The organism is Pseudohaemophilus paraphrohaemolyticus (assembly GCF_003253115.1).
Taxonomy (GTDB): Bacteria; Pseudomonadota; Gammaproteobacteria; order Enterobacterales; family Pasteurellaceae; genus Haemophilus_A; species Haemophilus_A paraphrohaemolyticus_A.
The window spans coordinates 1-57,671 of the sequence record NZ_QEQF01000005.1; the positions used below are offsets into that span (position 1 = coordinate 1).

Consider the following 57,671-nt stretch of genomic DNA (forward strand, 5'->3'; position numbering starts at 1 on the left):
ATTTAATTTAAAGGTAAAAATGAATTTCTAGTTAGCACTTTTATCAAGACTTCAAAATTAAAATATTTTAACTAAGTCAATCAACAAGTGCCCACACAGATTGTCTGATAAGTTGTTAAAGAACAAAAAGAAACGACGCACTGCATATCAATTTAAATCATTCACAACAGTGCGTCGTTGTGTGGGGTGCATTATAGAGAAAAATAAAACTCGTGCAAGCACTTTTTACAAAAAATTTTAAAAATCTTACCGTTTGTTTACATTTGAATCACAAAGCGTATTTTTACCTCAAATATTGTTCAATTAAACATCACACTATATTCTTATCTAATGCTTTACACTATTGAAGTAATCATTTGACAATTTTTGATTGAATTTAGGATTACTTTTGATTACATTCAGAAAAGCGTGATCTATCTCACATAAATACGAGAAAAAATCGGCTATTATATATAAATATATTTTCAACAATTCATTGATAACACGATAGGAAAACATTATGAGCCAATTAGATGCTTTAAGAGACATGACAGTAGTAGTTGCTGACACCGGTGACATTGATGCAATCAAGCAATACCAACCACAAGATGCTACCACTAACCCTTCTTTAATTTTAAGTGCATCGGCATTACCACAGTATGCACCACTTATTGATGAAGCTGTTACTTATGCAAAAACAAAAAGCAATGATAAAGCACAACAACTAGTTGATGCAGAAGATAAATTAGCAGTAAACATCGGTTTAGAAATTTTAAAAATCGTTCCAGGGCGTATTTCAACTGAAGTCGATGCTCGCTTCTCATACGACACAGAAAAAACCATTGCTAAAGCACGAAAGCTCATCGCTCTTTATAATGAAGCAGGTATCTCAAATGATCGCATCTTAATTAAAATCGCTTCAACGTGGCAAGGTATCAAAGCGGCAGAGCAATTAGAAAAAGAAGGTATTAACTGTAACCTCACCCTTTTATTCTCACAAGCTCAAGCTCGTGCGTGTGCTGAAGCAAACGTGTACCTCATCTCTCCATTTGTTGGACGTATTCTAGACTGGTACAAAGTAAATTCAGATCAAAAAGAATACGCACCAGATGAAGATCCAGGTGTAGTTTCTGTTACCTCAATCTACAACTACTACAAACAATACGGCTACAAAACCGTGGTAATGGGTGCGAGTTTCCGTAATGTAGGTGAAATTACCGAATTAGCAGGTTGCGATCGCTTAACCATCGCCCCTGCTCTATTGAAAGCATTACAAGAAAACAACGAACCATTAGTGCGTAAATTAAGCTTTAACGGCGAAATTCAAGCCCGCCCAGCACCAATGACCGAAGCAGAATTCTATTGGGAACACAATCAAGACCCAATGGCAGTAGAAAAATTAGCTGAGGGCATCCGTAAATTTGCCATTGACCAAGAAAAATTAGAAGCAATGCTTTTAACAAAACTTTAATTTAATTATATACTAAATTATATCACCGCCTCTATTTAGTTAGATTAATCGATGCTAAATAGGGGCATTTTTATAAATCTATAATTTATCTGAAATTATAAAAATATGTCATTAGACTTTCTTACCCTCCGAAATTATCGACAGAATAATCCTACTTGAAAATTACTTTGTGCAACTAGCTCTCCGTTAATTATTAGTTTTTTCAATTTTGCCTTTATTGAGCCATTTGTTTCAAGTATAGCAATTGTGAAAAATAGTGATGGGGCTTATTCAAGTTTAATTAACTTAAGCATCGAAGAGCATTTAGCAATGAAAGAAAATTTTGGGGGCAGGTTATGGCTGGCAAGCATTAGCTGAAGCAAAATGGTTGAATCAATGTGAGATCTATTATTGGGGCAATTTAGATACGCACGGTTTTGCAATTTTGGATCGCTTACGCAGGCATTTTCCACATACCATCTCTTTCTTAATGGATGAAGAAACTTTACTCAATTACCCCTATTTTTGGAGTAAAGAGAGCAAACCAAAGATAGAAAACCTTACCCTCTTAACCGAGGATGAATTACAGCTCTATCTTGCCTTACAATATCACCAATTTGGGAAAAATGTGCGATTAGAGCAGGAGTTTATCCCATTTTCAGTGGTAAAATCAGCGATAGAAAAGATGACTAACAGTAAAAATCAGGAGAAAAAATGACAGCAGAAGTGTTAGCAATGAAAATTGGTTTAGTGGAAAAGATTACTTTTGCCGATGGCACTACGCTTGAAAGTGCGATTCGCAAGCAACCTGTTGAGCAAATGGTCGTGAATGAAATTGGGGCTGAGGGCAACGATGTTGGCTTAAAAGCGCATCACGGCGGCGTGGATAAAGCCCTTTTCTTTATGGCAGAGAAAACATTCGAACATCTCACAAGCTTAATTGGCAAGGATTTTGACTGGCGGGGTAGTGCGATTTATGGTGAGAATTTCATCGTTTCTGGCTTAGATGAATATAATGTTTGCGTGGGCGATCATTACCAGATTGGCGAGGTTATTGTCGAAGTTTCGCAACCACGTAAACCGTGCGAACGTTTATCCCTCAACAGCGAATATTCCGATACCCAGAAAATTGTGCGAGAAAAAGGCCTAACTGGCTGGTATGTCCGAGTGATTAAAGCGGGCGTTTGCAAAAAAGGCGACAAAATCCACCTCTTGCAACAGCCATTTCCGAAGCTCAACATAATGCACCTCAATCAACTTGCTGCTCAAAAACCAAATGAAGCAATGAGAACTGATTTAGAAGAAGCATTAAATTATGAAATATTAGCCGAAGCATTTAAGAGAACATTGAGAAATCAGTTGAGCAGAATCAAATAGTAAAAAATAAGATTACAGTCAGTAATCGAACTAATGCTTTGATCTACTATACCCATAAAAAATCCTCACTATATAATGAACAAGATTTACAACAAAAATTCAAGATATAGGAGGATTGATTTTAATCTAAAAAATCAAATTAACGTTCATTCCAACGTTTGATTGATTCACGAATTACTTCTTTCGCTTCTTCTACATCGCCCCAGTGAGTTACCTTAGTAGAACCTGGTTTTTTCAACGCTTTGTAGTTGTTGAAGTGGAACTCAATTTGTTTGATTAAGTTCGCAGGTAAGTCTGCTAATGTGTTGTATGCATTGCCTGTATCACGATCATCTGCTGGCACACAAACGATTTTGTCATCTACTTCGCCATCGTCTACAAATTTCATCACACCGATTACTTTCGCTTCAAGGAACACGCCTGTCGCTAATGGTTGGCGAGTGATCAATAATACATCTAGCTCATCGCCATCTTCATCTAAAGTTTGTGGAATGAAGCCGTAGTTAGTTGGTTTAGCGAAGATTGCAGGCTCAACACGGTCTAATTGGAATGCCGCAACTTTACGGTTCCATTCGATTTTGTGGCAGCTGCCTTCAGGGATTTCGTTTACTACATTGATAATACCAGCGTCTACATCGCCTGGTGTTAAAATTTGATTAAAATCAGCCATTGAAATGTCCTCATTGGTTGGGTTAAAAAACTTGGCAAGTATATCAGTTTTTGAATGCTTATCCACAAATAATCTCCATTTATTGCTTGTTATACTCCCTCGCCCCAAAAATCGCTGTGCCAATGCGTACCATGGTTGAGCCACACTCAATCGCACTCGCCATATCGTCGGACATTCCCATTGAGAGCGTATCAATGCCTTCAAATTGCTGCTGCAAGCGGTCAAGAAGTTCCTTCATTTTGCGTAACGCGATTTTCTGCTGTTCTGGCTCACTTTCAGGCTTTGGAATTGCCATCAAACCGCGTAATCTCAAACGTGGCAGCTGGCTTATTTTTTCTGCAAGTGGCAGCATCTCCTCAATCTGAATCCCCGATTTTGAGACTTCGTCGCTGATGTTGATTTGAATTAACACATTCAACGGTGGTAAATGCTCAGGGCGCTGCTCATTCAAACGCTCAGCAATTTTGAGACGATCTACCGTTTGAATCCAATCAAAATTTTCCGCTACCAAACGGCTTTTGTTTGATTGTAACGGGCCAATAAAATGCCATTCAATCGCTTTATTTTCAGCAAAATAGGTTATTTTTTCCACACCTTCTTGCACATAATTTTCACCAAAAGCTCGTTGCCCTGCTTTGATTGCTTCTTCAATCGCTTGCACAGGCTTGGTTTTAGAAACGGCTAACAAACGCACATTTTCTCGTTGATATTGGCGAGAAATCTGCTCAATTTGTTGATAAATACGAGATAAATTTTCAGAAATCGACATAACACTTCTCTTTTTTGCGTGACTAAAGGCTATAATAGGCAAATCATATCATAAAAGGGCAAAACAATGGATTTAACCAAGATTAAATTAGTGATTACTGATGTGGATGGTGTGCTTACCGATGGCGGCTTGTATTACACCGCAGAAGGCGAAGCGATGAAGCGCTTTCACGTACACGATGGTTTAGGCGTGAAAATGCTACAAACTTGTGGCATTCAGGTTGCCGTGATTTCAGGTGGCGATCATTCTTTGCTTCGTAAACGCCTTGAAGTGCTGAAAATCAAGCTGGCTCATTTAGGCAAAATGGAAAAACGCTCCGCCTGTTTCGATATTATGCAGCAAGCTGGCGTAACGCCAGAACAAACCGCTTTTATTGGCGATGATACGCTTGATTTACCCGCATTTGAAGTGTGTGGTTTAGCGATTGCGACCAAAAACGCCCACGATTACGTAAAAGAAAAAGCGGATTGGGTGTTGGAGAAATCAGGCGGTGAAGGGGCATTTCGTGAGGTATCGGATAAAATTTTAGACGCACAAGGCTTTGGTGAAATTTTCCGTACAGCGGATGGTTTTTTAACAATTGCGGAGAAAATGACACAGTAGCCTTTTATTGGATGCAATTTTAGATGAAAAGCATAAATTAGAAAACAAGCGGTTGATTTTGCAAATCAAAATGCAAAATCAACCGCTTGTTTATGTTAAAATGCCCGAAATTTTCTAACCGATTAAATATTATGCAAAGTTTAACTCCTTTTCACACCTTTCATCTGCCTACCAAGGCTTCAGAAATTATTGAATATACTAATGTTGAGCAACTTTTAACTGCATGGCAAACTGCAACTAACGCCAACCAGCCTGTTTTGCTTTTAGGACAAGGCTCGAATGTGCTTTTTACCGATGATTTCCACGGTGTTGTGCTCATCAATAAAATGCAGGGCATTGAACAGCGTGAAGATGCTAATTTCCACTATCTGCACGTACAAGGGGGGCAGAATTGGCACGAGTTAGTGAAAACATCACTCTCTCTTGGCATTTACGGCTTAGAAAATTTAGCCTTAATCCCTGGTGTGGCGGGTTCTGCACCGATTCAAAATATTGGAGCGTATGGCGTGGAATTTGCTAATGTGTGCGATTTTGTCGATGTTGTGCATCTGCCAACGGGCGAGCGTTCTCGCCTAAGTAAAGAGGCGTGCCGTTTTGGTTATCGCGACAGCATTTTCAAGCACGAATACAAAGATGAATATGCGATTATTGTTGTTGGTTTGAAATTACCAAAAGCATGGACACCTGTGCTGAATTATGGTTCGTTGGCTCAGTTTGAGCCTGAAACTGTAACGGCTCAGCAAGTGTTTGAAGAAGTGTGTGCTGTGCGTTCGAGCAAATTACCAAATCCAGATAAATTTGGCAATGCAGGCAGTTTCTTCAAAAACCCTGTGATTGATGCTGTAACTTTCCAACAAATTCAGACCGCTTACCCAAACATTCCAAATTATCCGCAAGCAGATGGTACGGTGAAACTTGCTGCAGGTTGGTTGATTGACCAATGCGGTTTAAAAGGCTTCCAAGTGGGCGGAGCAGCAGTGCATGCCCAACAAGCGTTGGTCTTAATTAACAAAGAAAATGCTACAGGCATGGATATTGTAAATTTAGCTAAAGCGGTACGCCAAAAAGTGCGTGATAAATTTGGGGTAGAACTACACCCAGAAGTGCGTTTTATGGGCAAAAATGGCGAAATTGATAGTGAGTTGATTACTCGATAATATTTAACGCTTAATTGATTAAAAAAATTTTATGATACCTATCAATATTCAATTCTCTATAAGGAAACCGTTTGTATTGTAAAATATAGTATTTTTCTCTAATAAAGTATAAAATTTCAATATTTTATAAAGACATTACCAATGTTATGGGCTTTAATAACATTGCTCACAGAATTTTTAAATGGTAGGATTTGCGAACTTTTTACTTTATTGAGAAAAATAATATGTCAAATCAACTTCGTAATGATCCGAAAAAAGTGGCAATTGCCTCAATGATCGGCACTGCAATCGAGTTCTTCGATTACTATATTTATGCAGCAGCGGCTGTGTTGGTCTTTAACACGCAATTCTTTAAAAGTGGCGATCCAGTTTCTGATGAGCTACTTTCCCTTTCTACTTTAGCATTAGCTTTCTTTGCTCGCCCAATTGGTTCTGCATTATTTGGACACTTCGGTGACAGAATCGGTCGTAAAAAAACCTTAGTTGCCTCTTTATTATTGATGGGCGGTTCAACCGTGATGATCGGTTTATTGCCAAACTATGAAACTATTGGCATTTGGGCACCTGTTTTACTTTGCTTATGCCGTGTTGGTCAAGGTTTAGGCTTAGGCGGCGAATGGGGCGGTGCAGCATTAGTAGCAACCGAAAATGCACCTGAAGGTAAACGTGCGTGGTACGGTACTTTCCCTCAATTAGGTGCACCGATTGGATTGTTCGTAGCAAATGCTTCATTTTTCTTAGTAAGCTACTTTTTAGGTCATGAAGGCTTAGTAGAATGGGGCTGGCGTATTCCGTTCATCTCTTCAATAGTGTTGGTTATGGTGGGCTTATGGGTGCGTTTAACCTTGCACGAAAGCCACGTATTCCGCGAAGCTGAGCAACAAGGCAAAACGCAAAAAGCCCCTGTTTCTGTGGTCTTCCGTCATCATTTAAAACCGTTAATTCTTGGCACATTCATTATGACGGCAACTTACGTGTTGTTCTATATTATGACGGCGTTCGCACAAGTGTATTCTCGCACGCCAGCAAAACTCTCTGAAGCAGGACACCCAATGGGTTTAGGCATTGCACCTAATACATTTACAGGCTTATTGTTATTAAATGCTATCGTATTTGCGATTTTTACCAGCATTTCGGGCATTTATGCAGACAGAATTGGTCGTCGTAAATTCTTATTATGGGTAACCTTTGCAATGGGGATTTTCGGTTTAGCTATGCCATTATTCCTATCAAACGGTACTCCAATGTCTGTATTCTTCTTCCTTGTCGTGGGTATGGTGTTAATGGGCTTTACTTTCGGCCCGATGGCAGCATTACTGCCTGAATTATTCCCAACAGAAGTACGTTATTCTGGTGCATCATTGGCGTATAACTTCGCGTCAATTGTGGGGGCAACCATTGCGGCAACCTTCGCGATCAAAATCAATGCCGCTTATGGGATCTTAGGTGTCGGCATCTATTTAGCGGTAAATGCATTGATTACCTTTATCGCTTTATGGGCATCAAAAGAAACCAAAGATTTAGACTTAACAAAAGCCTAATTTTAGCTTAAATAATATGATATGATTTTCACCTAGCATTGTGGATCAACCGCATTGCTAGGTGATTTTTTATGCAAACTATGAGAGAAAAATGAAACTCAATCAATCTCAAATCCAAGATGCACTTTTATGTGGGCAAGCCTTTGTGTTCGATGAAATCAACTCCACCAACGCTTACTTGCTTGAACATTATCAAACCTTCGAACAAGGCACGGTTTGTCTTGCTGAAACCCAAACCGCAGGTCGGGGTAGACGAGGCAGAACATGGTTTTCACCTGAAAGTGAGAACCTTTATTTCTCAATTCTGTGGCATTACAAACAAGAAGAATTAGACAATTTACCTGCGTTGAGCTTGGTTGTTTCGCTGATTATTGCCGAAGCGTTGCAAGCCCAAAATGTGCAAGATATTCAGATCAAATGGCCGAACGATGTTTATTATCAAGGCAAAAAAATGGGCGGGATTTTGATTGAAACCAAAGCCAACAGAGAGGGGATTCATTTGGTTATCGGCATCGGGCTGAATTTAGGGATGGCACAGGTAGATGAGAAGATTGTGACGCAAGCATGGTCTGATCTTTCGCAATACCATTTCGACCGCAATAAACTCGTATGCGATTTAGTGCAGGCATTACAAAAAAACATGAAAATTTACCCGCTTGTTGGCTTTTCACACTACCAAGAACGCTGGCAAACCTTCAATATTTTCCAAAACCAAGCAGTCAAATTGATCGCCAACGATCACGAAATTCACGGTATTTCACGTGGCATTAACGAACAAGGCGAACTCGTGCTTGAGCAAAATGGAGAACTGAATACCTTTGCGATTGGCGAAATGTCGCTCAGATCAGAATAAAAATAGAATAAAAGATGAATAATAAACCTAAAGCGATTTTTTTAATGGGTCCGACCGCTTCGGGCAAAACTGACTTGGCAATTGCCTTGCGTGAAAGCCTGCCTGTGGAAGTGATTAGTGTAGATTCCGCCTTGATTTATAAAGGAATGGATATCGGCACAGCAAAGCCAAGCCCTGAGGAATTGGCAAAAGCACCGCACCGCTTGATTGACATTTTAGACCCAGCGGAAAGTTATTCCGCTATGAATTTCCGAGCCGATGCCTTAAAAGAGATGGCAGAAATCACTGCAAGCGGTCGAATTCCGTTGCTCGTTGGCGGCACGATGCTTTATTACAAAGCTTTGATTGAAGGGCTTTCGCCGCTACCTTCTGCTGACAGTGAAGTGCGAGCTAAAATTGAACAAAAAGCAGCAGAATTTGGCTGGGGTGCTTTGCATCAAGATTTGATGACAATCGATCCCGTTTCAGCAAACCGCATCAATCCGAACGACAGCCAACGCATCAACCGAGCGTTGGAAGTATTCTACATCACAGGCAAAACAATGACCGAGCTTACAGCTCAACAGGGCGAAAGTTTACCTTATGACGTATTGCAATTCGCCATCGCCCCTGAAGATCGAGCTGTGTTGCACCAACGTATTGAGCAGCGTTTTCATAAAATGATTGCGCTTGGCTTTGAACAAGAAGTGCGAAAACTCTTCGAACGTAGCGATTTGAATATTGATTTGCCATCTATTCGCTGCGTAGGCTACCGCCAAATGTGGGAATATCTGCAAGGTGATATTTCGCTAGATGAAGCCATTTTCAAAGGCATCTGCGCCACCCGCCAACTAGCCAAACGCCAAATTACGTGGTTACGTAGTTGGCAAAGTGAAATTACGTGGTTGGATAGTCTTGAGCCTGAAAAGGCAAAAGAAATTGTATTAGAAAAATGGACTAAGTTTAATGCATAATCAAGCGGTCAAATTTTCCTGATGTATTGCTTTATATTCCAAATAAAAAAACCACAATCATTTGATTGTGGTTTCTTTTTACTTAAATCATCAATTAACGGCTTACTTCATCAACATCTGGTTTGTGAGTAATACGGTTGCGTAAATCGCGACGAATGACCTCAATTGTCCAGAACCAGAAGATGTGACCGACTAATTCAGAGATGTGCTCATATAATGGCCATTCTGCAACGGCTGGCGTTAAACCTAACGCAGGGAATGTGATGTAGTGAACACAGATGTTGGCAATGATACCCGCGCCAATACCTTGCCAAAATTTAATTTTCGGGAAGATTTCAGCCACGATGCAGTAACCGATGGCGAACACTAATGAGAAGATCATATGAGTTACACCGATCCAGTTGAATGCGTGGTCTGCAAAGGTAAATGCCGCTTGAGTTGGCTCTATGCCTAAGTAGTCACGTAAGAAGACATGCGGTGGGTTTAAAAATGCACGAGAACATTGTTGTAACGCGCCATCCATTGCTAATGCACCTGAATTTAACGCATCTAAAACAGGTTGTGGACACGCAGCAGTGAATAAATCAATTGGGCTACGTGGTGGGAATGGGTGCTCTGCACCCCATTTTACGAAAGCGGAGATGATACCAGCGATAATGCCAACAAACACTGCCACGCCATAGCGGCGTCTAGATGGTTATGAGAATAAGCTCATTTGTGTGTCCTTGAATTAATTTAGAATATAAAAAATTTCCGAGTTTCGGAAAGTGTGCGATTCTACGCCTGTTGCCTTACTTTATCAAATACAAATACCTAAAATGAGTTAGCATTGAGCGGATATTCATTATTTATTAACATTTTTATCAATTTGATAACCATTATTAAAACATTACTGCCTCAATTTGCTCAAACGAGGTTACTTCATCCAATTTCTCAAGCGTAGTGAGTTTAATCGAATTGCGGAAACCTTCACCTTTCTCATTTAGTCTTGGTACACCAGAAATCACTTGTTCCAACCGCAAAGGTTTGCTTAATTCGAACAGATAATAAAGCTCTTCACTCTGGCTTTTCGCCCCTTCTTGTTCCATAGAAATTTTCGAACGTGGTAATTTCCGTACCGATTTCACGGGATAAATTCGTTCAATTTTCCCTTGATAAGCCAAGGCTAAAAATTGAATTTCGCTTGCCAAATAATCAGGCATTTTAAGTGCAAAAGTCGCAATGGGAATGTGATACCATCTCAGCTTACCTTGTTTAAATTGGGCAAGATATTCATCTGAACGCTTTTCCCCCAAGCTCATCATCAGCACCAAATTTTGATACAACCGCTGTTGCATTCCATGATCAGCAATACGGGCTTCGTGTTGTAAAAGTAATTGATGTTGCGGATCTTGCAACGCTAACTTTTCACACAAAAATTCAGTGAGCCAAACATCGCCATTATCCATCGGCAATAAGGCAAATGCCCCGATTCCAATCTGCTCAATCGCATTTTGATACGGGTTTTTGACCGCTTGTTGATCGAAAAACCCAGGGTAAAGCGCAAAGGCACCAAACACAGGGCGAGATTTTGGATTAAGATCTTTCTCGTTCATCAAAATCAGCGCATCGCGATAACGATGCATCTGGTTAATCGCGTCATCAGGCACATAATCAATATGTTCAATATCCTCATTTTCGCCCCACTCTTGCTCAGTTTTGATTCGATATTTCGCATCAAACAGCCAGATATAACGTTGCTTATTTGGGAACTCAATTTCCAAATAAATATCGGGTTTCTGCGTTGTAATAAACGATTTAATCCCGCTCTCTTTATGTTTTCCAAACACAGGCTCGTGAGCAAGATGAATAAAAATCTCCTCTTTTTCAAATTCAAAAGCCCCACTAATGCCATCTTTCATTCTTAGGCTGAAATCTTCATTTTGGAGTAATTCCGCCTTTTGACTTAATTTCTCTTGGAATCCGAGCTCAAGCAAGCAACGTCTGAGCGTTAAAAAGCACCAAACCTCATAAATGTCCGCCACCGATTTTTGCGAAATTTCTGCCTGATTTTGCTCAAAACAATCCAAATAATGCTTCAGCTCTTGCCAAATTTGAAACACACGGCTGTAGCCCGAACGCTGTTGTAACACAAGGCTCTCTTTCATCAAACCTTGAAATACGCCCACCTGTTGCATAAAAGGTTGATGTTTCATCTGCTTTAACGGCTTTAGCCAACCGCTTAAACGCTCAAAAAAGGCTTCAGACAAGCGGTTGGTTTTCACATTTTCTTTGCGTAAAGTGCGGTCAAAAAGGCTTAAGATTTGTAGAGAACGCGCCACGGTCATTTTCACAAAACGGTTCTCTGGCGTATCCACTGAAAGGTGCTTTTCCGTGAGCAGATAGCTTTTGTGATATAATCCGTTCGCCATATCATTACGGATTTTCATCGCTGTACGTTCAGGTAACTTCCCTTTGATTTTTGCCGCTTTTTGCTGTTTTTCGACCGCTTGCAAACGGTTATGCGGGCTGTTTGCTACCACATTTAATGCTTTAGAAAAATCTTCCTGTAACCGTTGAAATTGTGCCAACCACAGCAACGAAAAATCCACCCGTTCGTGACTATCTTTCATCGATTGCTCGGTTTTCTCCGCTAAATTAAAACGCCACAATGGATAGGTTTCATCAATATCCTGATACATTGCGGGCAAATCGCTATGCAGATCCATTTTGCTTGGTAACACTTCAAAGGCATATTCAAATTGATGCACAATGCCTTCAAGCTCATAGCTTAACGGCAAGTGAAACCAGCCAATATCGTTGCCCGTATCAATGACACCGCGGAAAGTTTGCGTATCGGCATATTGATAAAAATTGAAGACCTCATTTACCGCAGCCAATTTATGCTTTAACCGCACATTTTTAACAGGCTGATGAAAAATCCACTCAAATTCATAGCGGCTATTTTCAAAGAAAAATGGGGCTGCAAGCGGTTGATTTTCGCCATTGATTTGCGCAACGTAAGTGGGTATTTCTTGCCCACGATTGGCAAAAGTCTGCACGTGTTGCGCCCGCCTATTTTCCAAGTTAGAAGGGGAGATCGTGAAGGTGAAGTGGGATTGAGGATGATAGTATTTCATTATTTTTCTACCGAAATCGTTGTAGGGAGTGTGAAATGGAACATTTCACGCATATCATATTCAGCGTGCGTGAACTTCGTTCACACACCCTACACATTACCAAAAACTCACCATTCCTCGTTCAGTAAGCTGTTTCTGCATACGCTCAAGTTTCGGCCTACAACGGCAATCAATTTCAAGCTCAGAACCATCTACTTTCTCACGCCATAAATCAGGGCGAGGGTTATCCCAAATTTCGCCTAATTTGGTTTTTAACACTGCTTTCAAATCGTCTAATACCGAACCAATTTTATTCTCATCACCCTCAATACGTGGCAACACTTTAGTCATTACAAAATCATCCCACACCGCTTGCAATGCACGTTCGTCTTGCGGTTGGAAAGCCGAAACACTGAGTAGTAATTCATTCAAGGCTCGATATGCCAATTCAAATGGCGTTTCTTTTAATTTCTCATTAAGAGCGGTCAAAAATGCGATGGATTTTGCAGAATGTTCATCTTCTTTCGCTTGAGAATAAATCGGGTAGCCTAACAATTTCGGTTGTGTTTTCGGCTCAAAAAAAGCGGTAAAATCATTCGGGTAGAACTTGCTGAAATCAAAACTCAATGCACGATCTAACACTTTGCGAGAAAAAGCGTGCGTAGTTTCGTCCATATTCACCGTGCCCGCTACAATCAAGTTAAACGGAATACCAATACCATTTTGTTGGAAGAAATCCCAAAGTGCATCGCTAATGTTTAAAGACTCTTTAAAGCCCTCTATTTCCTCCCACGCGGTTGCGCTCAACAATGCTTCAGTTTGATAGCTAAAACGCTCTTCATTCCACGTCCATTTTCGGGTTTCTAACACCGCAAGATAATCCGCAAAATATTGCTCCACTGGGGCAAGGTTCATTTCATCTAAGCAAAGCCAGAATGGGGGAACGTCTGCCAGTTGTTCGTGCAAACCAGAGACTTCGCGATTTGCAATTAACCCCGCATTTTCGACCGCTTGCCACGCTTTCACAATAAACTTCAGCACATCAGTCATCACATATTCCGCTTTGCCACTCAAACGAGAAACATAGCCCAACAGATCAGAAGGTTCGTGCCAGTCTGGACGTACCGCCACCAACTGGAATTCGCCTGTTTTTTCTGCTTGTTGACGCACAAAACGCGATTTTCCCGTGCCAGAAACGCCTGCGAGGAGAAGGAAGGGTTTGGGAAGGGGGAGGGTTGATGCATTTAATTCTTTATTTATATTATCAAAAACCGTTTCAGTAACAAGATTATTTGTTTTTCCCCTTGTTGGAAATTCATTTAATAAATTCCCATAAATAGAATCTTCCTTAACAGTTGAAAAATGAATAATATTATCTTTTCTATAAAAACAAATAATTTTATTTGGCGATATTTGTTTATCTTCCCCTATAAACCTTGTTAATCCAGATAAAGATAATCTATGTTCAGTTTTTGAGTTTGGTTTTGAGTAACTCACAGTTACTGTTTCATTTTGATCTATAAAATGTAACTGTACTTGCTCTGAAATATCAGGATTTACAGAAAAATCCCTTTCAGGAAAGAAAATCTTTCTAGCTTCCACTGGAACAAGAAAAAACGAACCACGCCCAGTACCATCAACTGTTTGGCTAATACCCAATTCATTTGCATTAGTTCTATGAATCCATACTAATTCAGACATAATTTATCCTTCACTTAAAGTTTCGTTTAGTGCAAGAGCTATTTTTTTAGCAAATTCTGGAGGAACGGCATTTCCAATCATCTTATATTTTGCCCCCATTGATCCTAAAAACTCAAAATCATCTGCAAAAGTTTGCAATCTAGCAGCTTCTCTTACAGTGATACTTCTAGCCTGTTTAGAATCAGGGTGAATATGTCTAAGACCATCTTTATATAAATGAGCTGGAATTGTATTACTTGGTAAATTCCTTCTCAAAACATGATATTTGTGTACATTTGAAGACTTGCCTGTAGCCTCTCTATAAAGTTCTTGCAAGGCTTTTATTGAAGTAAATTTATTCTCGCCATTTTCAATATCCTCAGCAAGCATTTGAAAAATCTTAACATCTCGAGGATTATGGTATCTTGGAATATGTTCTGAAATTAGAAAATTATCTACAGAAACCTTATGAGATCTTTTTTTACTTTCAATCTCACAAGGATAAATAGGAGGAAGATCTAAAATCGCATCACTTACCGTTTTTTTACTTTCTTTATATTTTTCTAAATTCGAGTAAAATTCATCAATTTTCCCTTCAGGATTTTTTATAGTATTTTTATTAAAAGCTACTAAAATTACACGTTGTCTTTTTTGAGGAACTCCAAATTCAGATACATCAAACACAGCCTGTTCTTGAATTGAGCTAGAAATAACATAGCCGGCTTCATTAAATGCAGAAGCAATCCTATTAATAATAGGAACCCCATCTGGGGTAGCACTCAACATTCCAACAACATTTTCAAAAATACAAGCCTTGGGTTGAAAATGTTTTACAACTTGAATATAAGATTCAAATAAGTAGTTTCGGTAATCATCTTTCATTCCATTTTCATCACGAATTCTTCCTGCAATTGAATATGCTTGACATGGTGGACCACCGATAATTACATCTACTATCTGATTATTAACTAGCTTTTCTAAACCAATTGAATTACCGTAATCTGGATCCTGTTCATATCCATAAAGCAATTCTTCTGTACGCTGAATATCAAAATGGATTATTTTTTGCTCTACATTCTCATAATTCCATTTTTTTTCCAATCTATGGCGCAGTGAATTTAAAGGTGCCTTTTCCCATTCTACAGCTGCTAACAAATTATATTTATAAGTTAGCTTAAATCCATCTGTTAAACCACCACACCCCGCAAATAAATCAATTGTATTTAACATTACTTTTCCATATCTAAAAGTTTCTTTCCAATGGCAAGTCCTAGGAAAGGAGGAACCGCATTTCCTATTTGTCGATATTGTTGCGTTTTATTTCCTAAAAATTCAAAGTCATCAGGGAACGACTGTAATCTCGCGTTCTCTCTTGCTGTTGGAATTCTATTCCATTTATAGTGAAAATGATTTCTATGACCTGTATCAATAGTTTTCGATGGTTTTTGACTATGATATCTAGTCCAAGCTTCATTAAATTTTCTTGAATCGCCAACACCTTCAGGAAGATCCTTATGGTTACCTCCTTCTGGAACTTGCTTAATTACAGATACAACAAGATCAGTATGTTTTGTACCAATATGATTTAGTAATTTTTTAGAGTTCTTACGCATTAATTTTTGATACTTACTAAATGGTTCGCTTTCATACTCTGAAATTTGAGTTCCTAATGTATGTTCTAAACTAGGTAGATCACCAATAGCTTGCTCACAAGTTACATAGTTACTTTCGTTATTTGTTGGCTCAGGAAATTCAAAAATATCTCCATTCAAAACACCAACAAAAAACATTCTTTTTCTAATTTGAGGGACACCATAATCTGGGGCATATAACAACTTTTCTGAATTAGAATAACCTAATCTTTCAAACTCACTAATAATTGCATTTCTAGCTCTACCTTCATATAAAGTTTTAATACCAGGAACATTTTCAATAACAATATATTTAGGTTTAATTCTTTCCGCTAGTTTAAATACAGAATAAAAGAGTTTATTTCTTTTATCGTTCTCATCTCTTCTTCCTGTTAAGGAAAATCCCTGACAAGGAGGTCCTGCAACAATAATTTCTATGTTCTTATTGCCAATTTCTTTAATAATCTTATCAATAGAATCATCATCGGATAAATCTAAATTTAATGCTTTTGCATGTTTGTGATTATGCGCAAATGTGTCTAAAGCAGATTGTTCTATATCAACACCAATCAAGCATTCAAAACCTGCTTGTTCGAAACCAAAAGATAGCCCACCACAACCTGAAAATAAATCAATTAAATATTTTTTCTTCATACTATAGATAAAAAAATGGGTGGGTATACCCCCCCTACGATACCGAGACAAAATTTAGCCTTGGTTTGGGTTAAAAAATTGGGGCGATTTTAGCATAAAATCCTATTGGTAACATCTACTTTACGATTCATACGTAACCTATGGCGTGAGCCATAGGATCATCACACTATCAGCATTCCCCTCAAATTTTAAAATGCAAACGTTTGCGTTATCCGTTATAATACGCCCGATTTTTTACTTTTCTTAATACGGAACTGCAATATGACTGTAAAAACCTTTCGTGGCTCTCCTGCCCTTTCAGAATTTCGTTTAACCCAACTTCAACAAAAATTCCAGCAACATCAGCTGCCTGTCACTTCAGTGTATGCAGAGTATTTGCATTTTGTTGAGCAAAATGCACCGCTTGCAGAAGGCGAAATTGCTAAATTACAAGAATTATTGCACTACGGTCCAACCCTTGCGGAACACGAGCCAACAGGTTTTTGCTTAATTGTAACTCCGCGAGTGGGGACGATTTCGTCTTGGTCTTCTAAAGCGACCGACATTGCCCACAACTGTGGTTTGGCGAACGTGAACCGTATCGAACGTGGCTTGGCGTACTATTTCAGTTTTGAACGTGAGTTAACTGAAGCAGAATTGGCAACACTAAAAGGTTTATTGCACGACCGTATGTTAGAAACAGTGTTAAATAATGAAGCGGAAGCAGGATCGCTCTTTACGCAACAAGCACCGAGACCATTTACCACCATTGATATTTTAGGCGGTGGTCGCCCTGCCCTAGAACAAGCAAACATTGAGCTAGGCTTGGCATTAGCCGATGATGAGATGGATTATTTAGTAGAAAACTTCACGGCACTAAACCGTAATCCAAACGACATTGAACTTTATATGTTCGCTCAGGCGAATTCGGAACACTGCCGCCATAAAATCTTCAATGCAGACTGGACAATCGACGGAGAAAAACAAGAAAAATCGTTGTTCAAGATGATCAAAAACACCTTCGAGCAAACGCCTGACCACGTTCTTTCTGCGTATAAAGATAACGCGGCAGTGATGGAAGGTTCAACCGTGGGGCGTTGGTTCCCAGACCAAGATGGGCAATATCGCGCCCACCAAGAAGATGCCCACATTTTGATGAAAGTGGAAACCCACAACCACCCGACTGCGATTTCACCATTCCCAGGGGCCGCGACAGGTTCAGGCGGGGAGATCCGCGATGAAGGAGCAACAGGACGAGGGGCAAAACCAAAAGCAGGTTTAACGGGCTTCTCGGTCTCTAACTTGGTGATTCCAGAATTCAAACAACCGTGGGAAAACGAGCTTTCTAAACCAAACCGCATTGCTTCGGCACTCGATATTATGATCGAAGGCCCTCTTGGTGGTGCGGCATTCAACAATGAATTTGGTCGCCCTGCGTTATTAGGCTATTTCCGTACTTACGAAGAAAAAGTCAACAGCTTCGCGGGCGAAGAAGTGCGTGGCTACCACAAGCCGATTATGTTAGCAGGCGGTATCGGTAACATTCGTGCCGAACACGTTCAAAAAGGTAAAATTCCAGTAGGTGCGAAACTGGTGGTGCTTGGCGGACCTGCAATGAACATCGGTTTAGGCGGTGGTGCTGCCTCCTCAATGGCTTCAGGTAAATCCAAAGAAGATTTAGATTTTGCTTCTGTACAACGTGAAAACCCAGAGATGGAACGCCGTTGCCAAGAGGTAATCGACCGTTGCTGGCAGTTAGGCGAAGAAAATCCAATCGCATTTATCCACGATGTGGGCGCAGGCGGTTTATCGAATGCAATGCCTGAGCTCGTTCACGATGGAGACCGTGGCGGTAAATTCAATCTTCGCTCGATTTTGTGCGATGAAAAAGGGATGTCGCCGCTTGAAATTTGGTGTAACGAGTCGCAAGAGCGCTATGTATTAGCTGTAGTAGCGGACAAACTTCCACAATTTGAGGAAATCTGCCGTCGTGAGCGTGCGCCTTATGCGGTAATTGGTGAAGCGACCGAAGAGAAACACTTAACCTTACACGACAACCATTTTGACAACAATCCGATTGATTTACCAATGAATGTGTTGCTTGGCAAAACCCCGAAAATGCACCGTGAAGTTTCGTCGAAATCTGTGGAAAATCAACCGCTTGATCAACAAGGCATTCAATTAAAAGAAGCACTGCACCGTGTGTTACGCTTACCTGTAGTGGCAGAAAAAACCTTCTTAATCACCATCGGTGACAGGTCTGTCACAGGGATGGTAGCACGCGATCAGATGGTCGGCCCGTGGCAAATCCCAGTGTCTAATGTTGCTGTAACTACTGCTTCATTAGACGGCTATCACGGTGAGGCTATGACGATGGGAGAACGTGCACCTGTTGCTTTATTAGACTTCGGGGCTTCTGCACGTTTAGCAGTGGCGGAATCTATTACCAATATCGCCGCAACCAACATTGGCGACATCAAACGCATTAAACTTTCTGCGAACTGGATGAGTGCCGCAGGTCATGCAGGCGAAGATGCGGGCTTGTACGAAGCCGTGAAAGCGGTGGGCGAAGAGCTTTGCCCAGCACTAGGCTTAACCATTCCAGTGGGTAAAGACTCAATGTCAATGCGTACCACTTGGGAAGAAAACGGCGAGCAAAAAGCCGTGACTGCACCACTTTCATTAGTAATTTCTGCGTTTGCTCGAGTGGAAGATGTGCGTAAAACTATCACCCCACAACTTCGCACCGACAAAGGTTTATCTAGCCTCTTACTCATCGACTTGGGCGAAGGTAAAAACCGTTTAGGTGCAACCGCATTGGCACAGGTTTATAAACAATTAGGAGACAAGCCAGCAGATGTGGTAAACGTTCAACGCTTAAAAGATTTCTACAACGCAATGCAAGTATTAGTGGCAGAAGATAAATTGTTGGCATATCACGACCGTTCAGACGGGGGTTTAATCACTACCTTAGCAGAAATGGCGTTTGCGGGTCATTGCGGAGTGGAAGTGGATATTTCAGCTTTGGGCGATAACGACTTAGCAGTATTATTCAACGAAGAGTTAGGTGCGGTAATCCAAGTTGCTGACAGTCAATTAGAAAGCGTGCGTGAAGTGTTAAAAGTGCATAACTTGCTTGGCATCACCCACGAACTTGGTACAGTAACTGCTGATGACCGCTTTGAGATCAGCCGTAGCAGCCGTAAATTACTCAGCGAAAAACGCTCTGAATTACGCGGCATTTGGGCAGAATTAACCCACCAAATGCAACGTTTACGCGATAATCCTGAGTGTGCCGACCAAGAGTTTGAAGCTAAGAAAAACCCAACGGATAAAGGTTTATCAGCATTCTTAACTTACGATGTGAACGAAGATATTGCAGCTCCATTTATCAACAAAGGTACGAAACCAACCATTGCGATTCTACGTGAACAAGGCGTGAACAGTCATTACGAAATGGCGGCGGCATTCGACCGTGCAGGCTTCAATGCGATTGATGTGCATATGTCTGACTTAATGTCTAGTCGTCGCAATCTTGCCGACTTCAACGCATTAGTAGCGTGTGGTGGTTTCTCTTACGGCGACGTATTAGGTGCAGGTGGTGGCTGGGCGAAATCTATCCTATTCAACCCGCAATTACGTGATCAATTCAGCCAATTCTTCGCCAACCCGAACACCTTGTCATTAGGCGTATGTAATGGTTGCCAAATGGTGTCGAACTTAGCGGAAATTATCCCTGGCACAGAAAATTGGCCACGTTTCGTTCGCAACAAATCTGAACGTTTCGAAGCACGCGTGGGCCTAGTGAAAATTAATGAAGTGGCTTCGCCTTGGTTTGCAGGAATGGCAGGATCACATATGCCGATCGCCGTTTCTCATGGGGAAGGTCAAGTTGAGTTCAAATCGTCCGCTCAATTAGCGGGCTTAAAAGCACAAGGCTTAATTGCTGCACAATATATTGACAACAATGGCAACCCAACCGAAGTTTATCCAGCCAACCCGAACGGCTCGGTGGAAGGTATTACCGCGATTACCAATATGGACGGTCGCGTTGCCATTATGATGCCACACCCAGAACGTGTATTCCGTGCAGTGAGCAACTCATGGCATCCAGAAGACTGGACAGAAGATGGCGCTTGGATGAGATTGTTTAGAAATGCGAGAGTGGCGCTGAAATAATCTAGTTGTTTAAGTATAAACGGATAATAAAGCAAACTTTATTATCCGTTTTTCTATGTGAAAATTCTCAAGTCTATGAGTTAAAATCTTAAATCCGTTCTTTAATGCCACCAAACTCAGCAATGAGTTTTTGCGTAAAGAGTTTCAGCTCTTCAGTCATCAACAAGAAATCGGCATCAAAACGCTGCGCAACATCTTCTTTTAAAATATCGTCATTTTTCTCGCGAATTTCATCGGCAAATTTAAGGCGAGAAAGCACGGCTTCTTCATTCAACACACAAGAAAAATGGTTTTCCCAGTCGATGGCAATTTTGGTGACAAATTTACCCGCTTGTAAGTGTGGTGTAATCTCATCGCTTTCCAACATCTGATTTTTACAGCGAATCACACTGCCGCTTTCAAAGGATTTTAACTCTGCTTCTTCTAACAGATTCAGCCACGCTGGTGTGTAACCTTTTGCCACCCAATCGGTCATTACTTCATAAGGCGGAATCACAAAAGAAATCGGCACAACAGGGAGCGAACCAAGCGTTTTCCGCAGTAATGCTAGTGTGTTTTCCGCACGCTTGCTTGAACTTGCATCAACATAAACTAGCTGCATCTCTAAATCTAACCAAATTGCAGTGAATTGATGTTTACTAAATGCTCGAGGCATTAAAACCGAGACGACTTGATCTTTCACAGCCTGCTTCTCTATTTTTTTGAGTTTACGTGCCTCTTTTTCTTCTAATTCGGCAATGCGTTTTTCAACTTCTTGCTTTACCACATTTGCCGGCAACAGTTTGTTTTCTTGATGTGAAATCAGCAAAAATTGCTTACCTTGTGAGAAGCACAGCTGTTCAGAACTAGCAAGCGGTTTGCTCCAACCAAACTTACTCATATCGTGAGCTTCACAAGGCGTGAAGCGGTTTTCGGTTAGCTGCTCATTAAGCGTTTGCTCATCTAGCGTTAATTCGCTGGTAAGACGATAAATCATTACATTTTTAAACCACATAGATTATCCTTCGTAAATTATTTCAATTTTTTCCTGTGGAAATACACTATTCTATCATAAAAAAACGCCCCAAATTGGGGCGTAAAAAGCACTAAAGATTTATTGATAACTCGCTAAGTTTTCTAACGTCTCAAACGCCTTTCCACTAGCCAGCACCGCTTTTACTTTTGCTGCATTGGCTTTTAAGTCAGGCTCGCCAAAGATTCTCATTAACATGGCAACATTCACGGCAACCGCATCAATATGTGCAGCTTCACCTTTGCCTTGTAATAAAGCTCGGATTTTCTCAGCATTTTCAGCAGACTCACCGCCTTTTAAGGCTTCGATTGGATGACGTGAAACGCCAAAATCTTCAGGCGTCACAGAATAATAACGGATTTTTCCATTTTCAATTTCTGCTACTTGAGTTTCACCGTGAACAGCGACTTCATCTAAACCCGCTCCATAGACGACAATAGTGTGCTCGTGGTTTAAGGCTTTTACCGTTTCCGCATAGATTTTTAAAATTTCTGGCGAATAAACACCTAAAAGTTGGCGTTTAGCGTGAGCAGGATTGACGAGCGGTCCTAAAATGTTAAACAGCGTACGGGTTTTCAATGCTTGGCGGACAGGGATGGCATATTTGAAACCTGAGTGATAAAGCGGGGCGAATAAAAAGCAGATGCCAATTTCGTCCAATGCTTTGCGAGCGATCTCGGCTGGCACTTGGATATTGATGCCAAGTTGAGAAAGTACATCACTTGCCCCCGTTTTGCTAGAAACACTACGGCTGCCGTGTTTTGCCACTTTGTATCCCATTGTCGCTGCCACAATGGCACTTGCTGTTGAGATGTTGATGGTGTTATGCCCATCGCCGCCTGTGCCTACAATGTCTGCAAAATCATAGTCTGGTGTTGGGAAAGGGGATGCATTTTCAAGTGCAGCAGTCACTGCACCTGAAATTTCGTCAATTGTTTCGCCTCGCATTTTTAACGCAATTAACGCCCCAGCGAGTTGCTCATTTGATACCTTGCCTTGCATAACTTGAGTGAAGAAGAAGGTGGATTCAGCTTTATCAAGCGGTTGATTATTAAATAATTTTTCCAAAAGTTGTTCGGTTTGCATAGTGTGTTCCCTTCTATATCCGTAGGGTGTGTGAACAAGGTTTACGCACGCAAACGGTTAATTTTTTATGAAATTTATAAAAGCGTGCGTGAATTTTTCAAATTTACACACCCTACAATTAGCTTAATAGCCATTCCACTGACTGCTTCAATAATTTTGTCCCTTCTACGGTCAAAATTGACTCTGGGTGAAATTGGAAGCCACAAATTGGCAAAGTTTTATGGCGAACCGCCATTACAATCGTGCCGTAACGTGCATTGACTTCCAACTCTTCCGGCAAATTATCGCCCATTAAAGAATGGTAACGAGCCACAGGCATTGGGTTGTTGATACCTGCGAACATAGCTTGGTTATCGTGCTCAATTTTTGACACTTTACCGTGTAATACCGTGCCTGTATGTACAACTTTTCCGCCTAAGGCTTCAATAATCGCTTGGTGACCTAAGCAGATCCCAATCATCGGCACTTTGCCTTTTAATTGCGTAATAATGGGCAATAAATTACCCGCTTCCGCTGGGTTGCCAGGTCCAGGTGATAGAGCAACTAATGAGTTTTCGGTGGTTAAAGCTTTTTGAATAAAATCCTCTAACGGATAATCGTTACGGAAGATCGTTACTTGGTGTCCTAGTTCGCGGAATTGATCCACTAAATTGTAGGTAAATGAGTCGAAATTATCGACAAAAAGAATATGTGCCATAGTGCTTTCCTCTTATCCTAATGTGGCTGCCCTTGATTCACCTGCCCAATCGCTTTTAATACTGCACGGGCTTTGTGGCGAGTTTCATCAGCTTCTAATTGCGGATCTGAATCTAACACTTCGCCACAACCTGCTTGCACGTAAGCCGTACCATTTTGAACGAAAGCAGAACGAATGACGATACAGGTATCTAAATTGCCTTCGGAGGTTAAATAACCGACCGCACCGCCGTAGCTATGGCGTTTTTGCTGTTCGAATTGGTAAATCAACTGCATTGCCTTGATTTTCGGTGCACCCGTGAGCGTGCCCATATTCATACAGGCTTGGTAAGCGTGCAATGCATCTAAATCGGTGCGAAGTTTCCCTACCACACGTGAAACAAGATGCATAATTTGCGAATAGCGGTCAATTTGCATCAATTCCACTACTTTTCGCGTGCCCGATTGGCTTACGCGAGCCACATCATTTCGAGCTAAATCGACCAACATTAAATGTTCAGCAAGCTCTTTTTTATCTAAACGTAATTCTAATTCAAGACGAGAATCGAGTTCTAAATCAATGTTACCGTGCTCATCAAAGCCACGCGGGCGAGAACCTGCAATAGGGTAAATTTCTAGCTGACGATCGTGTTCAGAATATTTCAATGCACTTTCAGGCGATGCTCCAAATAGCGTGAAATTTTCGCCTTGCATAAAGAACATATACGGGCTTGGATTGTTCATTTTAAGTTGGCGGTAACTTGCTAGAGTATTTGGGCAAGGTAAGCTGAAACGGCGAGAAGGTACAATCTGAAATACATCTCCCACGTGAATATGATGTTTCAGCTTGCGAATAATCTCTTTGAATGGCTCATCTTCTAAATTCGCCACCGCTTCTGCATTTGCAGTTTGAATTGGTAAGCTGAAATTGGTTGGTGCATTGGCAAGTTGTTCTGCAAATTCGACCGCTTGTTGGCTTAATATTGCTTGCTCAGCTGGATTGAAACAGAAAGTATTAAGCGTTGCGGTTTGAGCTTGGTGATCGATAAAGACTAATTGCTCGGCTAAATAGAAGCTGTAGTCTGGACAACTTAAGCCATCGTCTTGCAAGGTAATGTTATCCATTGGGATAAAATTCGCCACTAAATCGTAGCTAAATAATCCGCCTAAATAAACGGGTGAGCTTGCTGCTTCAAACAGTTGGTTTACAACACGCAAGCCATCAAACACCGTGCTAGTTTTGAGTTTGCTATCTTCGTCTAATTGAGTAGGAATAGTGGGGAATTCTGCAACCAAGCGGTGTGATTCTGCAAAAAATTCGCAAGTAGGTGCAGGATTTAAACTCGCTAAAGCAACTTGAATATATGGAATGACGGCTTTGCCGTTTTTAGTTAGAGGCTCAAAAGTGACTTGCTGTGCGTTGCAAAAAATATGCAATGCAGATTGGGCGAAGAGTAAACTTTTGAGGCTATTTTTGCTTTGGATTTCAGCGGAGTCTAATAATAAGGTATGAGGCTGGTTGCCACAAAGAGCGTGATACATCGCGGTAGTATCGGCAAAATAGGGCAACGTAGTTTGTTGAATTTGCACGTTCATGATTATCTTCCTGTGTTTATTTCTGTACTATTAAACTAGTACAAAAGGGATTTGTCAAGCGTGCAAGTAAAAATAGCACAAATTTCTTTGTGCTATTGATTAGGAATCATTAAATAGAATTTATTTTACAAAGCTATCAAACTTCAACTCATAATTATCGCCATCGCGATTGTAAGAGATAAAACGAGGGAATTTTTCGCCCTCGAATTTTTTCACTGTAATCGCTTTGTGATCTGCGGTTGTGAAGCTATAGGTAATTTCTTGATAAGTTTTACCATTTTGCGTGACCGCTTTTTGTGTTTTGTTTAGATTCACATTCGGTGTTGGATAGAGTTTTTTACCGTTTGTGGTTTGGAAGCTGGTTGGCAATTTATCGTAGTAGCTTAACTGGAATGCCGTCGTAAACAAGTCAAAAGTTGGCATGGTTAAAGGCTCAGTTTTAAGCGGCTCTTTCGCTTTGCCGTATTGAATATTTTTGCTATCAATTTCCGCTAATGCATAAGTTTTACCGTTACGGGTGTCTCGGTAGCTTAACATATTAAAGATACCATTTTTCTCTGTGCCTTTTGCCGTAAATACAATGCTATAGAGTGGAATATTGATTTTTGATTGAATTTCATATTTTCCGCTGTCATGTTTAAAGTTCACATAAGCGGGCATTAAATAGTTTGAACTATATTTAATGTTGAAATTTTCCGCGTAAGCGGTCGAAATCATTGAAAAAATTGCAACACCAGTAAAGGCGATTTTTTTGAAAAATGTCATTGGTTTTCCTTATTTTTCTTCCAATTGTGTGTGGTCAAACATTCGCATAATGGCGGTATTATCTCGCAGTTGTTCAGCTTGTTCCACCTGCATTCGGGTTAAATGCGGAGAGAAATAGTTAATAAAATCATACATATAGTTGCGCAAGAATGTGCCACGTTTAAAGGCAATCTGCGTCATGCTTGACTGGAACAGATGGCTGGCGTTAATGGCGACCAAATCGCTGTCGCTTTCCGTGTACGCCATTGAAGCCATAATGCCTACTCCCAAGCCAATACGTACATAGGTTTTAATCACATCTGCATCGGTTGCGGTAAAGACGATATTCGGCAAAATCCCCTCTTTGTTAAAGGCTTTGTCCAAATCCGACTGCCCCGTAAAGCCGAAAGTGTAGGTGATTAAATCATATTTTCCGAGCTCTTCGACAGTTAATTGTTCTGGTTGGTTCACATATTTTGCGAGCGGATGATCAGGCTTGACAATCACCGAGCGGTTCCACATATAGCAAGGGAGTAAAATCGCATCTTCAAACAGATATTGTGCTTCGGTCGTAATCGCTAAATCCACTTCGCCCGCCATCAATGCATCGTAAATTTGCGTCGGTGAACCTTGGTGCAGATGCAAACTCACGTTCGGATACTTCGCCTTGAAAAGTTCAATCACACTGGGTAACACATAACGAGCTTGCGTATTCGGGCTGGCAATGCGAAGCACGCCACTATTTGGGCGAGTTTGTTCTTCTGCCACAGCTCGAATGCTTTGCGCTTTCACCAAAAGCTCACGCGAAATCGCTACAATTTTCTCACCCGCGGGGGTTAAGTCTTTAATGTGCTTACCGTTTCGCTCAAAAATATTGATGCCAAGCTCACTTTCCAGCAGTCGCACTTGCTTGCTGATTCCAGGCTGTGAAGTATAAAGGGCATCCGCCGCTTCGGTAATATTAAGGTTTTGATTGACGATTTCGACAATATAGCGAAGTTGTTGTAGTTTCATATTCTTCCTTGCGGGCTGATTTTTATGCTTTAATGTTATAAGAAAAGATTGGCGGTTTCAATTGGCTATTTAGGCTAATTTTTAGTATGCTAGCCCCAATTTTATTTTTGATGAGAAATCCTTTTGAGCAAAAGAAGATTAACCCAAAACCAGCAACGCCGTATTCAATCGAACCACCATAAAAGAATCTCGAAAAAAGAGGTGGAATGGCAAGATGAAATGTTAGGCGAAGTGCAGCAAGGAGTGGTGGTCACCCGTCACGCTAAACATGCTGATGTAGAAACCGAACAAGGTGAGATTTATCGCTGTAACTTACGTCGTACTCTGAAAAATGTGGTGGTTGGCGATCAGGTTTCTTGGAGACTTGGTAATGAACAACTACAAGGCATTAGCGGGGTGATTGAAGCGATTTACCCGCGCAAAAACGAACTCAGCCGTCCCGATTACTACGATGGCATCAAAGTAATGGCATCTAACATCAACCAGATTATTATTGTCTCTGCCGTCTTGCCAACGCTCTCGCTCAACATTATCGATCGCTATTTGGTCATTTGTGAAGCGGCAAATATTCCTGCGTTAATCGTGCTCAATAAGGTTGATCTACTCTCTGAAGAAGAGCGACAAGCGGTCAAAAAACAGTTAGCCATTTACGAAAAAATTGGCTATGAAACCTTGATGCTTTCAGCCGACACAGGCGAAAATATGGAAGCTCTGCACGCTTATTTACGCCAAGGCACTTCTATTTTCGTGGGGCAATCGGGCGTAGGTAAATCAAGCCTCATCAACCAACTTTTGCCAGAGATCAATGCTTTAACAGGTGCTGTCAGCGATGTTTCAGGCTTGGGGCAACACACCACCACCGCTTCACGCTTGTATCATCTGCCACTTGGTGGGAATTTGATTGACTCACCAGGGATTCGCGAATTTGGGCTTTGGCATTTAGAGCCGAACCAAATTACTGACGGCTACCGCGAGTTTCAAAGCGTACTCGGTACCTGCAAATTCCGAGACTGCAAACACGGCAGTGATCCAGGTTGTGCCATTCGAGAGGCAGTCGAAAAAGGCGAGATCGATCCTATCCGTTTTGAAAATTATCACCGCTTGATCGAAAGCAGAAACGAAAGCAAAAGCCAACGCCATTTTAGAACAGAAAATTTATAGAAAATGACAGAATTTGTATATCCCAACGCCAAGCTCATCGCAGGTGTGGACGAAGTAGGCAGAGGCCCGTTAGTCGGGGCAGTTGTGACCGCTGCGGTAATTTTAGACCCTAATAACCCGATTGAAGGCTTGGCAGATTCGAAAAAATTAAGCGAGAAGAAACGCCTCACCCTTGCTGAAGAGATTAAAGCGAAAGCACTATGCTGGTCACTCGGACGAGCTGAACCCAAAGAAATTGATGAACTTAATATTCTGCACGCAACGATGCTTGCAATGCAACGTGCTGTAGATGGCTTAAGCATTCAGCCTGATTTTGTGCTTGTCGATGGCAACCGCGTGCCAGCAAGTCTTTCTATTCCCGCACAAGCGGTCGTAAAAGGCGATAGTTTGGTAAAAGAGATTAGTGCAGCCTCGATTTTAGCAAAAGTCGCCCGCGATCAAGAGATGGACGAACTAGACCAACAATTCCCCGAATACGGTTTTGCCAAACACAAAGGCTACCCAACCAAACTGCATTTTGAAAAACTTGCCGAACTTGGTGCAACCCAATATCATCGCAAAAGTTTTGCACCAGTGGCAAAAGCATTAAATTTAAAATAAGAGGAACTAACAATGACTACAGAAAAAACCTACGAAGAAACCATCTTCAGCAAAATCATTCGCAAAGAAATCCCTGCGAATATCGTTTACCAAGATGAATTAGTGACCGCTTTCCGCGATATCGCACCACAAGCGGCAACACACATCTTAATCATCCCAAACAAATTCATCCCAACTCTTAACCACGTAACCGCAGAAGATGAGCTTGTGCTAGGTCGTTTAATTACTGTGGCGTCAAAACTTGCTAAAGAAGAAGGCATTGCCGAAGATGGCTACCGTTTAATTATGAACTGCAACGCCCACGGTGGGCAAGAAGTCTTCCATATCCATATGCACTTAGTCGGTGGCGAGCCATTAGGCAAAATGTTGAGTAAATAAAATGCGTAAATTTTTATCTTTAGCCATTTTTTCTCTCTTTTTGACCGCTTGTGGTAGTAATCCACAAAGCTACATCACGCCAAAATCAAGCCCAATTGTGAACATTGATTCAAGCTTAAATGCAACTTTGGACGTGAAGGCAAAATCAGACTATTTAACGATTAAAAACCTAAGCGAACAAGCGGTTAATTTTGCTTATAAATTGTTTTGGTATGACGGCAAAGGGGTAACTCAAGCCGCAGAACTCTCGCCACAAACTTGGCAGCCCGTTACTTTACGAACAAAAGAAACGATGAAAATTGAGTTGGAAAAGCCAACAGAAGAGAGTGAAAATTATCGGGTTTATTTAAAACCGTAGATATAAAGGCATAATAGACATATAGAATAAAAACGGCACTTTCGTGCCGTTTTGCTTATCTATTTACAACTCTCAACAAATCAATCTACTACCGCTCAATTATTTTTCTTATTTCCATTCCACCATAGCTTCAACAAAATTCAATAATTTCGCCCGATCTTTCGTATTTAGTTGTGTAAGTAATTCGTCAAATTGGCGAGATTTCAACGCCAACTTAAAAACAAAGTTAAATTTAGCTAAAACTGGCTTTTCGGTAAAACAAAATCGTTGAATTGGTTTGGGTATCGAGTCTACGTCAGCACCTGATTAAATGTACGTTTTATGACTTGACATTGTAGTTACTACAGACTTTATGATTCTTGCAAAGTAAATCAAATAGTTAAGAAAATAAAATGAAAGAAGTTTCTATAGTAAAAAATGATACTCCTAAAGAATATCAGCAACATGCATCTTGCCCTCATAGTCAAATCTCTAAAAATAAAATGGTATTAGGCATTAGTTTTGCAATTATTACCTTTTATATGGTTGTTGAATTTCTAGGGGGATATTGGTTTAACAGCCTTACTTTGATGGCTGATGCTGGGCATATGGCAAATGATAGTTTATCTATTTTTTTAGCATGGATTGGGTTATTTTTAAGTCTAAGATGGCAAAAATGGTTCGCTTTAATCAATGGAATTTCATTAGTTTGGGTCTCTATTTGGATTTTCATCGAGGCTATAACACGTTGGCAGGCTCCGATAGAAATAGCCGCTTTGCCAATGTTAGGTGTAGCTTTACTAGGATGTGGGATTAATTTGTTGGTAGCTTTTATAATGCTAAAAAGTAATCGCCATAATTTGAATATTCGTGCAGCATATTTGCATGTTTTAGTAGATTTATTTGGTTCGGTTGTTGCTATTATTGCAGGAATAAGTGCTTATTGGTTAAATTGGCAATGGGTTGATGTAGTCGCTAGTGGTATTTTAAGTCTTTTTGTCTTATACAGCGGTATTTCCACAGTTTCTAGAGCTGTTAAATCCTTGTATGATAGTAATACAAATTTCTTATTAGATGATCATTCTCATTAAAGTAAAAAATTGCTTGAGGAAATAATGAAAATTAACGAATTAAGTAAATCTACGCATACTAATATTGAAACTATCCGCTACTATGAAAAGCAAGGAGTATTACAGCCACCTAAGCGATTGGCTAATGGTTATCGATATTATGATGAAGAAAGTGTAGAACAATTAAAATTTATCAAAAAATGTCGAACGTTGGGTTTCTCTTTAGAGAATATTAAGGCACTCAATCGTATTAAATTTAGTATGAAAGATCATTATCAAGCAGATCAATTAGTACTTAATCAACTTATTCAAGTGGAAAATAAAATATCTCAATTATTAGAAATTAAAGATTTTTTACAGTCAATTGTTACCGAAAGTGAACATAATGAAGAGGAATGTAAAGCAATAGAAGGATTGAAAAGCGAATGCAATTTGTAAAAATACTCAGAAATTTGACCGCTCTTTAGGAAGAAAAAATGCCGCCTAAATTTTTATATTCAGGCGGCATTTTATTTTTCTAATTATTATTTAGATAAATCAATTTGATACACGGCAAAACCGATTTCGTCAGTACCCACCTGTTTCATCGGATATTGTGCTTTTTCAGCGATAAATTTCGCCGCTTGTTCGCTTGGCGATGTTTCAAAACGGACATCTAATTTATCGTTACCTGTGATAGGCACAAAACGCCAGTTTTTATCCGCATTTGGATTGACTGAACCCTCTTTCTCACTGGTTGCTTTAATATAATCAGCCAAAATTTGACGGCTTTCATCAGGCGAAGCATAAACAATATGTTTATCACCAGTACCTGGGAATTTATTGCCGTAAGCACGATAGTTATTCGTTGCAATCAAAAATTCTGCTTTTGGATCAACTGGTTTACCTTGATAGGTTAAATTTACTACGCGATGTGATTCTGGATTGATCAATTTACATTCACCATCATAACGTGCAGGTTTGGTTAGATCGTATTCATAATTGACACCATCAATCACATCAAAGTTATAAGTGCGGAACCCTTCCCAATCAATTAATGATTGAGGTTTATCACTTGTAGGGTCAATTTGTTTAAACATACCAGCACTACATTCTAACCATTCTTTTAATTGTTCGCCTGTCGCTTTAACAACCACTAGCGTATTTGGATAAAGGTATAAGTCTGCCGCATTACGGAAAGTTAATTCACCTTTGTTCACTTCGGTATAGCCTGTTGGGTCATTTTTACGACCACCCGCTTTAAATGGAGCACCTGCACTTAAAATAGGCAAACCAGTCATTTCTGCCACACTTGGTGCCACTTTTTCAACGTATGCTTTTTGTGCTTGGTTTACAATTTGAATGGTTGGATCATCTTGCACTAATGCAAGGTAACTATACATATTGTCTGTAGCTTTGCCGATAGGTTGAGACACAAATTTACGTGTTGCTTCGTGAACTGGTGCTAAAAGAGCGGTGATTTCTGGGTCATTTTTTGCGAGTGCTTTTTTGGTTTCTACATCATAAATTGGACGAAGCACCGCTTTGCCTGAAGTCACAATCCATTTACCTTTGTGTTCTGTTAAACCTAAATCTACCACACTGATATTATTTGCCCAATAGCCAGCCATACTTTCTGGTACGCCTTTTACGGTACCATTTACGATGTCTGTATTTGGTGATTTCGCAAATTCTTTATTTGGGAATAAACGGTGTGAGTGACCAAAAATAACCGCATCAATATGTGGAACATCCGCTAAATAGAATGCAGAGTTTTCAGCACCTTCTTTGTATGGTTCATCAGACGGGCCAGTGTGAGCTAATGCAACGATAATATCTGCCCCTTTTTTCTTCATTTCAGGGACATATTTTTGTGCTGTTTTTACAATATCACGGGTTTCCACTTTACCTTGAAGGTTCGCTTTATCCCAAACTATAATTTGTGGCGGTACAAAACCAATATAACCTATTTTTAATTTATGTGTTTTGCCATTATTATCCACCACAGATTTTTCTTGAATGACATAAGGTGTGAAATAAGGTTCTTCAGTTCCGACTTTTACTACGTTGGCATTTACAATTGGGAATTTAGCTTGTTTGATACAGTCAGCTAAATAATCTAAACCATAGTTAAATTCGTGGTTACCTAATGTACCCACTTCATAATTCATCGCATTTAAACAATCGACCGCAGGGTTAGATTTGCCTTCTTTATAGCCTTGTGCAGCTTGATAGTCTGCAATTGGATTACCTTGAATTAGGTCACCGTTATCTACTAATACGCTATTTTTTACTTCAGCACGTGCTTGGCGAATAAGGCTTGCCGCACGAGTAAACCCGAATTTATCGGTTGGTGCATCTTTATAATAGTCAAAATCAGTTAAGAAACTATGAATATCTGTTGTTGCCACAATGCGTAGATCAATATCGCTCTTTCCTTTTGCCATCGCAAAACGGTTTACACTTAATGCAAGAAGACTGGTCGCACCAATTTGAATAAAATTACGTCTGTTCATCATAAAAACTCCACAAAAATTTTGAAAAAGTAGGCGGATAGAAATCCGCCCACATAAACATTTTTATCCTATTTTAAGATCATTCAACACTATTTTAATAGCTTGAGTTAATTAAAACTTCTTCGCCATAACCGCCTAAAGTTGGCATTGGCTGGTAAGTTGAGTTTGCCGCACGCATTAGACGAATACCACGAATACCCGCTTCTTTCGCAGCTAAAATATCATCATCGCTGTCACCATAGTGGATAGTCACTTTATGGGCAATAATACCAGGGGTTTTATTATATTTTGTCGTACGTTCACGACCACCCATAAATTCCACTGGATGCATGTTTTTAATATCAAATGCTTTTTGTAATACAGAAGTTACGCCATCGGTTTTACCTGCTGTACGACCCGTAATAAAGTAAATTTGGTCTCCACGCTCTTGGTGCATTTTGATTAAATCGGCACCAATTTGTTTTGGAATTGAGTAATTATCACACCCTGCATTTACTTCATTCCAGAAGTCTTGATTTTTTAAGTAATCTTGTTTGCCTGGTGAGTATTTTTGCTGACCGTAGTAGAAGCAAGGGCTACTAAATAACACGGTATCGTCAATGTCAAAGCTAACATTAATTGGTGCTTTGCCTTCTAATTCTTTTTTAATTTGATCAACTGAAATCCAGTGAATGGGTTGTTCAACCAACATTTCACGGGCGTTAGTGCCTGATTGAGTGTAAGGCTCAGTTTTAGACGCAAATGCTGGCATCATTAAACTACCGATAACGACTGCTAATGAGAGTTTAGTTAATTTGTTCATAAAGAATCCTCTTTTTTTATGATTGAAATAAGCGGTCAATTCCGTGAAAAGTTTCACAAAAAATTGACTGCTTGATGGGTTTTAGTGTCTTACACGTACTTTATAATTTACCTTATTATTTTTAATAAGTTGTAAATTTACTGCACGTATTGGTTTTACTACCTGTCTTACTTTTTCAGGAATTTTTGCTTCAACTTGTTTTTTTATCGCTGTAGTAGCTTCCGCTTTAAAATGTATTTGGCGACTATGATGATTTTTCATCTCAGTACGAGATTTCACACCTTTGACTACAACTGTATCCTGTGTTGCATTCACGCCAGCATTAGTTGCTGTTTGCTGATGTTTAGCGTTAACCTCTAATTTGGCATCCGCTTTCACACCTGCAATGGAACCGTTATTCCAGTCATTTTTTGCTGCTTCTGCCCACTTATCTGTAGTTGGTACAGCAAGTTTACCACTACCATTCGCAGCAAGGCTTACACTTACTTCATTGACTTTATTGGCTAATTGCTCACTGTGAGAGTCGCCTGAAATCATACCGCTTGCGTGGTTAGCATTGACAGAGCCACCGATAAATTTCGCATCACCACCAGCATTGATTTTAGCTGTATCGGTGTTGAGAGTGGTTTCGGTATGTGTTTCATTACGCACCACATTCACAGCAAGATGACCGCTACCTGAAGACGGAGTCCATTTTTGTTCAGCCACGCCACCGCCTAGTTTTAAGCCTACTGAAACATCGGTTTTGTTCACGCTATCTGTTGCTGCCGTTAAGGCTAAATTGCCTTTGCCTGCATTAAGATTGAGCTGTTCAGAGGTTGAGGTCACCCCTTTTAAATTCACTCCGTTTTGAGCTTGAATGCTCACATTTTTACCGTTTACTGCCACGCCTGTGTGCGTTTGGCTGTTTTCGGTGTTTACGCCTACATTTGCATTAAAGCCTGCATTTGCTACTTTAGCTCCAATATTCACGCCTGTTGCCACAGAGGCTGCCACATTTTGAACGTGATTATTGCCCGCTGTAATGTTCACACGTTTGCCAGAAAGTTGAGCATTTTCAACCGCTTGCACGTTTGTGCCTTGCAAGTTCAATACGCCTTGTGTTTGCACATTTACGTTTTTACCCGCAATGGTGTTCGTCACCGCTTGGCTTTGGTTGCCGTTTTTACCATTTGCAGAAAGGCTTAAATCAATAGATGGAACTGCTGCACCTGCTGATGGCACAACCATTGCACCAACACCTACTTTCGTTTCAAAACCACCACCTGATTGGATTTTACTGCTTGTTGCTTGGCTGAATTGAGCACTTTGAGCTTGAATATTCACATTTTCACTTGCGTTAATATTTGCTTGGCTATTTAATTTGCCTGTATGAATGTTCACGTTTTTCGCATTAATTGAGCCTTGCACAGCATTGCTTTCTTGGCTAGCAGATTGATTGTAATTTGCTCCTACTTTTGCTGCAACGTTAAAGCGTTGGAAATCAGAGGTATTTGCTGAAACGCCTAAACTCGCCCCAGCTGAAAGGCTGTTTTTCTCAACACGATTTGCAACTGCTACAAGTTGATGGCTGTTTGAATTAAATTGTGCCGTTTCTCCTGCGCTGTATTGGGTCGCATTATCTTGAATGTGGTTTGCATTCACGCTGATATTTTTGCCTGCTTGTAACTGCGTTGCGGTATGCGTTATGCTTGATACGGTTTCACGTCCACCTTTTGCAGCAAGTTCTGCTTCCACGCTGAAAGCTTTGGATTTATCAATGCTCGCAGACACGGTGAGATCAACATTCACATTATTGCCAAAGCTATTTGTACTGTTTTTCGCAGTAGTGTGAAGTACCTCTTTCGCATTTTCTTGAATATTTCCGCCTGCTTGCACTTGGCTGCCTTGATGCTCAATGCGATTTGCATTAAGTTTTACATCATTTGCCGCTGAAAGTTTGCTTACTTGGGCTTTGTTTTCCACGCTTGAATTCAAGGAATGAGCTACACCAACACCTAAAGTGGCACTTAATTTGTTCTCGGTTACGGTGCCGCTTAAACCAACATTTACCTCGTTTTTCACACTGTTGTTAATACTTTGATTTTGAGCCGCTTGTGTCGTGATTTTATCCGCGTTAATGACTAAATTGCCGTGAGTTGCCGCCACTTCACTACCTGAAACAGTCACAGTTTTTGCATTCAATGTTACATCGTTACCTTTTACGCTTGAACCTGTATGCGTTGTTGTGTGACTATTTTGGCTGTTATTGTAAACGTTCAAGCCCAAGTGGAATTTACCTTCTGCATTTACAGCATCTGCTTTTTTCTCTTTGCTAATTTCAACATCCGCATCCACGCTTGGCTTACCTTTGTTATTATCAAGGTTGAGATTTGCGGTTAAATGCCCGTGTTGGAATGATGTTTTGAGGCTGTCGAAACCGCCCGCGAAACTAAAACCAGCCTTGCTTGATTCCGTACGAACATGGTTAGTTGCACCTTTCACTTCAATACCACTTTTTGCTGCAATATCGAGCAACCCTGCAGATTGCACGGTTGAGCCCACAATGCTCACGTTTTTGTTGGTAGAAAGTTGGAGATTTGATTCTGATTTTAAGGTTGAACCTTTTGCAGTAGAGGTATGTGTATAGCTACTTTGGCGAGCCTTGGTAATATCAAAAATTGTACCTTGACGAGCGTAATCAACTGCAGTGGTTTTCGCTTGAGTGCTATCAATAACTAATGCACCTGCATTGCCTTTTACCACGCCATTACCACCCGTTACGACACGGCTGCCTGAAATATGCACGCCACGGCTTGCATCTAAAGTCGTATCGCCTTTCACGGTAATATCTGCCCCGTGAACAGTTTCTGCACTTCTACCTGTACCAACGGTTTTAGAGCCTGCTAAACCACCCCAGAAACGCATATCATCGCTGAGGTTATAACTTTCGCTAGATCTTTCTGAGCCGAATGAAAGCGAACCGCTATTTTTCGCGAGCAATGTACCATCTACATTTGCCACGACGCCGTTTAAATACAGGTCGCCTTTACCGCCTAAAATAAGATCTTGTTTGGTCGTTAATTCTGTTGCAGTGTAGTGCTGCACGCTACTATCTTGGCTACTTAAACCTGTTTTTAAACGTGCAGTTTCATTTTTAAATTCAGCACGAGCCGTTTGAGTGGTAGTGGCTTTTGCACCACGTAAATTCACGCCTTGTTCGCCATAAATAGCGGTCGTTTTTGCGGAAACTTTTGCACCTTCTGTGGTCACTTTACCTTTGGTTGCTTCAATGTTTACACTATCGCCTGCAATCGTAGTGCGGTGTGTGGTTTCAACACGATTGCTCTCTTGTTCATTGCGATACCAACTGCCTTTGCTTTGGTTTTTGCTGTGTTCACGTAAATTTACGGTTTTTTCTGCCCCTAAGTGTACATTGCCACCTAGAATATTGCTATTTTTGGCTTGAATATCTGCTCCTGAAATGTTCAATTTACCACCGACATTCACGTTAAATTGATCAGTTTGCACACTGGTTGCTTGGTAGGTTTCGCTTGAGCCACTTTGATGATCGCGAGACTGTACGCCATTTTGATGCGTAATTTTTGCTTTACCACGATCTGTATGACGACTAATTCTACCGTTTAAGTTTGCATTGCCTGCGGTAATATCCACTTCTTTTGCTTGTAAATCAGCAGCTTGAGCGGTGATAGTCGCACGATCATCGGTTGAATGAATACGAATTCTGCCTGCTTGAATACTACCCACGACTTTGCCATCTAGCACTTGACCTTTACGCTCTGTAGTCGTGATTTTAAGCGTGCCATTATCTTCACGTGCAATTTTATTTTTGCCCGTAATCACATTCACCCCTTCGCTGGTGGTAATTTGACCGCCAACAGTCACTTGCGGGGCGATTAAATCAATGTCGCCAGAACTGGTAATTTTGCCGCTGGTGCTTAACGCTTTATCGCCTGTTGCATCATAGCCTTTAAGTTTACCTTCTACGACTTGTGGCTTACCTACCACAAGCGAAGCACGAGTCGTGTTAATAAAGCCACCACCTTGCACGCTAATGCCGTTTGGGTTTGCTAATACATAATCGGCTTTATCACCAAAGATTTCTTGCTGACCTGCAATTTTAGATGGGTTGCGACTCACTACTTCATTAAGAATCACTTTTGCGGATTGGGTTTTGAGATTTGGGTTAGCGTTGAGATCGCCTGCAAGTTGAGATTTACCATTTTGACGAGCATTGTTTAGCACAGCACCAGATTTATCTACGTTAAACTTATCATATCGGTTATGCGATAACCCTGCGGCACTTGGATTGGCGATATTGATAATTTCAATGCCTTGTTTTTTGCTAATTTGTGTGTTGGCATCTGCCGCACTGATTTCTGCAAAAGCAGATTGCCCCGCAATGCTGAATGCAATGGCGAGCGAAATTTTGCTTAAAGAGTAAGTTTTAGACATTTTGTACCTCGTAAAATGGAACATAACTAAATAAGAAATGCTCGTATTAAAACAAAAATGGATAGGTTAGACCAGTCATTTATGGAGTAAAAATGTGATCTGCTTCACAAAAAAATAATTTATTGAGTAAAAAATCAAGTGTGAATTAGTGTAATAAGCTTAGAATTTATAGCTGATGCTTCCCAACACTAATCGCTCTTGTTTGACACCATCAGTTTTCGAAAACAATCGCCCCATTGCCCATTCAAGGTTAGCTTGAAAGGTTTTCTGCTCCCAATTCAACCCAACGGCATAAGCAAAGGCTTGTTCTCGCTGAGCATTCGCTTGTGTTGATTTTTGTACGCCCAAATCAATGCCAACGTAAGGCAAAAATGTACCAAGTTCGGTTGCTTTTACCCACGCAATATCGTTGTGTAAAACAATATTTTTCTCTGCCGACAAACTTAAATCATTCAAGCCACGTACGCGATAACGCCCCGTCAAATCTTCCTGTTTAATCGAAGGCAAATAATCGTGGCTATATTGTGCTGTAAGCTGGTGCGAATGGCGAAAAAGTTGCTCTCCAATTGATTGATAGCGGTTAAATTTCAGCTCAAAATTCCAACGGCTAAAAAGATCTTCTGGCTGATTTTTGCCTTTGTTTCGCCCTTGTTCATAGCGGAAATCTGTAGCAAAGGTAGCATTTTCAAACAGCTGCAAATGATTTAGCCCAATAGAAATGCTCGTTAATTTAGGACTTTGAAGATCTAAAACCACATCATCCAGTCGGTTTTTGCTGTTAATTTTCTCCATCTGCGTTGAAAATGTTGAAATATGGTTAGAACCACGATGGAAAACATAATCTGCGGTTAATCCCGTTTGGAGAGTTTGCCCTTTTTGTTGCAGGCTTAATGTCTGAAGTGAGAGCGGCGTTTTAAATTGGGAAATAGAAGCAAAGCCACTGAATGTCCAATAACCATAAGGTAAGGAATAATAGAGCAATGCCGAGCGGCTAAATTGATGACGAGATTTTAGTGTATGCGAACCGCTTAGATAAAGCGTATCTGATAAGCCAAAAGGGGTGCTAATGCTAACAGAGGAACGTACCTGCCAACGATCGTAGGTTCTTGACGCGTAATTATCCAATCCAATTGAACCATTGAAACGAGAAATTGGTTCGTTCGTAAATTTCAGTTTAACTTCGCCATTTTTAGCTGGCAAAACATCAACAGAAACGCTGTTTCCCGTGATGCGATTCGCTTGGTCAAGTGCTTGGTCAAGATCTTGCACTTTTAGCGGTTTACCTATCGCATTTGGCAAAATTTGGCTTAAATTAAACCGCTTATTATCGCTTTCTATAGCAGCAATTTTGCCCTCAAATACATGCAGGGTTAAAACGCCTGATTGATCGTCTTCAAACTGAAAAGGGTTGTGAATGTAGCCTTTTCTCACATAGGTTTGAGTAAGTTGTTGGCTCAGCTGATTAAGACGAGCTTCATTCAAACATTCGCCCGATTTAGGCGCAAAAGGCATTGGATCAATAAGCGTTATTCCTTTAAATTTCACACCTTGATAATCTAAACAAATTTGCGAGAAATCGCCATTTTCAATCGCTTGAGAAGTAGATTGGAATTGATGTTGTTCTAACCAACGTTGTTGATTTTGGCTCTGTAGAGCAGCAAATTGCTGTTTAGATTGTTGGAGCGATTGGGTGATATCATCAGACCAAACATTTGATGAAAAAAGAGTAAAAAGAAGGGAAAAAGCAAATTTATTCATAGCAGCGATGAAATAAAAAATAAGCGGTCAATTCTTCGCAAAATTTTGCAAAAAATTGACCGCTTGAAAAAAGATTAATCGTCTAAGAAACTACGTAGCGTTTCTGAACGGCTTGGATGGCGTAGTTTACGCAACGCTTTCGCTTCGATCTGACGAATACGCTCACGGGTGACATCAAATTGTTTACCCACCTCTTCCAGCGTGTGGTCGGTATTCATATCAATACCAAAACGCATACGCAACACTTTCGCTTCACGTGGGGTTAAGCCTTCCAACACTTCATTGGTTGCAATTCGTAAGCTCTCCGCTGTTGCAGAATCTAATGGTAATTCAAGGCTTTCATCTTGAATGAAATCACCTAAATGTGAATCGTCGTCATCACCGATTGGCGTTTCCATTGAGATTGGCTCTTTAGCGATTTTGAGTACCTTGCGGATTTTATCCTCAGGCATATTCATGCGCTCAGCAAGTTCTTCTGGTGTCGCTTCACGTCCCATTTCTTGTAAACATTGACGAGAAATACGGTTGAGTTTGTTAATTGTCTCAATCATATGCACTGGGATACGAATCGTGCGTGCTTGGTCTGCGATTGAGCGAGTAATCGCCTGACGAATCCACCAAGTTGCATAGGTTGAGAACTTATAACCACGGCGATATTCAAATTTATCTACCGCTTTCATCAAACCAATATTCCCTTCTTGGATTAAATCTAAGAATTGTAAACCGCGGTTGGTGTATTTTTTCGCAATTGAGATCACCAAACGTAAGTTTGCTTCAACCATCTCTTTTTTCGCACGGCGAGCTTTTAATTCCCCGTTGGCAATACGACCACCAATTTCGCGAATTTGGGCAATAGTTAAGCCAGAGTTTTGTTCTAAATTCTGCAAATTTGTGATATTTACACGGATCTTCTCAACATAATTCGCTAATTTCGGTACGCCACCGCGTTTTGCATTGATGGCTTTTTCCATCCACGCTTCGCTGGTTTCATTACCTTGGAAGTTTTTAAGAAAGTCCGCTTTCTTCATTCCCGCATATTCCACCGCATAGCGTTGGATTTGCCGTTCTTCCGCACGCACTTGTTTCATCAATTTTTGCATTGTTTCTACAAGTAGGTCAAATTGTTTCGGCACTAAACGGAATTCACGGAAAATATCGGATAACGTATTAATTTGCTCACGTGCTTTTTCGTGTGTACGACCGTGTTTACGAATGGCTAATAACGCTTTTTCGTGCTGTTCTTTAAGCGCAGTAAATTTTTCACGGGCAAGCTCTGGATCGATTGAATTATCATCACCAGAATCTGTATTACCGCTGTCACCCTCTTCCTCTTCTTCCTCATCTTCAACATCGTCCACATCAGCGTGTTCATTGTCATCAAGGTGAATAGAATCATCATCGGCAACAGGGTTTTCTTCTTGTGCATTTGGATCAACGAAAGCCGTAATCAAATCTACCAGACGCATATTGCCTGCTTCTACTTCTGCATAGCAACTTAATACGCCTTCAAGTGCTTCTGGATACTCTGCTACCGCACATTGAACTTCATTAATACCTTCTTCAATGCGTTTTGAAATTTGAATTTCATCTTCGCGGGTTAGAAGTTCAACCGTACCCATTTCACGCATATACATACGCACAGGGTCAGTGGTTCTACCGAGTTCAGATTCTACGGTAGAAAGCACTTTGGTCGCTTCCTCCACCACATCTTCATCGGTAATATTTTCGGCAAGCATTAACTCATCAGTATCAGGTGCCGTTTCTAAAACTTGAATCCCCATATCGGTGATCATTTGAATAATATCTTCGATTTGCTCTGCATCAACCAATTCTTCAGGCAGATGGTCATGCACCTCAGACAGGATTAAATACCCCTGTTCACGACCTTGAGCAATCAGAAGTTCGATTCGAGATTGTTGTTCTAATTGTTGATCTACGTGTTGTTCCATAATGATTTCCGTTTTTAGAGCAGGCAAAAATAGTGGTGGATTATACCATTTTTTTGAGCTGTTTTGTCAAAATAGGGCAGTTATATTGGATTTTTGTTGTGATTTTCAAGTAAAAATCCATTAAATATTTTTTAACTTATCCGAATATAAAATTAAACAAAGTGCTATCACCATCAGCAAAATTGCCCCTGCAAAGAGAATCGTACTGGTTGCACTTTCGTGATCCACAATAATTAAGCGTACCATTGCGGTAATTCCCGTATAAATAAAATAACGTAACGGAAAATGGTAGCCACTACGGAAATATTGAGAAATCAATCCTAAAAAACCAAAATAGAGGAAAAAGTTCAAAATTTGCTCAGCTAAAGCGTTGGTCACAATCGCATCTGGACTAAGTATCATCAAAAACAAGCTATAACTGATTTTGGCTAAAGCAATAATCAATACAACGGTTAAGCTAAGTACAAAGCCAATTAAAATGGTTTTAAGCAGTTTTGGCATTACACCTGAAAGATGGGTAGCGAGGTTATGTGTGGTCATAGAATAATAAAAACTTACGAAACTTTATGTTTACCTTTCACAAAATAGCGGTCAAATTTGACCACTATTTTTTAAAAATATAAATAAACGAATTTACTTTACAAACCCCACCAATTTATACACTTCATCAAGTGTCACTTTCGCTTTTGCACGAGCTTTTTCTGCCCCTTCACGATAGATTTTTTCAAGCAATGCTTCATCTTGACGGAAATAGTTATAGCGTTCTTGCAAACCTTTAAGCAATTCAGACACTTGCGTTGCAACTTCTGTTTTTAAGTGTCCGTACATTTTGCCTTCAAATTCTGCTTCTAATTCGGCAATTGTTTTGCCTGTTACTGCAGATAAAATATCCAATAAGTTAGACACACCCGCTTTATTTTTCTGATCGTATTTCACCACAGGTGGTTCATCACCATCGGTCATTGCACGTTTGATTTTTTTCTCCACCGATTTCGGATCTTCTAACAGCGTAATCACGTTGTTGCGGTTGTCATCTGATTTTGACATTTTTTTAGTTGGCTCTAATAGAGACATCACGCGTGCACCCGCTTTCGGAATAAACACTTCAGGCACAGCAAATACAGGTTCAATCACGTTGCCTTCTGCATCTTTTTTGCCATATAACGCATTGAAGCGGTTGGCAATATCTCGAGTGATTTCAAGGTGTTGCTTTTGGTCATCGCCCACTGGTACTTGGTTGGCTTGGTAAAGCAAAATATCCGCAGCCATTAACACGGGGTAAGTGAATAAGCCGACGTTCACGTTCTCTTCATAACGAGCTGACTTGTCTTTAAATTGAGTCATTCGGCTCATTTCGCCAAAGTAGGTGTAGCAGTTTAAAATCCACGCCAATTGCGTATGTTCAGGCACATGGGATTGAATAAAAATAGTGCTTTTGTTCGGATCAATGCCGCTGGCTAAATAGAGTGCAAGTACATCTAAAGAAGCTTTGCGTAAGGTTTCTGGATCTTGACGTACAGTGATGGCGTGTAAATCCACAATACAGAAAAAGCATTCGTGATCGTCTTGCATTTTCACAAAATTACGTAATGCACCGAGGTAGTTACCGATGGTTAATTCACCTGATGGCTGAATTCCACTAAATACAATAGGTTTGCTCATTTTTTATTCTCTTTAATATGAAGTTAAAAACGCTGTTATCTTAACTTTTCCCATCATTTTTGTAAAACGCCAATCGTTTTTAACCGCTTGTAACGAAAATAAAGAATTTACCCCCAAAGTCGTTGATTTTTTGTTACAATTGTGCACATTTATAGCCATAAATTTGAAAATAGAGAAAAAGAATGAACACCAGTACGTTTAACCGTTCTTGGGCAAAAGTGATTTTAAATGCCGTGAACCGCTACGGCGTGAAACATTTTTGTATTGCTCCAGGCTCACGCTCCACCCCGCTTACATTGGAAGCATTACAACTACAACAAGAAAAACTCGCACAATGCCACAGTCATTTTGACGAACGCGGCTTGGGCTTTTTTGCGTTAGGGATTGCGAAAGCCACCAATGCTCCTGTTGCTGTGATCGTCACCTCTGGCACAGCAGTTGCTAATCTTTATCCTGCCATCATTGAGGCGAGCTTAACGCACCACAAAATGATCGTGTTAACTGCAGATCGCCCAACCGAGTTTATTGGCTGTGGGGTGAATCAAGCAATTGAACAGCAAGGTATTTTTGTAAATTACCCGATTGCAAGTATCAATCTGCCAAAAGCGGCTGACAGTTACTCTCCAACCTGGTTGGTTTCAACAATTGAGCAAGCTTGCAATAAACAGCAACAAGAAGGTGGCGTTATTCATATCAATGCTCCGTTTTCCGAGCCATTGTATGAGGCAGATGAAGCGGCGATAGCGAATAATCCATGGCTTAGCCCAATTCAAAGTTGGTTGAATAATCCACAAGCGAAATGGCTCGATCATCAGCAAATTCAAGCAGAAGTGTCCATGCATGCAAACTGGGATTACTGGCGAACCAAACGCGGGGTGATCGTGGTAGGACAATTGCCCGTTGAACAAGGCATTGGAATTAAAGCATGGGCGGAAACGCTGGGCTGGTGCTTGATTACCGATATTCAATCTTGCGTAGATGCCAGCCTGCCTTACGCAGATATTTGGCTCTCCAACAAAACCGTACACGACCTTTTATTGCAAGCGGACATCGTGATCCAATTCGGTTCTCGTATTGTGAGCAAACGCGTAAACCAATTCCTTGAAGCGTTCAAAGGTGAGTTCTGGCAAGTCGATGAGCACCAAGACAATATCAATCCGTTCTCACATCATCAAACCCGTTTTGTGGCGAAAGCTCATCACTTCTTGCGTGTGCATCCACCACTTCGCCAAAAACCGTGGCGATTGGAACCACTTGCGTTATCACAATTCTGTACAAATTTTATTGAAAAACAGATCGGCGGTGGCTTAAATGAAGCATCATTAGCACATAATTTACAAGATGTGTTAGTGCCAAAAGGCAACCTTTTCTTAGGTAATAGTTTATTTGTGCGTTTAGTCGATGCATTATGTAAGCTCCCCGAAGGCTATCCAGTTTATACCAACCGTGGAGCTAGTGGCATTGATGGCTTAATTGCTACTTTTGCAGGTATTGCGAAAGGCAGTGAGCAACCGACAGTTGGCGTAATTGGCGATATTTCCGCCTTGCACGATTTGAACTCGATTGCCTTGCTTTCGCAAATTAACCAACCGACTTTGTTGTTTGTCATCAACAACAGCGGCGGTGCGATTTTCGATATGCTACCTGTAGATAGCAAAGCAAAAGCACAATTCTACCGCTTGTCGCACAACCTTGAATTCGGACAAATCGCAACGATGTTCGGCATTGAGTATATTCGTCCATTCACTTGGGCAGATTTGAAAGCCAAACTCAAATTAGCTTACAACCGTCGTGCCGTAACTTTGGTGGAAATCAAAGTAAACGACCAAGACGGAAGCAATTTATACAAGTCGCTCATCAAACAAATTTCACAAGCGGAAATTGCCTAATGTTAGCGTCATCTTGGCATTCAAACAGAAACAACGGGCAGGCAACGCCCGTTGTTTTTTTACACGGCTTACTCGGTTCACAAGAGGATTGGCAAAGCGTGATTACCCTTTTGCAAAACTTCCCGCAATTTCGACCACTTACCATTGACTTGCCTTTTCACGGCAAAAGCGAAAACATCGCTTGCCAAGATTTTGCTGATCTCAGAACTCAACTCCACCAAACGCTCACCACGTTATTAGGCAATACGCCTTTCTTTCTTGTGGGCTACTCATTAGGCGGACGCGTTGCGTTGGATTACACCTTTCACGCCCAAAATCCACATTTACTCGGCATAATTTTAGAAGGCACAAACATTGGTTTAAAAACCGAAGCAGAACGCCAAGCTCGCTGGCAAAATGATCAATGCTGGGCCAATCGTTTCCGCACAGAGCCGATCATGCAAGTATTAGACGATTGGTATCAACAGCCTATTTTCGCTCATCTGGACGCTTGCAAGCGGTCAATTTTAATCGAAAAACGGCAACATAATTCAGGCAAGAATATCGCCCAAATGTTGGAAAGTACAAGCCTTGCCAAACAGCAAGATTACGCAAACTTACTCAAAATGCGTAAAAAAAATATCACATTCTTTATTGGAGAAAAGGATCAAAAATTCCGCCAAATCGCGGAGGAAAACCAGCTTCCACATAGATTTATTGCCAACGCAGGGCACAATAGCCATGCGGAAAATACGGAGGGGTTTGTTCAAAGAATGATAGAAGCAATAGCTAATATATAACAATGAAAATTTCTAATACTTAAGAATGAAAAGAAATTTCATCGCTTGCCTGCCTTTATCTACCCATCTTTCGCCTATTCCGCTATAATTCTCACAATTTTCCCGCTATCTTCCCTTTATCGGGAGCTAATTTTCAAAAGGACATAATTATGATGCGTACAAACTATTGTGGCGAATTAAACCGTAGCCACGTTGGACAGAATGTGACTTTAAGTGGCTGGGTACACCGTGTGCGTAACCTTGGTCGTTTTATCTTTATGCAAATCCGCGACCGCGAAGGCGTGGTGCAAGTGTTCTTCGATGAGAAAGATGAAGCGTTGTTTAAAGTGGCATCCAGCCTGCGTGCGGAAGCCTGCGTGCAAATTCAAGGTGAAGTGATTGCACGTGATGAATCGCAAATCAATAAAGATATGGCAACGGGTGAAATCGAGGTGTTAGTAAAAAATGTGTTGGTATATAACAACGCTGATGTGCTGCCACTCGACTTCAACCAAAACAATACCGAAGAGCAACGCTTAAAATATCGCTACTTAGATTTACGCCGTCCTGAAATGGCGGAAAAACTCAAAACCCGTGCAAAAATCACCAGCTTCGTGCGTCGCTTCATGGACGAACACGGTTTCTTAGACATTGAAACCCCAATGCTGACCAAAGCAACCCCAGAAGGTGCGCGCGACTACCTCGTGCCGAGCCGTGTACACAAAGGCAAATTCTATGCGTTGCCACAATCTCCACAGCTTTTCAAACAGTTGTTGATGATGTCTGGTTTCGACCGCTACTATCAAATCGTGAAATGCTTCCGCGATGAAGATTTGCGTGCAGACCGCCAACCTGAATTTACCCAAATCGATGTGGAAACTTCATTCTTAACCGCTGAAGAAGTTCGTGCGATTATGGAAGAGATGATCCACGGTTTATGGTTAGATCGCTTAAACGTGGATTTAGGCAAATTCCCAATGATGACATGGCACGAAGCGATGAACCGTTTTGGTTCTGATAAACCAGACCTTCGCAACCCGTTAGAATTAGTTGATGTCGCGGATATTTTAAAAGACGTTGAATTTAAAGTATTCCACGAGCCAGCGAACTCACCAGATGGTCGTGTAACAGTATTACGCGTGCCAAACGGTGCAACTTTAACCCGTAAACAAATTGATGAATACACGCAATTTGTCGGCATTTATGGTGCAAAAGGTTTAGCGTGGGCGAAAATTAATGATGTAAACGCAGGCTTAGAAGGCGTACAAAGCCCTGTGGCAAAATTCTTAAACGAAGAAGTCATCAAAGCGTTAATTGCCCGTACCAACGCTCAAACGGGCGATATTTTATTCTTTGGTGCAGACAAATGGCAGGTAGTAACCGACTCAATGGGTGCATTACGCTTAAAAGTGGGTCGTGACTTAAACTTAACTGATTTAAATGCATGGAAACCGTTGTGGGTGATCGATTTCCCAATGTTTGAACGCGATGGTGAAGGCAATCTTTCAGCCATGCACCACCCATTCACCTCACCAAAAGGCTTAACCCCTGAAGAGTTGGCGGTAAACCCTGTGAATGCAGTGGCGAACGCTTACGATATGGTTATCAACGGCTACGAAGTGGGTGGCGGTTCTGTTCGTATTTTCGATCCGAAAATGCAACAAACCGTGTTCAACATTCTTGGAATTAACGAGCAAGAACAACAAGAAAAATTCGGCTTCTTGCTCGATGCATTAAAATTCGGCACACCACCACACGCAGGTTTAGCATTCGGTTTAGACCGCTTGACAATGCTTATCACTGGCACAGAAAACATCCGCGATGTGATTGCCTTCCCGAAAACCACTGCAGCAGCATGTTTAATGACAGAAGCCCCAAGCTATGCAAATCCACAAGCGTTGGAAGAATTAGCTATTGCGGTGAAAGCGGTAGAAAAAGCGGAATAATTTGCGAATTGAAAACAAAAAATGCGATCAGAAATGATCGCATTTTTATTTATACAACCGCCCGCAGAATCTCCACCTCCGCAATGGAAATGAGCACAGTAGGAAAAAGGAAAATCGCATCATAGCAAAGAAAGTTGCCATCACCGCCAAGTTGCCGGATAAAATCACTGGTGCAATAGTACAGGCGCAACGCTTATTTGGCGATCCTGATGATATGCTGTACATCATCACAGAAAATCTCAATACCTTCCGTGAACTCTACAACAAACGACTTACTGCCTTGCCGCACGTTTTGCGATTGAATTCGACTTTGGTAATGAAGAAAATTGTGAAGAAAGAATTGCCGATTGAAGGCTAAGGTTGCTATTTCTAGTAGATTAATTTCCATGACTTTGCTTATAAATCATGTCTGCCCCTTGCCACACGCCGTGATCAAAGCAATAAGTATATTTCATTGGAATACGAAAGTGCGGTCGATTTTTAAAAAGATTTTGCAAAAGCGGATGTTTAAGCAATTCCGCTTGTTCGTTATAACTTTGTTGGTCGCTGATTTCAATCAACACGTTTGGTTCAGCTAGTAGCACTTTTTCAAGAGAAAAATTTTGTGCCGTAAGTGGTGTTTTTAGCGGGGTTAAGCCTAGCAAATTAAGTAAAGTGGGGTATTGTGGCGTATAAGTTTCTACAATGCCGGTATCTGAAAGTATTAATGTGTCAGTGAGTGATAGATTGAGGCGAGAATCTTGTAATTTAAGTTTTTCAACCAAAGATTCTGCCTGCATTTCATTACCTGTGAGTTTACCCAAGTGCAATATTAGCCCAAATAATTCTTCTGCCGTTTGTGGCGTGTCATTAATTGGTTCAATTTTTGCCCCGAGTTTTTTCAAATCTTCTACAAGTTGTGGATAAAAGGTTTCATTGATAAGAAACGTTTTATCGAGATAGGGCAATAATGCGGTGAGTTGAGGCTCAAGTGTTGGCTTATCCACATTGAGTTTATCCAACATCATCAAGGGATTTTTAGAATAAGGTGACTGCGCAGCAATTTGCTCAGGACGCGCAATTTCCGACAAAAGACGATCGCTACAAAGCGTGAGCGAGACAAATTGCTCCGACGCATGCGAAGTCAAGGGCAAGAAAAGTGCAGTTAAAATCAAACGAGTTTTTTGCATATAGATAATGATACGCTACGCCATCAAGAATGTAAAAAGGCGTGCTAAGCACGCCCTTATATGTGGGTAATAATTAGAACGATCCTTTTAACCCAACGTAAACATTACGTCCGTCTTGGCCATAGCCTACAATGTTTTCGTATTTTTTATTGAATACGTTGTTAAGGTTCGCATAAATTGTCAAGCTATCTGCTACTTTATAGTTCACGCCAAAGTTTGCCAAAGTGTAAGATGGCATTTTGAAATCGCCGGAATCAAGACGTTTACCCACATAAGAAACATTCACGTCAGAACCTAATTTTTCCGTGATTTGATAAGCTAAACCAAGGTTTCCTGTGTGTTTCGGACGACGAACATAGTTTGAACCGTATTGATCATTTTCAGATTTAATATAAGTGTAAGTATAGTTCGCGTAACCTGACAACTGCTCGGTAAATTTACCGTTATACGCCACTTCTACGCCTTTGATTTTGGTTTTACCGTCACGATTGATTGTGCGATAAGCTGTAGAACCTCTAACTGGGACTGCAGAAAGGAAATTATCTACATTACGGGCAAAGAGTGTGGTATCTAAGCTATGACGTTTGTCATTGCTTTCAACTAATAAACCTAATTCACCACCTAAGCTTTTTTCTGGTTTTAAATTTGGGTTTGCAGCCCAACTGGTAGAATTACCCCATCCATAAACATCAATAAATGTTGGATTGTGGATTGCTTTACCAATACTTGCGTGTGCTTTTAAATTTTGTGATAAACGATAAGCTCCAGCAAGGCGAGCCGTGAATGCATTTTCAAATAAGCTGTTATCTGTATAACGACCGCTTACAGAGAGACTATGGTCAGATTCAGTAAATAAACGGTACTCTGTGGCAACACTTTTCTCGGTTAATTTTTTCTCAGCAAAATTGTAAGCGGAAGCAATATATTTCGTATTTTGGTAATCTGCTAATACGCTGACGGCTTGTTTGACTTCACCTTCACGGTCGAAGTTAATATCAAGTTGATAGTTCGTATTCAACTTTTTGCTGTCGTATTCTGTTTTACCAATAGCGGAAGCCCAACTTTGATATTGTGCAGTATCAGCATCCATTTTAACGTGACTTACCGCCGCTTTATGCACGAATAAATCTTCTGCATTACCAAAATAACCGCTTAATTTATAGCGAGTTTCGCGTGTACGGGTATTATCATCAAATTTTAATTCATCTGCTGCACTATTATCCAAATGCAAGGTTTGAGAAGAGTGAGAAGCAAGGAAATCCACTCCTTTTTTACTATCATCAAAACCTAAACGCATAGACACGTTATCACGGTGGAAGCCATCCTTTTCAGTTGCCGGTACATTTGTACTTTTCGCACCGGATACGCTCGTATAATTAAATACGCGTTCACTACGCGCAGAAATCCCTTGCGTACGATGGCTATCACCATGAAGGGCATAGTAAAGACCGTGATGTTGACCAGAAAGGGTGACAGAACCATCACGGGTGCGATGAGAACCTGCGCCTAAATCAAAATCGACGTTAAATTCCTTGTCTTTATATAACCCGCTTTTGGTGGTGATATAAACTACGCCGCCCATAGCATCACTGCCCCAAAGTGCAGATTGTTCGCCACGCAATACTTCAATTTGTTCAATATTACTTAATGCTAAACCGCCAAAATCAAAGTTAGTATCAGCCGGATTAACGCGAATGCCGTCAATAATGACCGCAGTATGTTTTGAATTTGCACCACGTAAGAATAAACTAGTTACAGCACCACGCCCTCCATTAGCACCCATCGCCACACCCGGCACAGTCTTCAACACATCACTTACATAAGTCGCATTACGCTGTGCAAAATCTTTTTCTGTTAATACTGTGACTGATGATGCAGTTTGATCTTGGTTTACAGGTGTTGCGTAAGCCGAATACACATTGATCGGTTCAAGCTCGGTTTTGGTTTCAGCTTGTACAAAAACCGATGCACTCAATAAAAGTGCGGTAGTAATTAAGTTAGTTTTCATTAAGTTGGTTCCTCTTTTTAAAAAGTGCGCTATTTTGGCACAATAGACATTCATTTCCTAGTTGAGAATTTTCATTTACTTTAAAAATTCTGTTCATTTTATAAAAAAATTCGTTTTTTGACCGCACTTTTTCACCTTTATCAGCCTTGCGCTTTCAAGTATAATGCGGGCATTTTTAATCACATTAGATCAACGATTATGAGCACAAAATTTAACGTAAAAACATTCCAGGGTATGATTTTAGCCCTGCAAGAATATTGGGCAAACCAAGGCTGCACTATTGTGCAACCTTTTGATATGGAAGTAGGCGCAGGTACCTCTCACCCAATGACCGCATTACGCGCATTAGGCCCAGAGCCGATGGCATTTGCTTATGTGCAACCTTCACGTCGTCCGACCGATGGTCGTTATGGCGAAAATCCAAACCGTTTACAACATTACTATCAATTCCAAGTGGTGATCAAACCCTCTCCGGACAATATTCAAGAACTTTATTTAGGTTCCCTTGAAATGCTTGGTTTCGATCCGACCAAAAACGACATTCGTTTCGTAGAAGATAATTGGGAAAACCCAACCTTAGGTGCATGGGGCTTGGGTTGGGAAGTGTGGCTAAACGGGATGGAAGTGACCCAATTTACCTATTTCCAACAAGTGGGTGGCTTAGAATGTAAACCTGTAACGGGCGAGGTGACTTACGGTTTAGAGCGTTTAGCCATGTACATTCAAGGCGTAGATTCTGTGTATGACCTAGTTTGGTCTGACGGCCCATTAGGCAAAACCACTTATGGCGATGTTTTCCATCAAAATGAAGTTGAGCAATCAACCTATAACTTTGAACACGCAAACACAGATTTCTTATTCTACTGCTTCGATCAATACGAAAAAGAGGCACAAGAGTTATTAGCCTTAGAAAAACCGTTACCATTGCCAGCTTATGAGCGCATTTTGAAAGCAGCACACAGCTTTAACTTGTTAGATGCACGTAAAGCAATTTCGGTAACAGAACGCCAACGCTATATTTTACGCATTCGTGCATTAACTAAAGGTGTGGCGGAAGCCTATTATGCAAGCCGTGAAGCCTTAGGTTTCCCTGGTTGTAAAAAATAAGGCTTAAACAAATTCACAAAAGTGCGGTGAAATTTGACCGCACTTCAGGAGAGCAAAATGAGCAAACCAATTCTTTTTTATGCAGAAACATGCCCAGATACCGCACCATTTGTCGCGGAGTTGGATCGCTTAGGCGTGGATTACGATGAAGTAGAAATTATGACTTCATTACCTAATCTCAAGCAATTTATTCGTTTACGCGATAGCAGAGCAGAATTTGATAACTCGAAAGCAAATGGCTATTTGGGTATTCCAGCGTTGTTATTACCAAATGGCGATGTTGTTTTAGATGAATCCAAATTAAAAGAGATTTTCTAAAGTGATAAAAAAAACGTTAGCTCTTGCAACTTCAGCGATGATTTTGACCGCTTGTAGCAATGCGCAACCACAAGCTGAAATGCCAACTGTGGGCGGTGAAACAGATGCTCACAGTTGCTTACCAAGTGCGGGACAGTCTTATTCTTATTTGAAAAAAGCCTGTGTACAAGTGTTTGATGTGGCGGATATTAAGTTAGACGATCCTGCGAATAAAACCCAAGCGGTTTATGGCATTCTTTCGGAAGATAAGCAACAGGTTGAAGTGTTTGCTTCTGATTTGCCTGAAAATACGATTTTAGATGTGGTAAAAGGCGGATATGTCTCCAAAGATGGCAAAGTGCGTTTAATGAAAACCAAGAAAAGTTGGAAAATTCGTAAGTAATGAAGAAAGTCAGTTTTTTGCAATTTTTATTTAGAATTGGTGATGACTATTTAATGTTTTTGCGAAATTTAACACCCGCTGTGTTGTTTTTATCACTGGCGTTATTTATGTATTCTGAGCTAAATTGGACACATTGGGCGTGGAGTAATGTGCTAGTGCTGTTTTTAAGTTTGGCTTCAGGATTTATTGCACTCAGCGTCATGGTAATAAATACTGTCGCTTTTGTACGCGAGATGCTGAAAACCTTAAGAACACTAAGCGGAGAGAGCGAACTTGATGAAAATATTGGTACGCTCTCATTATTTAAAATGCTTTGGGTGGAGAGCAACAGTAAACAACTAATCTTTTTTGCGGTAGTCAATATTGTTGCAGTATTTATGGTGTTAGCTTACGGCACCAAATATGCCTTGAATTTTTATAGCTCAATTTCAACATTAAATGATTAGGTCTCGAATATGAAAAAAATAACCCTAAAATTCACCGCACTTTTGCTTGGCTCAGCTTTAGCAAGTAGTGCGTTTGCAACAGAAAATGGTCAAACTTCCTCAAGTTCTGATTATGAATTAGAGAAAGTATTGATTTTCAGCCGACACGGATTGCGTTCACCAGTGGAAAAAGATCCGCAAGAAATGGCGAAATATTCCCCTTATGAATGGGCAAAATGGAATGTACCATCTGGCTATCTCACTGCAAAAGGGACGGTGCTAGAAACCTATTTCGGACAGTATTTAGGTCAATGGCTTTCAGATAAAGGATTATTAACAACAGAACGTTGTGCATCGGGCGAAGGCATTTTTGCTTATGCAAATGGTGTGCAACGCACCATTGCAACAGGGCAAGCGATTGTTTCTGGTGCATTTGCGGGCTGTAATGTTCGACTGCAACATCACGGTAAAATCGGTTCTGAAAAAGATCCAATTTTTAACACGCAGGCGCATAATCCAAGCCAAGACTTGATTGAATCTGCAAAAAATAACGTTGATTTAACCGCTTTACAGCAAAAATTAGCGCCGAATTATGCACTATTAAGTGAAATCATCGATTATAAAAACTCACCAAATTGCTTGCAAAAAGGCGAATGTGATTTAGGTGGAAAAATCGGTGAATACAGTGTTAAAGACGGCAAGTCGGTCAAGATTACTGGTTCTATCAGCACAGGAAAAAAAATTGTCAGTGCATTATTGCTTGCACATTATGTGGGCAAGCCTGATTCAGAAATCGCAAATGGTCGCGTGGATAGCCAAGAAAAATGGCGTGCAATTAACGAAATTAAAAACGAATATTACCGCACGTTATTTAAAAACAACGAAGCATTAGCACAAAATGCCTCATATCCGTTGTTAGCATTTATCCAGCAACAGCTAAATAGTGAAAACAAAATTAACTTATTGGTTGGACACGATTCTAATATCGTCGCTCTGCTTGCAGCACTAGGTGTTGAGCCTTATGAGTTGAATGATTCATTAGAAAATATCCCAATCGGCGGCAAGTTACTATTTGAAGTGTGGAAGCACAAACCCAGTGGGAAGCTCAAATTTAAGTTGGATTATGTGTATCAAACCACCGAACAGCTGATTAACATCACTCCACTAAGTTTAGCGACACCACCAAACCAAACAGCATTAACCCTCAAAGGCTGTGAAAAAGATGAAAATGGCTTTTGTGATTACGAGCGTTTTCAACAGGTGTTGAGTGAGAGTGTTGGAAACAGCAAGCTATCGGGAAGTAGATAATTCTGATATTCATATCGCGGAATATATGACGGTGTTGCCAAGTAAAGAAGTGTTGGAACAGCGGTTGCATTTGGCTGTGGAAAGAGCAAGAGAAAGATTCAAGTAATTTACTACAAGGTTATTTTATGAAAGAAAAAAATAGTTTTTTTTACCATGGTATAAATAAAATTGAAGGTGTTTCAAAGTTTGAAATTCTAGTCAATGATGAACAGGAAAATAGATCTACCATTGCAGGTAGATATATGTTCAAGGATTTAACTTTTGGTTTTATTGATATAACACCTACTAATGATAATCCTAGTGTTTTTACAAATATTCTTAAATTTTCATTTAAAATTGATATTAAAAATAAGAAATTAGATTCTTTTAAGAAATCACTTTCTAACCTAGTAAATAATGACCTAAGAGATATTCCAACAATACAGGTTAAGTATGAATATTTAAATAAAAATAACGATATATTTTTCGAATTAACGAATCAAGTTACATATACTTCAGAGATTAGAGACTCTAAAGATATAATTTATCCAATGCTTGAGTTTTTATTACTATGTAGAGCACGGATTGCCCTTTTTATGATTGAGCATAAGAAAAGCAATGATGAAGGGTAAGATTATATGCTTCAAAAATATTTTGGGAAAATTCTTTTATGCTTAATTATCTCAATTTTATTCGGTTATACACCTTTTGATTCTAGCGTAAATGACTATTTTAAAGATAAAGTCAGCAATGAATGGCTTTTAATAATAAAGTATCTAATTATTAACATAGCTATTCTAGTAGCTAGTGATCTCGTTGTTTATATTTTCTCAGATAAGGTTGACCGAGTTTCACACTGGAAAGAAAAACATACCAATTTGAAAAAATCGTATGATGAACTCAAGGATAAAAATAAATCCTTAATACATTTTTTCTTGGGAATAATAGAAAAAAGTGATTTTAAAGTTTCATCAAAGAAAGGAGATATTATTGATGAAATCTCCAACTTATTAGAAGACGATTTTAGAAACCACATAGAAAATACTGACTTTAATATTCTTATAGAGAGATGTGAAACTATTAAAGAGTTAGTAATTAGTCAAAAACAATTACAAATTGTAATTAATGATATTGATATTATGAATAAAAATACATTATAGAGAACCCAAAATGAAAGAAAACTTCCTAGTAGAAATCGGTACGGAAGAGCTGCCACCAAAAGCTCTCAAAACATTAGCGACCTCTTTTGCGGATAACGTTGAAGCGGAATTAAACCAAGCAGGTTTAACCTTCGATAAAATCGAATGGTTTGCAGCACCACGTCGTTTGGCGCTGAAAGTGTTGAACTTAGCCACACAACAGCCAAGCAAAGAAATCGAAAAACGTGGGCCGGCAGTGTCTGCGGCGTTTGATGCGGAAGGTAAACCAACAAAAGCGGCTGAAGGCTGGGCGCGCGGTTGTGGCATTACCGTTGAGCAAGCAGAACGCATTGCGACTGATAAAGGTGAATGGCTCGTTCACCGTGCGAAAATTGAAGGTCAGCCGACTAAAAACTTGCTTAGCGGCATAGTGGCAAATGCATTAGCGAAATTGCCAATTCCAAAACCAATGCGTTGGGCAGACAAAACCGTGCAATTTATCCGTCCGGTTCACACGGTAACTTTGTTATTGGGCGATGAGTTAATCGAAGGTGAAATTTTAGGTGTGGCAAGCGCACGCACCATTCGCGGTCACCGTTTCTTAGGCAAGAAAGAATTTGAAATTCAACATGCAGACCAATATCCACAATTATTACGTGAAAAAGGTTCTGTAGTGGCGGACTTCAATGAGCGTAAAGCAGAAATTCTTGCAAAATCTCAAGCAAAAGCGACCGCACTTGGCGGTGTGGCTGATATTGAAGAAAGCTTGCTTGAGGAAGTCACTTCATTGGTGGAATATCCAAACGTATTAGCGGCAAAATTCGAAGAACGTTTCTTAGCCGTGCCTCCGGAAGCCTTGGTTTACACCATGAAAGGTGACCAAAAATATTTCCCGATTTATGACAAAGATGGCAAATTATTACCGCACTTTATTTTCGTCTCGAACATCAACCCTGAAGATCCAACCGCGATTATCGAAGGGAACGAAAAAGTGGTTCGCCCACGTTTAACCGATGCGGAATTCTTCTTCAAAACCGACTTAAAACAAAAACTGGTTGATCGTTTACCACGTTTAGAAACTGTGTTGTTCCAACAACAACTGGGTACATTGAAAGACAAAACTGACCGCATTGAACAACTTGCAGGCGAAATTGCAAAACAAATCGGTGCAGACGAAGCGAAAGCAAAACGTGCGGGGTTACTGTCAAAATGTGACTTAATGACCAACATGGTATTCGAATTTACTGATACGCAAGGCGTAATGGGTATGCACTATGCTCGTCACGACGGTGAAGACGAAGAAGTCGCAGTGGCGTTAAACGAACAATATATGCCACGCTTTGCGGGGGATGAATTACCAAAATCACTCGTGGCAAGTGCGGTCGCTTTAGCCGATAAATTTGATACCTTAACGGGGATCTTCGGCATTGGCCAAGCACCGAAAGGCAGCGCCGACCCATTTGCATTGCGTCGTGCGGCATTAGGTGCATTACGTATTATCGTAGAGAAAAACTTACCACTTGATTTAGAAGATTTAGTGAAAAAATCAGCCGCACTTTTCGGTGATAAACTCACGAATCAAAACGTAGTTACTGATGTGGTGGACTTCATGCTTGGCCGTTTCCGTGCATGGTATCAAGATGAAGGCATTGCGGTGGATGTGATTCAATCGGTATTGGCGCGTCGTCCAACTCGCCCAGCTGATTTTGATGCGCGTGTGCGTGCGGTTTCACACTTCCGTACTTTAGATTCAGCGGAAGCGTTAGCGGCAGCAAACAAACGTGTAAGCAATATCTTAGCGAAAGCGGATGCTGCAATCGGCGAGATCAATTTGACCGCTTGCGTAGAGCCAGCAGAAAAAGCCCTTGCTGAAGCT

The 57,671-nt window shown here is 40.5% G+C and carries 49 protein-coding genes (1 of these 49 running past the window's edge); 27 read left to right on the plus strand and 22 right to left on the minus strand.

What is annotated here, in order from left to right:
- Positions 1–499: 499 nt before the first annotated feature.
- From tal to DPV92_RS05890, 3 genes are all read left to right on the plus strand, one after another.
- A complete protein-coding gene (gene tal, locus DPV92_RS05880; protein ID WP_404810743.1) occupies positions 500–1,450 on the plus strand; it encodes a transaldolase in 951 nt (316 codons plus the stop codon).
- Positions 1,451–1,772: 322 nt separating this feature from the next.
- Positions 1,773–2,147, plus strand: a complete 375-nt coding sequence (locus tag DPV92_RS05885; protein WP_192574185.1) for a DUF2220 domain-containing protein — start codon at positions 1,773–1,775, stop codon at positions 2,145–2,147.
- A complete protein-coding gene (locus tag DPV92_RS05890) occupies positions 2,144–2,806 on the plus strand; it encodes an MOSC domain-containing protein (RefSeq protein WP_111354091.1) in 663 nt (220 codons plus the stop codon). The genes DPV92_RS05885 and DPV92_RS05890 overlap by 4 nt, the downstream gene beginning before the upstream one ends.
- A gap of 139 nt (positions 2,807–2,945) precedes the next feature.
- Here the strand turns inward: DPV92_RS05890 and DPV92_RS05895 are convergent, their stop codons facing one another.
- Positions 2,946–3,476 carry an inorganic diphosphatase gene (locus tag DPV92_RS05895; RefSeq protein WP_005705412.1) on the minus strand — a complete coding sequence of 177 codons (531 nt, stop codon included), beginning with the start codon at positions 3,474–3,476 and terminating at the stop codon, positions 2,946–2,948.
- Positions 3,477–3,555: 79 nt separating this feature from the next.
- Complete coding sequence (locus DPV92_RS05900; protein ID WP_111354092.1) at positions 3,556–4,245, minus strand: YggS family pyridoxal phosphate-dependent enzyme; 690 nt, start codon at positions 4,243–4,245, stop codon at positions 3,556–3,558.
- A 66-nt stretch (positions 4,246–4,311) separates the two neighbouring features.
- Here DPV92_RS05900 and DPV92_RS05905 point away from each other — a divergent pair, with 66 nt between their 5' ends.
- From DPV92_RS05905 to miaA, 5 genes are all read left to right on the plus strand, one after another.
- Positions 4,312–4,848, plus strand: coding sequence for a KdsC family phosphatase (locus tag DPV92_RS05905; RefSeq protein WP_111354093.1), 537 nt, complete (start codon positions 4,312–4,314; stop codon positions 4,846–4,848).
- 131 nt (positions 4,849–4,979) lie between these two features.
- Positions 4,980–6,005, plus strand: a complete 1,026-nt coding sequence (gene murB / locus DPV92_RS05910; RefSeq protein WP_111354179.1) for a UDP-N-acetylmuramate dehydrogenase — start codon at positions 4,980–4,982, stop codon at positions 6,003–6,005.
- A gap of 224 nt (positions 6,006–6,229) precedes the next feature.
- Positions 6,230–7,546, plus strand: coding sequence for an MFS transporter (locus DPV92_RS05915; protein WP_111354094.1), 1,317 nt, complete (start codon positions 6,230–6,232; stop codon positions 7,544–7,546).
- 91 nt (positions 7,547–7,637) lie between these two features.
- On the plus strand, positions 7,638–8,399 hold the full coding sequence (locus DPV92_RS05920) for a biotin--[acetyl-CoA-carboxylase] ligase (protein WP_111354095.1): 762 nt from the start codon (positions 7,638–7,640) through the stop codon (positions 8,397–8,399).
- A gap of 14 nt (positions 8,400–8,413) precedes the next feature.
- Positions 8,414–9,352: a tRNA (adenosine(37)-N6)-dimethylallyltransferase MiaA gene (gene miaA / locus DPV92_RS05925; RefSeq protein ID WP_111354096.1), complete on the plus strand. Its 939-nt coding sequence runs from the start codon at positions 8,414–8,416 to the stop codon at positions 9,350–9,352.
- Positions 9,353–9,446: 94 nt separating this feature from the next.
- On the opposite strand, the gene DPV92_RS05930 is transcribed toward miaA, so the two are convergent.
- From DPV92_RS05930 to DPV92_RS05950, 5 genes are all read right to left on the minus strand, one after another.
- Positions 9,447–10,028 (minus strand): YagU family protein, encoded by a 582-nt coding sequence (locus DPV92_RS05930; protein WP_225791967.1) that lies wholly within the window; start codon positions 10,026–10,028, stop codon positions 9,447–9,449.
- Positions 10,029–10,233: 205 nt separating this feature from the next.
- Positions 10,234–12,471 carry a DUF2357 domain-containing protein gene (locus DPV92_RS05935; protein ID WP_111354097.1) on the minus strand — a complete coding sequence of 746 codons (2,238 nt, stop codon included), beginning with the start codon at positions 12,469–12,471 and terminating at the stop codon, positions 10,234–10,236.
- Positions 12,472–12,567: 96 nt separating this feature from the next.
- Positions 12,568–14,151, minus strand: a complete 1,584-nt coding sequence (locus DPV92_RS05940; protein WP_111354098.1) for an McrB family protein — start codon at positions 14,149–14,151, stop codon at positions 12,568–12,570.
- Positions 14,152–14,154: 3 nt separating this feature from the next.
- Positions 14,155–15,360, minus strand: a complete 1,206-nt coding sequence (locus DPV92_RS05945) for a DNA cytosine methyltransferase (RefSeq protein ID WP_111354099.1) — start codon at positions 15,358–15,360, stop codon at positions 14,155–14,157.
- On the minus strand, positions 15,360–16,415 hold the full coding sequence (locus tag DPV92_RS05950) for a DNA cytosine methyltransferase (protein WP_111354100.1): 1,056 nt from the start codon (positions 16,413–16,415) through the stop codon (positions 15,360–15,362). Before DPV92_RS05950 ends, DPV92_RS05945 begins: the two co-directional genes overlap by 1 nt.
- A gap of 261 nt (positions 16,416–16,676) precedes the next feature.
- Between DPV92_RS05950 and purL the strand changes: the two genes are divergently transcribed.
- Positions 16,677–20,573, plus strand: a complete 3,897-nt coding sequence (gene purL, locus DPV92_RS05955) for a phosphoribosylformylglycinamidine synthase (protein WP_111354101.1) — start codon at positions 16,677–16,679, stop codon at positions 20,571–20,573.
- An 88-nt stretch (positions 20,574–20,661) separates the two neighbouring features.
- Here purL and rdgC read toward each other — a convergent pair whose 3' ends face one another.
- The 6 genes from rdgC to cysB all read right to left on the minus strand — a co-directional run bounded on the left by rdgC (position 20,662) and on the right by cysB (position 26,700).
- Positions 20,662–21,567 carry a recombination-associated protein RdgC gene (rdgC, locus tag DPV92_RS05960; protein ID WP_111354102.1) on the minus strand — a complete coding sequence of 302 codons (906 nt, stop codon included), beginning with the start codon at positions 21,565–21,567 and terminating at the stop codon, positions 20,662–20,664.
- 99 nt (positions 21,568–21,666) lie between these two features.
- On the minus strand, positions 21,667–22,671 hold the full coding sequence (gene trpD / locus DPV92_RS05965; protein WP_111354103.1) for an anthranilate phosphoribosyltransferase: 1,005 nt from the start codon (positions 22,669–22,671) through the stop codon (positions 21,667–21,669).
- Positions 22,672–22,789: 118 nt separating this feature from the next.
- On the minus strand, positions 22,790–23,368 hold the full coding sequence (locus tag DPV92_RS05970) for an aminodeoxychorismate/anthranilate synthase component II (RefSeq protein ID WP_005709742.1): 579 nt from the start codon (positions 23,366–23,368) through the stop codon (positions 22,790–22,792).
- A gap of 17 nt (positions 23,369–23,385) precedes the next feature.
- A complete protein-coding gene (gene trpE / locus DPV92_RS05975) occupies positions 23,386–24,942 on the minus strand; it encodes an anthranilate synthase component I (protein ID WP_111354104.1) in 1,557 nt (518 codons plus the stop codon).
- 120 nt (positions 24,943–25,062) lie between these two features.
- Positions 25,063–25,707: a hypothetical protein gene (locus DPV92_RS05980; protein WP_005709725.1), complete on the minus strand. Its 645-nt coding sequence runs from the start codon at positions 25,705–25,707 to the stop codon at positions 25,063–25,065.
- A gap of 9 nt (positions 25,708–25,716) precedes the next feature.
- Positions 25,717–26,700, minus strand: coding sequence for an HTH-type transcriptional regulator CysB (gene cysB / locus DPV92_RS05985; protein WP_005709783.1), 984 nt, complete (start codon positions 26,698–26,700; stop codon positions 25,717–25,719).
- Positions 26,701–26,823: 123 nt separating this feature from the next.
- On the opposite strand from cysB, the gene rsgA reads away from it, so the two are divergent.
- The 6 genes from rsgA (at position 26,824) to DPV92_RS06020 (ending at position 30,684) form a co-directional block, all read left to right on the plus strand.
- On the plus strand, positions 26,824–27,861 hold the full coding sequence (gene rsgA, locus DPV92_RS05990) for a small ribosomal subunit biogenesis GTPase RsgA (protein ID WP_111354105.1): 1,038 nt from the start codon (positions 26,824–26,826) through the stop codon (positions 27,859–27,861).
- A gap of 3 nt (positions 27,862–27,864) precedes the next feature.
- On the plus strand, positions 27,865–28,461 hold the full coding sequence (gene rnhB, locus DPV92_RS05995) for a ribonuclease HII (RefSeq protein ID WP_005709723.1): 597 nt from the start codon (positions 27,865–27,867) through the stop codon (positions 28,459–28,461).
- Between the two features lie 12 nt (positions 28,462–28,473).
- Entirely contained in the window at positions 28,474–28,839 is a 366-nt protein-coding gene (gene hinT, locus DPV92_RS06000; RefSeq protein WP_005709740.1) for a purine nucleoside phosphoramidase, read from the plus strand.
- Between the two features lies 1 nt (position 28,840).
- Positions 28,841–29,197 (plus strand): YcfL family protein, encoded by a 357-nt coding sequence (locus tag DPV92_RS06005; protein ID WP_005709756.1) that lies wholly within the window; start codon positions 28,841–28,843, stop codon positions 29,195–29,197.
- A 392-nt stretch (positions 29,198–29,589) separates the two neighbouring features.
- Complete coding sequence (locus DPV92_RS06015) at positions 29,590–30,267, plus strand: cation diffusion facilitator family transporter (RefSeq protein WP_005709763.1); 678 nt, start codon at positions 29,590–29,592, stop codon at positions 30,265–30,267.
- A 24-nt stretch (positions 30,268–30,291) separates the two neighbouring features.
- Positions 30,292–30,684 (plus strand): MerR family transcriptional regulator, encoded by a 393-nt coding sequence (locus tag DPV92_RS06020; RefSeq protein WP_005709773.1) that lies wholly within the window; start codon positions 30,292–30,294, stop codon positions 30,682–30,684.
- Positions 30,685–30,770: 86 nt separating this feature from the next.
- On the opposite strand, the gene cpdB is transcribed toward DPV92_RS06020, so the two are convergent.
- The 7 genes from cpdB to trpS all read right to left on the minus strand — a co-directional run bounded on the left by cpdB (position 30,771) and on the right by trpS (position 43,367).
- Entirely contained in the window at positions 30,771–32,744 is a 1,974-nt protein-coding gene (cpdB, locus tag DPV92_RS06025) for a 2',3'-cyclic-nucleotide 2'-phosphodiesterase (protein ID WP_005709770.1), read from the minus strand.
- Positions 32,745–32,835: 91 nt separating this feature from the next.
- Positions 32,836–33,543, minus strand: coding sequence for an acid phosphatase AphA (gene aphA / locus DPV92_RS06030; protein ID WP_040218101.1), 708 nt, complete (start codon positions 33,541–33,543; stop codon positions 32,836–32,838).
- A gap of 81 nt (positions 33,544–33,624) precedes the next feature.
- Positions 33,625–37,998 carry a two-partner secretion domain-containing protein gene (locus DPV92_RS06035; RefSeq protein ID WP_111354106.1) on the minus strand — a complete coding sequence of 1,458 codons (4,374 nt, stop codon included), beginning with the start codon at positions 37,996–37,998 and terminating at the stop codon, positions 33,625–33,627.
- A gap of 159 nt (positions 37,999–38,157) precedes the next feature.
- The gene (locus DPV92_RS06040; protein ID WP_111354107.1) at positions 38,158–39,756 is read right to left on the minus strand and encodes a ShlB/FhaC/HecB family hemolysin secretion/activation protein; all 1,599 of its coding nucleotides are present in this window, start codon (positions 39,754–39,756) and stop codon (positions 38,158–38,160) included.
- A gap of 74 nt (positions 39,757–39,830) precedes the next feature.
- Positions 39,831–41,705: an RNA polymerase sigma factor RpoD gene (rpoD, locus tag DPV92_RS06045; protein ID WP_111354108.1), complete on the minus strand. Its 1,875-nt coding sequence runs from the start codon at positions 41,703–41,705 to the stop codon at positions 39,831–39,833.
- A 120-nt stretch (positions 41,706–41,825) separates the two neighbouring features.
- Positions 41,826–42,206 (minus strand): phosphate-starvation-inducible protein PsiE, encoded by a 381-nt coding sequence (psiE, locus tag DPV92_RS06050; protein ID WP_404810744.1) that lies wholly within the window; start codon positions 42,204–42,206, stop codon positions 41,826–41,828.
- Positions 42,207–42,338: 132 nt separating this feature from the next.
- Positions 42,339–43,367 (minus strand): tryptophan--tRNA ligase, encoded by a 1,029-nt coding sequence (trpS, locus tag DPV92_RS06055; RefSeq protein WP_111354110.1) that lies wholly within the window; start codon positions 43,365–43,367, stop codon positions 42,339–42,341.
- A 182-nt stretch (positions 43,368–43,549) separates the two neighbouring features.
- Between trpS and menD the strand changes: the two genes are divergently transcribed.
- The 4 genes from menD (at position 43,550) to DPV92_RS06080 (ending at position 48,318) form a co-directional block, all read left to right on the plus strand.
- On the plus strand, positions 43,550–45,256 hold the full coding sequence (gene menD / locus DPV92_RS06060) for a 2-succinyl-5-enolpyruvyl-6-hydroxy-3-cyclohexene-1-carboxylic-acid synthase (RefSeq protein ID WP_111354111.1): 1,707 nt from the start codon (positions 43,550–43,552) through the stop codon (positions 45,254–45,256).
- Entirely contained in the window at positions 45,256–46,035 is a 780-nt protein-coding gene (menH, locus tag DPV92_RS06065; protein ID WP_111354112.1) for a 2-succinyl-6-hydroxy-2,4-cyclohexadiene-1-carboxylate synthase, read from the plus strand. Before menD ends, menH begins: the two co-directional genes overlap by 1 nt.
- Before the next feature lie 149 nt (positions 46,036–46,184).
- Positions 46,185–47,960 (plus strand): aspartate--tRNA ligase, encoded by a 1,776-nt coding sequence (aspS, locus tag DPV92_RS06070; RefSeq protein ID WP_111354113.1) that lies wholly within the window; start codon positions 46,185–46,187, stop codon positions 47,958–47,960.
- A gap of 151 nt (positions 47,961–48,111) precedes the next feature.
- A complete protein-coding gene (locus DPV92_RS06080; RefSeq protein ID WP_225791968.1) occupies positions 48,112–48,318 on the plus strand; it encodes an Lrp/AsnC ligand binding domain-containing protein in 207 nt (68 codons plus the stop codon).
- Between the two features lie 19 nt (positions 48,319–48,337).
- Here DPV92_RS06080 and DPV92_RS06085 read toward each other — a convergent pair whose 3' ends face one another.
- Positions 48,338–49,129 (minus strand): substrate-binding domain-containing protein, encoded by a 792-nt coding sequence (locus tag DPV92_RS06085; protein WP_111354115.1) that lies wholly within the window; start codon positions 49,127–49,129, stop codon positions 48,338–48,340.
- Positions 49,130–49,202: 73 nt separating this feature from the next.
- The gene (locus tag DPV92_RS06090; protein ID WP_075875670.1) at positions 49,203–51,137 is read right to left on the minus strand and encodes a TonB-dependent receptor plug domain-containing protein; all 1,935 of its coding nucleotides are present in this window, start codon (positions 51,135–51,137) and stop codon (positions 49,203–49,205) included.
- Positions 51,138–51,335: 198 nt separating this feature from the next.
- On the opposite strand from DPV92_RS06090, the gene glyQ reads away from it, so the two are divergent.
- The 8 genes from glyQ to glyS all read left to right on the plus strand — a co-directional run.
- Entirely contained in the window at positions 51,336–52,244 is a 909-nt protein-coding gene (gene glyQ, locus DPV92_RS06095) for a glycine--tRNA ligase subunit alpha (RefSeq protein WP_005628151.1), read from the plus strand.
- Between the two features lie 57 nt (positions 52,245–52,301).
- The gene (locus DPV92_RS06100; protein WP_111312889.1) at positions 52,302–52,562 is read left to right on the plus strand and encodes a hypothetical protein; all 261 of its coding nucleotides are present in this window, start codon (positions 52,302–52,304) and stop codon (positions 52,560–52,562) included.
- Position 52,563: 1 nt separating this feature from the next.
- The gene (locus tag DPV92_RS06105) at positions 52,564–52,944 is read left to right on the plus strand and encodes a hypothetical protein (RefSeq protein WP_111354116.1); all 381 of its coding nucleotides are present in this window, start codon (positions 52,564–52,566) and stop codon (positions 52,942–52,944) included.
- On the plus strand, positions 52,944–53,390 hold the full coding sequence (locus DPV92_RS06110; protein ID WP_111354117.1) for a hypothetical protein: 447 nt from the start codon (positions 52,944–52,946) through the stop codon (positions 53,388–53,390). Before DPV92_RS06105 ends, DPV92_RS06110 begins: the two co-directional genes overlap by 1 nt.
- Before the next feature lie 9 nt (positions 53,391–53,399).
- Positions 53,400–54,677, plus strand: a complete 1,278-nt coding sequence (locus tag DPV92_RS06115; RefSeq protein WP_111354118.1) for a histidine-type phosphatase — start codon at positions 53,400–53,402, stop codon at positions 54,675–54,677.
- 125 nt (positions 54,678–54,802) lie between these two features.
- Entirely contained in the window at positions 54,803–55,288 is a 486-nt protein-coding gene (locus DPV92_RS06120; protein WP_111354119.1) for a hypothetical protein, read from the plus strand.
- Positions 55,289–55,294: 6 nt separating this feature from the next.
- Positions 55,295–55,816 (plus strand): hypothetical protein, encoded by a 522-nt coding sequence (locus tag DPV92_RS06125; RefSeq protein ID WP_111354120.1) that lies wholly within the window; start codon positions 55,295–55,297, stop codon positions 55,814–55,816.
- 10 nt (positions 55,817–55,826) lie between these two features.
- On the plus strand, positions 55,827–57,671 hold the 5' portion of the coding sequence (gene glyS / locus DPV92_RS06130) for a glycine--tRNA ligase subunit beta (protein ID WP_111354121.1). It continues 219 nt past the right edge of the window; 1,845 of the gene's 2,064 nt are visible here — the first part of the coding sequence; its start codon is at positions 55,827–55,829; the stop codon falls past the right edge of the window.

Coding starts and splice junctions, on each gene's coding strand:
- rnhB (WP_005709723.1), top strand. CDS start 27,865: ATGACAGAATTTGTATATCCCAACGCCAAGCTCATCGCAGGTGTGGAC.
- DPV92_RS06085 (WP_111354115.1), bottom strand. CDS start 49,129: ATGCAAAAAACTCGTTTGATTTTAACTGCACTTTTCTTGCCCTTGACT.
- rpoD (WP_111354108.1), bottom strand. CDS start 41,705: ATGGAACAACACGTAGATCAACAATTAGAACAACAATCTCGAATCGAA.
- aphA (WP_040218101.1), bottom strand. CDS start 33,543: ATGAACAAATTAACTAAACTCTCATTAGCAGTCGTTATCGGTAGTTTA.
- menD (WP_111354111.1), top strand. CDS start 43,550: ATGAACACCAGTACGTTTAACCGTTCTTGGGCAAAAGTGATTTTAAAT.
- DPV92_RS06110 (WP_111354117.1), top strand. CDS start 52,944: ATGAAGAAAGTCAGTTTTTTGCAATTTTTATTTAGAATTGGTGATGAC.
- menH (WP_111354112.1), top strand. CDS start 45,256: ATGTTAGCGTCATCTTGGCATTCAAACAGAAACAACGGGCAGGCAACG.
- DPV92_RS06005 (WP_005709756.1), top strand. CDS start 28,841: ATGCGTAAATTTTTATCTTTAGCCATTTTTTCTCTCTTTTTGACCGCT.
- trpD (WP_111354103.1), bottom strand. CDS start 22,671: ATGCAAACCGAACAACTTTTGGAAAAATTATTTAATAATCAACCGCTT.
- murB (WP_111354179.1), top strand. CDS start 4,980: ATGCAAAGTTTAACTCCTTTTCACACCTTTCATCTGCCTACCAAGGCT.
- DPV92_RS06115 (WP_111354118.1), top strand. CDS start 53,400: ATGAAAAAAATAACCCTAAAATTCACCGCACTTTTGCTTGGCTCAGCT.
- tal (WP_404810743.1), top strand. CDS start 500: ATGAGCCAATTAGATGCTTTAAGAGACATGACAGTAGTAGTTGCTGAC.
- aspS (WP_111354113.1), top strand. CDS start 46,185: ATGATGCGTACAAACTATTGTGGCGAATTAAACCGTAGCCACGTTGGA.
- DPV92_RS06100 (WP_111312889.1), top strand. CDS start 52,302: ATGAGCAAACCAATTCTTTTTTATGCAGAAACATGCCCAGATACCGCA.
- cysB (WP_005709783.1), bottom strand. CDS start 26,700: ATGAAACTACAACAACTTCGCTATATTGTCGAAATCGTCAATCAAAAC.
- DPV92_RS05890 (WP_111354091.1), top strand. CDS start 2,144: ATGACAGCAGAAGTGTTAGCAATGAAAATTGGTTTAGTGGAAAAGATT.
- DPV92_RS05905 (WP_111354093.1), top strand. CDS start 4,312: ATGGATTTAACCAAGATTAAATTAGTGATTACTGATGTGGATGGTGTG.
- DPV92_RS06035 (WP_111354106.1), bottom strand. CDS start 37,998: ATGTCTAAAACTTACTCTTTAAGCAAAATTTCGCTCGCCATTGCATTC.
- DPV92_RS05980 (WP_005709725.1), bottom strand. CDS start 25,707: ATGACATTTTTCAAAAAAATCGCCTTTACTGGTGTTGCAATTTTTTCA.
- DPV92_RS06120 (WP_111354119.1), top strand. CDS start 54,803: ATGAAAGAAAAAAATAGTTTTTTTTACCATGGTATAAATAAAATTGAA.
- miaA (WP_111354096.1), top strand. CDS start 8,414: ATGAATAATAAACCTAAAGCGATTTTTTTAATGGGTCCGACCGCTTCG.
- hinT (WP_005709740.1), top strand. CDS start 28,474: ATGACTACAGAAAAAACCTACGAAGAAACCATCTTCAGCAAAATCATT.
- DPV92_RS06015 (WP_005709763.1), top strand. CDS start 29,590: ATGAAAGAAGTTTCTATAGTAAAAAATGATACTCCTAAAGAATATCAG.
- DPV92_RS05970 (WP_005709742.1), bottom strand. CDS start 23,368: ATGGCACATATTCTTTTTGTCGATAATTTCGACTCATTTACCTACAAT.
- DPV92_RS05940 (WP_111354098.1), bottom strand. CDS start 14,151: ATGTCTGAATTAGTATGGATTCATAGAACTAATGCAAATGAATTGGGT.
- DPV92_RS05950 (WP_111354100.1), bottom strand. CDS start 16,415: ATGAAGAAAAAATATTTAATTGATTTATTTTCAGGTTGTGGTGGGCTA.
- cpdB (WP_005709770.1), bottom strand. CDS start 32,744: ATGATGAACAGACGTAATTTTATTCAAATTGGTGCGACCAGTCTTCTT.
- trpS (WP_111354110.1), bottom strand. CDS start 43,367: ATGAGCAAACCTATTGTATTTAGTGGAATTCAGCCATCAGGTGAATTA.
- DPV92_RS05915 (WP_111354094.1), top strand. CDS start 6,230: ATGTCAAATCAACTTCGTAATGATCCGAAAAAAGTGGCAATTGCCTCA.
- DPV92_RS06090 (WP_075875670.1), bottom strand. CDS start 51,137: ATGAAAACTAACTTAATTACTACCGCACTTTTATTGAGTGCATCGGTT.
- DPV92_RS06125 (WP_111354120.1), top strand. CDS start 55,295: ATGCTTCAAAAATATTTTGGGAAAATTCTTTTATGCTTAATTATCTCA.
- purL (WP_111354101.1), top strand. CDS start 16,677: ATGACTGTAAAAACCTTTCGTGGCTCTCCTGCCCTTTCAGAATTTCGT.
- DPV92_RS05895 (WP_005705412.1), bottom strand. CDS start 3,476: ATGGCTGATTTTAATCAAATTTTAACACCAGGCGATGTAGACGCTGGT.
- DPV92_RS06040 (WP_111354107.1), bottom strand. CDS start 39,756: ATGAATAAATTTGCTTTTTCCCTTCTTTTTACTCTTTTTTCATCAAAT.
- DPV92_RS05900 (WP_111354092.1), bottom strand. CDS start 4,245: ATGTCGATTTCTGAAAATTTATCTCGTATTTATCAACAAATTGAGCAG.
- rdgC (WP_111354102.1), bottom strand. CDS start 21,567: ATGTGGTTTAAAAATGTAATGATTTATCGTCTTACCAGCGAATTAACG.
- DPV92_RS06020 (WP_005709773.1), top strand. CDS start 30,292: ATGAAAATTAACGAATTAAGTAAATCTACGCATACTAATATTGAAACT.
- DPV92_RS05920 (WP_111354095.1), top strand. CDS start 7,638: ATGAAACTCAATCAATCTCAAATCCAAGATGCACTTTTATGTGGGCAA.
- DPV92_RS05945 (WP_111354099.1), bottom strand. CDS start 15,360: ATGTTAAATACAATTGATTTATTTGCGGGGTGTGGTGGTTTAACAGAT.
- glyQ (WP_005628151.1), top strand. CDS start 51,336: ATGAGCACAAAATTTAACGTAAAAACATTCCAGGGTATGATTTTAGCC.
- DPV92_RS05935 (WP_111354097.1), bottom strand. CDS start 12,471: ATGAAATACTATCATCCTCAATCCCACTTCACCTTCACGATCTCCCCT.
- psiE (WP_404810744.1), bottom strand. CDS start 42,206: ATGCCAAAACTGCTTAAAACCATTTTAATTGGCTTTGTACTTAGCTTA.
- trpE (WP_111354104.1), bottom strand. CDS start 24,942: ATGAACGTGCAAATTCAACAAACTACGTTGCCCTATTTTGCCGATACT.